Below are 57,671 nucleotides of genomic sequence, written 5' to 3' on the forward strand. Positions count from 1 at the left end.
ATCACTTCGAGTGAGTAAGATCCCTCAGAGACGATGAGGTTGATAGGTCCGAGGTGGAAGCGTGGTGACACGTGGAGCTGACGGATACTAATCGATCGAGGACTTAACTAACACTTTTTGAGTCGTTTGTTTTGCTTATTTAGTTTTCAGGGTATAAATTTTTAAAAAAACCTTGCATTTCTTCTTAGAAATGCATATAATAGTTCTTGTCTTCAATTTTAAATTAATGTCTGGTGATGAGGGCGAAGAGGTCACACCTGTTCCCATACCGAACACAGCAGTTAAGCTCTTCAGCGCCGATGGTAGTTGGGGCATTGCCCCTGCGAGAGTAGGACGTTGCCAGGCATTAATAACATTTTAATACTTTCTCATATCGCGGGGTGGAGCAGTCTGGTAGCTCGTCGGGCTCATAACCCGAAGGTCGTAGGTTCAAATCCTGCCCCCGCAACCAAATTAATTCAATTAACTACGTAGGATAATTTTCTTCGCTAATTGAATATCAGTGGTACTGTAAAGTGCAACCAAAAAACCTTAAAGTGGTCCGGTAGTTCAGTTGGTTAGAATGCCTGCCTGTCACGCAGGAGGTCGCGGGTTCGAGTCCCGTCCGGACCGCCACTTATATTGTAATAATACATATTCGCACATGATTTCAGTTGAAATCATGTGTTTTTGTTTGTTAACAGTTCTATTGATAGTTTCTGATCATGCTTTTTGTTATGATTAATTTATCCATAAAGGAAGTTTGGTGAGATACATGGATGAATTCTCATTTATAAAGTCTATTCAACAAGGTTCATATAGACAACCATCCGTAATTCACGGTATAGGAGATGATGCTGCAGTATTTCGTCTTCATAATCAGGATGTAGTAACCGCAAAGGATATGGTTGTGGAAAATGTTCACTTCGCTCGAAATACGATGGAGCCTTACCATATTGGATATAAGGCACTTGCCGCAAATTTAAGTGATATTGCAGCCATGGGGGCAAAGCCAGCGTATTATCTTGTAGCTATTTCAATTCCAAACAACTGGTCAATGGAAGAAATAAAGATGATATATATCGGGATGAATGATCTTGCCCAGCAGTATCACGTGGATCTAATTGGTGGGGATACTGTTTCTGGTACAGAGCTTGTCATCTCTATTACGGTTATTGGTTTTGTAGGTAAAGATAAGGTTCGACTTAGAAGTCATGCAAAAGAAGATGATATCGTATTTGTAACGGAAACGCTTGGAGATTCACAAGCTGGTTTTTATATATTGAATCATAGTGGAAAGTATATAGAAGAAGATTATTTTATTAGAAGACACCAACTCCCTTCCCCAAGAGTAGAATTTTCGTTAGCTTTACATCCTATCGTTAGGTTATGTTTAAATGATATTAGTGATGGGATTGGTAGTGAAGCGAATGAAATTGCAGAAGCATCTCAGGTTTCTATACTCATTGAAGAGGAGCGTCTACCTGTACATCATAACCTGAAGCAGTTTGAGGATTCACTACAATACAAATGGAAGCTATTTGGTGGAGAAGACTATGAGCTAATCGGTACGGTTTCTAAAAAGGATTGGGACCAAGTACAAGCTATAGCCGAGCAGTTACATATTCGCGTAACAAAAATCGGATTGGTTACCTCCAAAAGCGCAACAGCTGAGGTGTATTTAAAATCAAAAAATGGTAGAATAGAACGATTAGATAAAAAGGGGTATAACCACTTAAGTAGGTGAAACTATGCGTAAGTATGATATGAAAACAAGCACAGCAGAAGAAACAATTAAAATTGCTGTAAGACTTGCCAGTTTATTAGAGGCTGGAGATGTAATTACATTAGAAGGTGATCTTGGGGCAGGTAAAACGACGTTTACAAAAGGAATTGCAGCTGGGTTAGGAATAAAAAGAACCTTAAGTAGTCCTACCTTCACGATAATAAAAGAATACGAAGGTAGATTACCTCTTTATCATATGGATGTCTATCGTTTGGAGAATTCTGATGAGGATATCGGTTTTGATGAATATTTTCATGGTAATGGTATAGCTGTAGTGGAATGGGCTCAATTTATTGAAGAATTTCTACCTCCAATCCGCTTGAATATCACAATTAAGTATGTTGATGAGCATTCTCGAGTTATAGAATTTAAGCCACTTGGAGAGCGTTTTGAACATATAGTTAAAACGATTGTCTTCGGTTGATTTGTTGAAGGTGAAAAAGGAGTTAGCGTAAATGCATATACTAGCTATTGATACTTCCAATGAAGTAATGGGAGTAGCGATATTGAAAGAGAATGAAGTAATAGGAGAGATTGTAACGAATATTGCTAAAAACCATTCTGTAAGGCTGATGCCCGCAATAGAGTTTTTAATGAAAGAAGTCAATTTGATACCAGAACAGCTGGATAAAATAGTCGTAGCTAAAGGGCCAGGCTCATACACAGGTGTTCGTATAGGTTTAACCACTGCGAAAACCCTTGCATGGTCTTTAAATATACCAATAGTAGGAGTTTCAAGCTTAGAGGGGCTTGCCTATCAAGGAAGATTTTCAGAAGCCCTTATTTGTCCATTTTTTGATGCTAGAAGAGGTCTAGTATATACGGGCTTATATGAGTTTATAGAAGGTCAGCCTAAGCTTGTAGAAAATGAACAAAACATACTATTTTCTGATTGGTTAGACAAACTATCGGAACTAAATCGAGATGTACTCTTTTTAAGTCCTGATATGGAGAAGCATTCTACAATGATAGAGGAGAAATTGGGAGAAAAGGCAATTATCCCAGAAAAGACTTTTCATATTCCAAAGCCCTCTCATTTAGGAATGGCTGCTGGCTATCATAAACCTGACTTAACCCATGATCTTATTCCTAATTATTTACGATTAGCTGAAGCAGAATCGAAATGGTTGAATGAACAAAGGGATACGAATAATGGCTGAGTTAACAATTAGGAAAATGGAGCTAGCAGATATAAGTCAAGTAGTGTCTGTGGAGATAGCATCGTTTTCTTCCCCATGGCATGCGGAAATTTTTAATCAAGAACTAACGGAAAATCAACATGCCCACTATTTTATTCTCGAGATTAATAAAAAGATTATTGGTTATGTTGGCATGTGGGTTGTTCTGGATGATGCGCAAATAACTAATATTGCGATACTACCAGGTTATCGTGGAAATAAACTGGGAGAAAAACTTTTTCGTTTTGCGCTTCAGCAAGCAGTTAAAATGGGAGTAAGTCGTCTATCTTTAGAGGTTAGGACTTCAAATATTGTTGCACAAAAAATGTATCGGAAGTTCGGGCTTGTGCCCGGAGGGATTCGGAAAAATTATTATACGGATAATAATGAAGATGCAGTGGTGATGTGGGTGAATATAGAATGATAAAGGATACATATATACTTGGAATTGAAACTAGCTGTGATGAAACAGCAGTTGCAATTGTAAAAAACGGTAAAGAAATTACTTCGAATGTGGTGGCTTCCCAAATTGAAAGCCATAAACGATTTGGAGGCGTTGTTCCTGAGATAGCATCAAGACATCATGTTGAACAAATTACACTGGTACTAGAAGAAGCCTTTCAAGAAGCTGGTTTGGAATGGGATGATATTGATGCGATAGCAGTAACTGAAGGCCCTGGATTAGTTGGTGCACTCTTAATAGGTGTCAATGCAGCAAAAGCATTAGCATTTGCTAAAAATAAACCACTTGTTGGTGTGCATCATATTGCTGGACATATTTATGCCAATCGCTTGGAGGAAGAATTTCACTTCCCTCTCTTAGCCTTGATTGTTTCTGGTGGTCACACAGAATTAGTTCTGATGAAGGAGCATGGTAGCTATGAAGTAATTGGTGAGACAAGAGATGATGCTGCAGGTGAAGCATATGATAAAGTAGCTCGAATGCTTCAATTACCTTATCCTGGTGGGCCACAAATAGATCGCTTGGCTGCAGAAGGTAAACTATCAATCGACTTTCCAAGAGCATGGTTAGAAGAAGATAGTTTTGATTTTAGTTTCAGTGGGTTAAAGTCAGCAGTTATTAACAAAATCCACAATGCTAAACAAAAAGGAGAGACCTTGAAGCCCGAAGATGTTGCAGCAAGCTTTCAGGCTAGTGTCATTGATGTATTAGTGACGAAAACAGTGAAGGCAGCATTACAATATAATGTGAAGCAGGTTATTGTAGCAGGCGGTGTTGCTGCAAATAAAGGGTTGCGAGCAGAACTTGAAGCTAAGTTTGCAAATATGAATACGCCACTATTGATTCCGCCATTAAATTTATGTACAGATAATGCAGCCATGATTGCTGCAGCTGGCACAATAGCTTTTGAAAAAGGCATAAGATCTGGATTAGATTTAAATGCTAATCCATCTTTATTGCTAAAATGAAATATCCACAGCCTTGTGGATATTTTTTTGTGATTAAAGGTACTAAGCCATTTGACTTGTTGACAAAAATGGTGGATAACTAGCTAGTATCTTGTGGATAATGTGAATAAGTATGTTGATAATTAGTATTTATAGCATTTATTAGTGACTATGGTTGTGGATATCTAAAAATCCCCTCACAGTTTAGATGCTGTGAGGGGATTCCTATTATGAATCTTGTAGTGAAGTCCATTCTTCCATTAATTTTTCGACTTCTTGTTTTATGTCATTAACCTTTTGGGTATATTCCAATGCCTTTTCATGGTCTTCATAGACTTCTGGCTTAGTCATGTCTTCTTCTAGTACCATCAATTCTTCTTCGAGTTCTTCAATGGTTTCTTCTAGTTTAGCAATTTGGCGTTCTCGTTTACGCTGCTCACTCTGTAGTTTCTTTTCCTCTTTGAAGCTTAATTTCTTTTCACTAATGCTAGTGGTTTGTGCCTGCTCTTGCAACCGCTCAAGCTCTGCTTCCTCTTGCTTTTTATCCAAATAGTAATCATAATCACCGAGATAAATAGTTGTGCCACCTTGTTGCATTTCGACAACCTTATCGGCTATTTTATTGATAAAATAACGGTCATGTGAGACGAAAATAATTGTTCCAGGAAAATCAATAAGTGCTGCTTCCAATACCTCTTTACTGTCAATATCTAAATGGTTAGTAGGTTCGTCTAATATGAGTAAATTTGCTTTTTGCATTCGGAGCTTAGCAAGTGCTAAACGAGCCTTTTCACCACCACTTAGCGATTGAACAGATTTTAGAACGTCATCACCTGTGAACAGGAAATTGCCCAGTATTGTTCGAATATCCTTTTCATTAACAGAAGGATACTCATCCCAAAGCTCGTTTAACACGGTTTTATTAGAGCTAAGATTCGCTTGTTCTTGATCATAATAACCTATTTGTACATTGGTACCTAATTGAATATTCCCTTCTGTTGGATGGAGCGAGCCAAGTATATTCTTTAATAAGGTTGTTTTTCCAACACCATTCGGACCGACTAATGCAATGCTCTCACCACGAGTTACGTGAAGAGATAGATTCCTAAACAAAGGCTTTTCATCATCAGCATAGCCGAAAGAGAGGTCATGAATTTTTAATACATCATTACCACTCCGCTTGGAAGTTTCAAAAGTAATTGATGCAGATGATTCATCTCCAAGTGGTCTATCCACTCGGTCCATTTTTTCTAGTTGCTTACGCCTACTTTGAGCGCGTTTTGTTGTGGAGGCACGAACGATGTTCCGCTGAATGAAGTCCTCTAATTTCTTTATTTCTGTTTGTTGTTTCTCAAACTCTTTCATTTCTTGTTCGAAATTTAACGCTTTTTGTTGAAGGAACTCACTATAGGTTCCATGATATTTCTTTGTCCGATGACGGGATATTTCATAGACGATTGTAACCGTCTTATCTAAGAAATAACGGTCATGGGAAACAATAACGACAGCACCAGGATAGTTTGTTAAATATTTCTCAAGCCATGATAGAGTCTCGATATCTAAGTGGTTTGTAGGCTCATCTAGAATTAGTAAATCTGGCTTTTTTAGAAGAAGCTTTCCGAGTGCCAAACGCGTTTTTTGACCACCACTTAATTCATTAATAGGAGTTTGGTCATCGAAATCTAGAAAGCTTAGTCCTGCCAATACAGCCTTGATGTCAGATTCATAGCTGTAGCCGCCATTTGTCTCAAATTCTTGTTGTAAGCGATCATATTCCTCTAAAAGCTTGGGTGATGCTTGATTTGCCATTTGTTCTTCTAGTGTTCGAAGCTTTTTCTCTTGTTCGAGTAATTCCTGGAAGACATCTAACATCTCATTCCAAATAGTCTTCGTAGAATCTAACCCTGTATGCTGCGATAAATAGCCTATTGTAAGATCCTTTGGCTTGATTACTTCCCCTGTGTCATAAGACATTTCTTCCGCCATGATTTTAAGGAGCGTAGACTTACCAGCTCCATTACGACCAACAATTGCAATTCTATCTTTATCTTTAATTTCAAGTTTTATATTTGCTAATATTTCTTCAGCACCAAATGACTTTGAAATATCATTTAATTGCATAATAATCATAATAGTCACCTCTAGTAGTATCAGTTTATCGTATAAGGAAGGTTTCAAGCAATACAATTATCAATTTGTGAAAATAATCACGACTTCTTGTGAAAAATCTGATAAAATAGATAGGAGAGAATTAGTAGCATAAGTTATGAAAGATAGTTTGCAAGCGTTTTAATATGTGCATCTAACTAAATCGTTTTTGAATTGGCAAGGAGGAAAACAGCTTGGAACAGAACAAAATACCGCAGGCTACAGCAAAGCGACTTCCATTATATTATCGCTTCTTAAATAATTTGCAGATTCAGGGGAAAACCCGGGTATCCTCTAAGGAATTAAGTGATGCGGTAAAAGTGGATTCCGCAACAATTAGAAGAGATTTCTCCTATTTTGGTGCTTTAGGGAAGAAAGGTTATGGCTATAATGTTGAATATTTATTAGGATTCTTCCGAAAGACACTTGACCAGGACGAGATCACAGATGTTGCATTAATTGGTGTTGGTAATCTTGGTACTGCATTTTTAAATTATAATTTTATGAAGAATAATAATACGAAAATCATGCTTGCTTTTGATGCGGATCCGAATAAAGTTGGAACAGAGATTGGTGGTGTTCCGATTTATCATATTGATGAATTAGAAGACAAGCTGGATGGCATAAAAGTTGCAATTTTAACGATTCCGGCTCTGGAAGCAGATCGTGTAACGGATCGATTAGTATCCAAAGGGATTAAGGGTATTCTTAATTTCACACCAGCTCGAATTACCGTGCCAGATGATGTTCGTGTCCATCATATTGATCTTGCAGTGGAATTACAGGCTTTGGCTTATTTTCTAAAGCATTATCCATTAGAAATAAATGAACCAACAAGTGAACAATAATAGTTGAATAAATAGAACTTTTTTCCTAGATAGTGTATTTACTAGTTGTAATGCACTATCTTTTTTAATTTCCTCATAGTACTTTTGCCTTTTTACGGAAAGGGATAGTTTAGCTAAGATGTAATAGTATTGTAAAAATGTAGTAATTTTATGTAGGAGGATATTATGGGAGTAAAAAAATATTTTGGATTTGTGCTTTTATTATTGTTAAGTATCGTAATGGTTGCATGTTCAGATGATGCTGCAAAAGAAAAAGATACAGATAAGCAAGAGGAAAAAAGCGAAGAAACAAGTAAAGAGTCAGAAGAATCTGGTGTGCCAGAGGATGAGGAACTATTTGCAGTGCTTGAACTAAATATGCAAACATTAATTGATAAAGATGTTGATAAGCATATGGAGACCATTCATAGTGAATCACCATTGTATGACTCAACAAAACAGACTGCCGAAATGGTATTTCAATATGATATTGAGGCTGAACTTTCTGATTTAGTTGTTGAAGAAAAATCAGAAACAGAAGCTAAAGTTAGATTCACACAAACTGCAATTGGTTCAGATGGTTTTACGAGTAACCGAATTTCAGGTGTACATACACTGAAGCCGGATAACGGAGTTTGGAAAATATTTGGTTCTGAGGTAGAAGAAACCGTATTTTTAGATGAAAATGGTGAGCCTCTTGATAATGCAGTTTTTGCACAAATACAAGGGGATTATGCGGCAAATATTAAAGAGCTTGTGTTACCGTTTGAGGATAAAGAGGTTCAGCTATACAACTATCAAGAGGACGTTGACTATGCTGTAGCCGAAGTAATGATGGCGCATGACCAATATAGCCAGGTATTAGTTACGATTGAATACAATAAGGGTGCCAGCTCCCTTGTAGATCCCGAAACATGGGTAGGGAATATGGAGACTGGTATTTCAGAAAATGTAACGGGTAAATTGGAATTTAATGTACTGGGAGTAACAGATACAGATGCGATGTATGAATTGTCCTTAACAGAAGATGAATCATTGGATGATCAAGCAGAGGTTACTCGTGGATTCTTTAAGGGTGATGACTTAATTATTGTAAGCTATACCGTTATGGGTGAAGCTACAATAGATGAAGCGGTAAAAGCTGAATGGATTGAAGAATTGAAGACAATCCAATAACGAACGAATATCCAAGAAGAGTAGCGTTGATGCTGCTCTTCTTTTTGTATATAGGATTAAAATGTTCCGCTTGTATCAAGTACTATTCTCTTTCCTATACTAGAATAAGTACAAACTTGAGGGAGCTTTTTTATTTACAAATACGTGCTAATTTATTATAGTTAGTTAGTAATACTAACTAGTTAGGAGGGTTATATGAATCTTTTTTCTACCATCTATCGTTTTAATAAGCGCTATGTTTTAAGGCTTCAAGAAATTTGTTCGGCTAATGGCATTACAGCAGTACAATGGCTGGTTTTACACCATATAGCTGAAAATGATGGTTGTACGAGTATGGATATTGTAAAAGAATGGTCAGTCGAAAAACCAACCGTATCTACCTTAGTGCATAAATTACGTGAACAAGGTCTTATACACTTCAAAAACGGGGAAGATAAGAGGCAAAAATATTTATCCTTAACATATGAAGGACAAGCACTTTGTGAAACGGTAACTGAAAAAGTGATGCACCTCCAATCATTCGTAACAGAGCCATTATCAGAGGAAGTGGTTCAGGAGTATACAGCAAAGATTAACACATTGGAGGAGAGATTGAAGGAGTATGAACGATAGTATATGGACAAAGAACTTTATTGTCATATCGTTAATTAATTTTTTATCCATTTTAATGTTTTATTTATTGATTGTCACCATCGCTAGTTATGCGATTGAAACATATCACGTTTCAACTAGTATTGCCGGTTTAGTATCAAGTATATATGTTATTGGAGCCTTAATTGGCCGATTACTAACAGGTAGGTTGATTGGTAAGGTTGGATCTACTAAGATACTATCCATTGGTGTTCTATTATTTTTCATGAGTGCATGCTTGTATTTTATAGAAATAAATGTTGGATTTTTATTATTTAACCGATTGATACAAGGTATATTTGTAGGAATTATTGGGACAGCAGCGGGGACAATTGTTGCTTATATTCTTCCGGCTTCACGAAAAGGTGAAGGAATTGGATATTTTAGTTTAAGTGTCATTTTGGCAACTGCAATTGGTCCTTTCATTGGTATATTCTTAATGAAATTTGAAAATGGAAATGATTATATTTTTGGTCTTAATATTGGACTATCACTTCTGATGATTATAGCACTAGCATTTATCCGACTAGATGGGGAAACGTTAAGCTCCAATCAGCAAGAATCAACAGAAGAATCTTTTCTAGCGAAATTCATGGAGCCAAAATCAATTCCTATATCTTTCATCGCATTATTAATGGGTTTTGCTTATTCAGGAGTTATGTCTTTTTTATCTTTCTTTGCAGAAGAAATCAATTTAGTAGATGCTGCAAGCTTATTTTTTATTGTTTATGCCGTTGCGACCATCTTCACTCGTCCTTTCGGTGGGAGATTAATGGATCGGAAGGGACCAAATATCATTGTATATCCTTGCCTGGTCATTTTTGCAATCGGCATGTATTTATTTAGTCAGGCGAATAGTAGTTTCATTTTATTGTTATCAGCTGCATTAATTGGACTTGGCTTTGGAAATATTAACTCGATTGCACAGACTATTGCTGTAAAAGTTACCGAGCCACATCGATTTGGATTTGCAACATCCACTTATTTTATTTTTTATGATACTGGCCTTGGGTTTGGTCCATATTTATTAGGATTAATTATTCCTTTTGTAGGATATCGAACAATATTTTTGTGGATGGTGCCAATAATAGTAATAAGCATTCCACTCTATCTTGTCTTACATGGTCGAAAAGCGAAGTTATATATATAAGGAGGAAATAAAATGAACTATAAAACTATTACCATTGCTGGAAGCGGCGTATTAGGAAGTCAGATTGCTTTCCAAACAGCGTTTAAAGGCTTTAATGTTGTTATCTATGATATTAATGATGAGGCAATTGAAAAAGCAAAAGAGCGAATTGCGAACTTAGAAGCAACATATACTGATTACTTTAAGGATGAACAAGAAGCGGTAAAAACTGCCCAATCCCGCATTGAGTATGCAACAGATTTAGCCGAAGCAGTGAAGAATGCTGATCTTGTGATTGAAGCAATTCCGGAACTAAAAGAAATTAAAGAGAAATTCTATACAGAGCTTGGAAAGGTTGCACCTGCACACACAATCTTTGCAACAAACTCCTCCACTTTACTGCCAAGTCAATTTGCAGAGTTTACTGGTCGCCCTGAGAAGTTTTTGGCATTGCATTTTGCAAACCGTATTTGGATGAACAATACTGGGGAAGTAATGGAGCACCCTGGAACAAATCAGGAAGTTGTACAGGATGTATTAAAATTTGCTCAAGCAATTGGCATGGTACCAATTCATGTTAAGAAAGAACAGCCTGGCTATATTTTAAATAGTTTACTCGTTCCACTTCTTGATGCCGCTCAGCATTTATGGGGTACAGGTGTTGCAGACCCGTATGCTATTGACAAAACATGGATGATTGCAACCGGAGCACCAATGGGACCATTTGGCATAATCGATGTTGTTGGATTACAAACCGTATACAATATAGTAAGTACGAAGGCGCAAAACCATCCGAATCCTGAACAAAATGAATTTAAACAAATTGCGGACTTAGTAAAAAATGAGTTTATTGATAAAGGAAAAATGGGGATTCAATCTGGTGAGGGCTTTTATAAGTATCCAAATCCGGCATATAATGAAAAAGAATTCTTACAACCATAAGATAAATACGTCAAGAGCCTTTCTATTTCACGATAGAAAGGCTCTTATTTCTTACAACCAGTTACTTTTGTGGATTTTGTTACTTCTTTTTCATCTTTTTAATCTTATTATGTAACCGTAAGTATCGTATTCCAGCACCAAAGTCTAAAGTAGCAATACATGCTAACAATATCGTAATAAAATTCCAAATGGATTCATCTACACTTTGAATGGCTGCGTATATAAACAGTACCCCCATAGCAAAATAGATAAGAGCCATGGTCCTTGCGGTAATTCTCATAACATATTAACCTCCGATTAGGATCATTTGAACTTGATCCAGTTGCTGTTTCATTCGTTCGATATCTTCTGGTGTTAGGGAATATTGTAGGATAACGGAAATCGAATTTAACGTCATGTGCACAATAATCGGTACTAAAATCCGTTTTGTTTTGACGTATACAAACGCAAAAACAAATCCCATTGATGCATATATTAATAGATGCTCTGGTTCACCGTGGATAATTCCAAAGATAAACGCGGACAGTAAAGCAGCTAGAAAGAAGTTCATTCGTTTATATAATGTACCAAATATAATCTTGCGAAAAATCAATTCTTCTAGAATTGGTGCAATAATGGCAGGAATAATTGCAAAGATTGGAATGGTCCGGGTAATATTCATAATCATCTCGGTATTCTCTGAGCCTATCTCAATTCCAAGTAATTGCGATTCGATTAGGCCGGCAATTCCTTGCGCGAAATAGGCCATAAATACGCCTAATATCGACCACAAGATGATCCCCTCAGTAGTTGAATGGCTTCTGGCTTGCCCCATTTTCAAGTCAGGTCTCATTAGTAGTAACACGACAATTAATCCGACGGTAAAACTAAAGATGGTGTAATAGATGGATGCTTCTGCTTTATAATTAGGGAAGACCTGAAATAGTATTGGTAAAAATATTGCTCCAGAAAGTTGCATGATAACGTAGGTCAAGATAACCCACCAATAGCGTTTAGGCAATGAAAACAGCTCCTTAAAGTCTACATAAGTTGGTATTATACATAACAACAAGATGTAAAACGATTCTTGTGTATTTTATCATATTCAAGTCGTACATTATAATAGAATCATCTTGGACAAGAAAAAAATAAAAAAATCCTAATCACGATACTTGCAAAATAAACCAAAATTAATTATTATATTAATTGGTATTAGCACTCAACTTAATCGAGTGCTAACAAACATAAAACTATTAAAAGGAATTAAGGAGGTTGTCTACATGATTAAACCACTAGGAGATCGTGTTGTAATCGAGCTTGTTGAGCAAGAAGAGAAAACTGCAAGCGGTATCGTGCTTCCAGACTCTGCAAAGGAAAAGCCACAAGAAGGGCGTGTTGTTGCAGTAGGTGCTGGCCGCGTAACAGACAGCGGAGAAAAAGTTGCGCTTGAAGTTTCTGAAGGCGATCGTATCATTTTCTCAAAATTTGCTGGAACTGAAGTAAAATACGATGGAACAGAATACTTAATTCTACGCGAAAGCGACATTTTAGCTGTAGTTGAGTAATTAATTTTGAATAAGATGTTAACACATAAATTACGGATTAATCAATTTTAAGGAGGGCATTTCAAATGGCTAAAGAAATTAAATTTAGTGAAGACGCACGCAGCGCAATGCTTCGTGGGGTAGATACATTAGCAAATGCTGTAAAAGTAACATTAGGACCTAAAGGTCGTAACGTTGTATTAGATAAAAAATTCGGTTCACCACTAATTACAAATGATGGTGTAACAATCGCAAAAGAAATTGAATTAGAAGATGCTTTCGAAAACATGGGTGCACAGCTTGTATCGGAAGTAGCATCGAAAACAAATGATGTTGCTGGGGACGGTACAACAACTGCAACAGTACTTGCACAAGCAATGATTCGCGAAGGCTTGAAAAACGTTACTTCTGGAGCAAATCCAGTAGGTATCCGTCGCGGAATTGAAAAAGCTGTAGCAACTGCAGTAACAGAATTACAAGCCATTTCTAAACCAGTTGAAAGTAAAGATTCAATCGCACAAGTTGCTGCTATTTCAGCTGCAGACGAAGAAGTAGGTAAGCTAATTGCTGAAGCAATGGAACGCGTAGGTAATGACGGTGTTATTACAATTGAAGAATCAAAAGGCTTCTCTACTGAGCTTGAAGTTGTAGAAGGTATGCAATTCGACCGTGGATATGCTTCTCCATATATGGTTACTGACCAAGATAAAATGGAAGCAGTTCTTGAAAATCCATATATCTTAATTACGGATAAGAAAATCAGCAATATTCAAGAGGTACTACCAGTTCTTGAGCAAGTGGTACAACAAGGTAAGCCACTATTATTAATTGCTGAAGATGTAGAAGGCGAAGCACTTGCTACATTGGTAGTTAACAAACTTCGCGGTACATTCAATGCAGTAGCTGTTAAAGCTCCTGGATTTGGTGACCGTCGTAAAGCAATGCTAGAAGATATCGCTATCCTAACTGGTGGGGAAGTAATTACAGAAGATCTAGGATTAGATCTGAAGAGTGCTTCTATTGAACAATTAGGTCGCGCTTCTAAAGTTGTGGTAACTAAAGAAAACACAACAATCGTTGAAGGATCTGGAAATCCAGAAGCAATCTCTTCTCGTGTTGCACAAATCCGTGCTCAAGCAGAAGAATCTACTTCTGAATTCGATAAAGAAAAATTACAAGAGCGTCTTGCTAAATTAGCTGGCGGTGTAGCAGTAGTAAAAGTTGGTGCTGCAACTGAAACAGAATTAAAAGAACGCAAACTACGTATTGAAGATGCATTAAACTCAACTCGTGCAGCAGTTGAAGAAGGTATCGTTGCAGGTGGTGGTACTGCACTAGTGAACGTATACAATAAAGTAGCTGAATTATCTCTAGAAGGAGACGAAGCAACAGGTGCTAGCATCGTTCTTCGTGCACTAGAAGAGCCAGTACGTCAAATCGCACACAATGCTGGTCTTGAAGGATCTGTTATTGTAGAGCGTCTAAAAGGCGAAGCAGTAGGCGTTGGATTCAACGCAGCAACTGGTGACTGGGTAAACATGGTTGAGTCTGGAATCGTTGACCCGACTAAAGTAACTCGTTCTGCACTACAAAACGCAGCAAGTGTCGCGGCTATGTTCCTAACTACTGAAGCAGTAGTTGCTGACATTCCTGAAGAGAATGCTGGCGGCGGAATGCCTGACATGGGTGGCATGGGCGGAATGGGCGGCATGATGTAATCTGCCCTATGAAACCTTGATATATAAGGGTTTTTATGCAAGATGAGAGTGAATGGCTAACATTTGGCTAACATTTTGTACATTATTGTAGGCTTCTCATAAGTTGACCAAACTTTTGAGAAGCCTCTTTTTTTAATTCCTTTGTGACATGCAGATAGATATTTCTAGTGGTTCGATCTTCCGTATGTCCTAGCCTGTCCATTATTTCTTCTAATCCGACTTTAGCTTCCGCAAGTAGTGAAGTGTGTGTATGTCTCAATGAGTGAGGCGTTAGTTCTTGATTTAATTTAGCTATTTTTAGTAATCGTTTCATTCTGTTTTCAACTGTTTTAATTAGTATAGGATATCCAGGATACTTGCATGAATTTGCAAAAATGAAATCCTTATTATAGTAAGTGTTTCCGATTCTTCTCTTTACTTTTTCTTGGGTCTCTTTATGTCTTTTTAACGCTTCAATCACGATATCGTCAATGACAATTCTTCTTACCGATCCTTTTGTTTTGGGTGGAACTAACTGGTACTTAACCGTATTATTAGTAGGGTTATAGTATGTTTTTATAATTCTTACGGTGTTCTCTGGAAAATCGATGTCGTTCCATTTAAGTGATACGAGTTCACCTACTCGCATCCCTGTATAGGAAAGAATCAAAAAAACTAAATAGTCCATGTCAAGCCCCTTAAAGGCAGCAGTTTCCAAGAATAATGCTAGTTCATTCTTCTCTAAATACCTTGGAACTTCAGCCTTTTCTAGTTCCTCAATCGCTTTCTTCTCTTTTTTTATCACGGCAAATTCTGTCGGATCTTTTATAACAATTTCCATCTCGACAGCTTTTCTAAATATCATTCTACCTGTTCGGTGAATCCCATCTAAGGTGTTATTAGCATATTTTTCTTTTAGATCATTAAGAGTGTCTTGATATTTTTTTAACGTAATATCCGTTAGTTTTAGATATGCAAAATAAGGCATTAATTTATCTATTTCATGGTTTCTTACTCGAACAGTACCCGGTTTGACATCACGACTATGACTGTAGATTTTAAGCCATTCCAATGCAAAATCCTTAAATAAAGTACTTTTTTCCTCCATGTATGTTCCTTCATTCAATTCATATAGTAATTCGTTTGCTACCCTTTCTGCTTCTTCCCTTGTTTTAAATCCACTTCTTTGTTTTTGTCTTCTTTTCCCTGTTTTTGATAAGTACCTTTTACCCCTCAATAACTAGAGAAAAAGTTTTCATTCTATTTAAGAATTTGGGGTATAACAATTATATTTCTAATATATTGACAAACATTTGTACAATTTATAATGAACTTCCACAGGGTGGCGTGTGTTCACCTTATATCTCAAATCTTGTTTGTTATAAGTTAGATAGAAGGTTAATAGGACTATGTGCAAAAAGAGATATCAATTATACTAGATTTGCTGACGATTTAACGTTTTCTTCTGATAATAAAGACGTTCTAAAGAAAGTGAAGAATGTAATAATAGATATACTTTATAATGAAGGTTTTGAGATAAATAGAAAGAAAACACGATTTTTATCCCCTATATCTTATAAAAAAATAACAGGATTAACTATTAATCATAAAAATAATAAAAACAAAAATAGATTAACAGTTAATAAATTGTATAAAAAGAAAGTAAGAGCCATGATACATAAAGCTATTTTCACTGGTGATTACAGTGAAAAAAATGTAATATTAGGATATATATCCTATATAAACTCAATAGAATCGGATTTTAGAAGTAAAATAATCCGTTATGTGCATAAGTTAATTAAGAATTATAAACATTTAGTAGATGCTTATAATAACAATAAGATTTTTCAAGAACTTAATAATGTTGAATATAAGAGTTTTGAAGAAGTCTTTTATGAACAGTTCGATTATAAGAACTATAGCGGTTTATTACTTCAAGGATTTACCAAAGAGAAAATAAAGGAATATGAGTATATTAATGCTTATTACAAGGAAAGAATATCTAAGAAAATATAATATTCTTGATCAAGAATTGGAAAGAGAACTTGCTAGGTTCTTTCCAGAAACAGCTAGCACAGAAGAAGATGTTGATAATTGAAACTAGAAAAATATATAAACTACAATAAACCCGTTCCGGTTAACTGGAACGGGTTTATCGGTTTAAATGTTGTTGGGATTATTAACCAAATAATCTATTAGGAACTTTTAAAATGAAATTAATCTCAATAAAAAGATTATGGAATTAGGCATTAATTATGAACGTATCCGCTTTTTTCCATACAATACTAAATTATAATTCCTTGGGTGGATATCTAAAGTTTAGAAGAGGACAAAAAGTTGAAATATTTGAGAGCTTTAGTACATATACAAACAAATAAGTGGTACTAATTATTACTTATTTATTTATTTATTTATTTATATCCTTATTTCCTTTTCTGTTACATTTATCTTAGAACAAGGAACTCCAGTCATCTTCACATTTTCATCTAACTTAACCATTATTAACTCTATTAAAGTATAGCATTAATGGGCGCCACGCGTGTTTACCTTTTCTCTTAGCTCTTCTCCCCCTACCGAAGGTTGTTTTGTTTCAGTTTTAGGTTGTTCAGATACCTCTTGCTTTGGTTCCTCTTTTGGTTTTGAAGGCTCTGGTTTAGGTTCTTCCTTAGGCTCTTCTTCACGTTCAGGCTCCGGTTCAGGTTTAGGTTCTACCTTAACAATATAAACCGTTAAGATAGATTGTCCATAAGGATGTTTAGGAGTACCCATAGTAAATTGTTGTCCGTTTTGAGTAACCGAACCAACGATTGTGAATGAGTTATCTTCAGCTAAATAGTAACCTTCAACCCTACCAGCACATGGTCCATCAGCTTGTGCTTTATTGTTCCAATTGTGAATATCAGACTGAAATAGTCATAGTACATTGTCCTGGTTGTAATTCCTCTGCACCAATCCAAGTCGGCATTGCTAAAACCGCTAATAAAACAACTACCATTGTCAATAATACTTTTTTCATTATAAATTCCCCCTCAATAGTGTGTAATCTCTCTATAACAGTTTTCCGAGCAAATAAAAAAGCACCCTATGGAATTAGATAAATACACATTATTATATTAAGTAGTTAGTGATAATGGGATTTTATTATATTATTGTTTGTGCAACTCTAATAAAGATTTGAAGTAAGCAGCAATTGACCTATTGTGTCTGATGTTCATTATTTGAAAACCTATCAAAGCGAAAAAACTTATCATTACTAGTAAATTTATAGCATTAGGACTAACGTAGTCTTTGATTGGTTCAAGTATTTCTTCAGTTAATCCTGATAAACCCGCCAAAATTGCCAATAAAAAGGTAACAACCACCGGAGTAACTTTTAAAATATCAAATGATTCTTCAATTTTAATCATTCTTGAAATACCATGATAAAGAATTTCTTTATCTAGTTCCTTAATATTACGAATATTATTAGAAAATGCTTGGATGTCATTCTCTTTATGAAATTTTTGTGAGATATATCCTATTAATTCTTTATCTGAACTTTGGATAATAGTTTTTGTTAATTCGTTTAATTCCATTTATTCACCCCAATATATAAAAATAAAAAACTCATTCAGTGAAAAAAAGTAAAAAGCACATTAAGTTATTTCTCCAGGACTGAATTAGACTATAGAATTGAGAAGCAAGATTTCCCAAAATTGTGAAGTTCGCTATAGACTAGGTTATGTAGATTACTTTAAGGAAGCTAAACTAATAAGCTACATTAAATAGTGAAAGTATAAATAATTAAAATTTCAGAGGTTACTATTTATTATATTTATAGTTTATTAGATTTTAAAGCCATATGGTAAAATTCTAAATAATCAATTTGTTATAATTACGAAGGTAGGGGGCTAAGTTTCTCAAGTTCTTTCTTTAACCCTCCCCATTAATAATTTCTTCATGTTCAAAGAGCGACAATAGTTCATTTTTCTTTTCGCATAACTCTCTAATTTCCGCATTATTATCTCTTCTACACTATCACGATACTCCTTATGGGAAATAACTTCATCGGCTAGTAGTGTGCACTAAAACAGGCAGTAAAGAAATCGCTCCCAAAATTGATAGCGCAACAACTAAAGAAACCTCAACTGATGAAATTATTGTTTTATCCATTTATCTCCTATTCTTGGAGGAAGTCAAACTACTCCACCACCTCAGATATTACCATATTTTGTTATAATAGATTGAAGAGTACCTTACTGTAGAGGATATATATATTAAATCTAAGATATTACTATATATAAAATACATAATGAGTCAAACATAAAATAAAGGGGGAATAAAAATGGATCTATTAAAATATAAAAGAGAAATAAATCTAATGAAAAAGCAAAACATGACAGAATATGATATGTATTCTGTTATTGCTTCTTTGATAAGGGAAGGAAATAATGTTGAATCACTATCATTAAGAGATGTTAATAGAAGAAGAAAAAGTGGAAAAGGGCAAGTATTCTATGGATTATCTGGAATTCCAGATTTAGTGATTCTTGATTCGGAGTTTGATAATAGTGATAATGAAAAGATGAAAATCGATAATATCGATAAAATCTATGGCTGTATTGAAATAAAGGGAGTGGACGCTGCTTTATTTTCTGTGAAAGAAATAATAGACAATATCAAAAAAAATATAAAGCTTGGGAGCGATGAAGGACAAATATTAGGAGAGGTACTGTGGTACAGAAAAGTACTTTATACAAATGGACTAACATGGATGTACTATGAGTGTGAATCTGATGAAGATTATGGCGATTTTATAAAGAAACTTGTAGAAACTCGTATAGAAAATGAAAAAGTTTATAAAATCCAAAATAATATAGACCCAAAGAAGAGTGTTACTTTAAAGGATTTTGATTGGTATAATGAAATAGACTTTAACAAAATAAAAATTAATGAAGAAAAGCTAATAAATATAGAGGACATTAAAGAGGACAACTGGAAGGAGTTTTTAGATAATTTACATAATATTAAGTGGAACTAATGATAAGTTATGAAGTTATTTGTTAATAGGGCAAGTACAAATGATGATTTAAACTTAATTAAAAAACCCGCACTAAGCTATATTACGGAGAACAGTATCAATGCTTATAAGATAACATGATCTATTTTAGGTAAACACTGCTACAACATTTGTCTGCGATCACTAATCAAGCCACGTAGTGTGGAAACAATCCATTGAATAAATTGTAAAAGATTAGTAAGGACTAATGTTTTTAAATAAATAATCAAATAATAATAGTCTATTAAAAAGGCATTGTTTTTTTCACTAATGCCTTATTTTTGTCTCTTAAATCACCACGGTGAACCCTTGTACAAATAGATAGTAACCCCATACAAGTTTTTGAAATATGAAAATCAATAAATTAAATTAGATTTTAAAAACAAGCTTAAAACAGGTTTTATTCAATATGATTTCTATTTTTCTGTTATCCCACTAGATGTGTTAGGGTTTAATTGGTATTGTAGCTATAGTGAACGGTCGTTAGTTAAAAATATAAAAATAATTGTATAGGGGGGTATCGACATTGGCTGCATTAATTAACCTTCTTGAAGAACAGGATGTTTCATTTACATTGAAATATTATGGATTAAAAGATATTGCAACGGGGTGGGACGTTTCAGCAATATTGGATAATAAAGAAATGATTAAGACCTACTTTTTAACCAAGAATTTGGAAGAAGTTAATAATATAGATGATTTTATAGATTACTTAACGATTATCAAGATTATTACAATGAGAGAAGTGATTCCATTTATAAAATCAAAAGAAAAACAGCAACATTTTAAGGAATTAACAAATTTGCTAGATGTCTCAAAGGACAAAATAAATAATGGTCATATAATTCAATTAATAAATAATTATCATCCACAATTATTTGAAGAAAAATATAGGAACTATGGTTTAATAGATATTATAATGGAATATTTACTTAAGTTTCAAAATGGAATTAAGGAAAATGTATTCTGTTATATTATTGAAGAATTTAGCTTTTTAGTAATCGATAATTACGAAAATATTCAGTCTAAAATAGAGTCCAGCACAAATTTATTTAAAGCGTTTTTTTCTACTGAAACAATAGAAAAGATATTTTATATCAGGTTCGATAAATATCTTGATATATTAGCATCAACCTATAACAGAACTAATGGTGAACAGAAAGTTTATCTTGAAAAATTAGTTGATAAAATAGTTGCAGATATTGAAGATACAATAACGGAAATAAATAAAGACAATATTTTGCAGTACGAATCAAATATTAGATTTATGCATTCTTTCTTACAGTTAATTAATCACGTAAAATCAAATGTGTTTTTAGAGTATGAAAAACTAACTTCAGAATTGCTAGATAAGCATATATTAAAGTATGGTCAAAGTCGCTCATATGAAATTCCAACAAATCTTATTATTGAAATGTTAAATAAAGAACCCAATGAATTTGCAAAACTATTAAAGCTAACTCACTTTCTAAATCATAAAACCGGTAAAATAGAATGTAGATTAAATTTTCCTCAAGAAGGGAAACAAGGGCTATTAGACATAGTATCATCAAATGTTAATTCTGATGAGTATTTTACTCGTTCACACCAAAGAAAACTTGAAATACAAACTATCGTAGGTTCTACTACTTTATTTTCTATTTTGCATAATGAAGAACTTTTTCACGATAGCTGTGCTTGGTATGTCGAATATCTATCATACATTTGTAAGAAATTGGAATATAAGAAAACTGATTTGCTAGATGATTTGTTTCTACTCATTCAAATGATAGATAATTTATTAGAAGCAGAAAATAAAGAGGACGAAAAGCTAATGCAGTCCCTATGTTATGGAGCGTGTATGTTTGTTTGTGCATTTTCTGAAAAATTACTGAGGGAGTCCTATTTTGAACTGATGAAAAACGAAGAATATATCCCAAAAGGTAAATTAACACTGGGATCGCTATTATCAGATAATAATAGCAAGTTTATTGAAATATTTGGCGAAAATCAGATCAAACATCTACTTTACTATTTTGGCACATATGGAGAAGCGAGAATTGGATTTAATTATAGAAATAAAATTGCTCATTGGTCAAATCTTTCATCTGGTGAATTAAGCATCACTCTTTTCACGAAATTACTCTACATTTTTACAAACATAGTTAATTCATTAGTTGCGTATTTTGTTAACCAAGATGATGAGGTTGAGGAAGAAGTCAGTGATCGATATATCGATAGTGAAAATGATGAAAATAGCCGCTAGTGAAGTTAAAGGACATTACAGCAAAAAAATAATATTCAGGTAAGGAACTACCTTCTGAATTAGTTTTCGATATTAATCTTAATAAAGAGTTATATTTTGAATAAGGGGGAAATATTGTGAGTACTGGTGATATTAGCCTAATTGGTGGGTTGGTTTTGTCTGGATTAGCTATTATGTTTAATGTAATAATGAACTATTTTAATAAAAGGTATGAACTTAAAAAGGAAATAACCTTAAAGGTAATGGAGCTTTCATATCAAGAATATGAAAATAGAACTGAAAAAGCGATTCAGGAAGCTACAAAGGAAAGAAGAATGGCTGCATTATATCCATATGATTACTATCTAATTCACTTTGCAAGATTATCTAGATTAATACATAAAAAGAAACTCACGGAAAAGGAAATAAAAGAAGTGGTCCAATCACAAAATATGTTTATAAGAGTATATAAAAAAGAAATAGAAGAAAGCGAGAATTATTGAAAAGTATTCAATCGACATGTGTTAATAGAAAGTATAATTAAACCTCCTAATAAACCAATTAGACTTTTGCTGAAATGTTATCGTTAAGGAGTTTTTATATATGAAATTTATTATATCTGATAGCCAGGGAAAAGAAATGCATAAAGTGGATGTTAATAATTCATCTATTCTTTACCTTGATACAAAACATATTAACATGGAAGCTGGGGGATATCTGTTGCGTTCTCAAAAAAACCAGTGGAATCCTATTGCTGTCTCCTTTGAAAGATAAGTGAATATCATATTTAAAACAACTAAGAAGGCTAAAGAGTTTGCTAAATGGATAGTAGACCTTAATGAACAGTCAAATGATAGTTATACTAGAATGCTGGATTAGATAATTAGTTAACAAAAAGACAAAACAAAATAATTTGTTTGAAAATTAAATGACATTTTATTAGGTAAACACTACTACATCATTTTATCTGCGATTACCACTCTAGCCATGTAGAGTGCGTAGCAAAGATTGTAAAAGACCAGTTCACGAACTTCATTTCAAAAAGCATAAATAATTTTTTTATAAGAAAACATTGCAAAAGAAATACTGAATAATTTTAAAAAATTCTTATCGTCTTTTAGGTGTCAAATAAATAAAATGCTAACATTTTGCTAACGCAATCCAATGAAAAGGGGTGTAAACCAGTTATAGATGTTACAGACAAAAATTAGCAAAGCCTTAATATACCGAAATCTTAGCACACTATGTTAAAGATGTTTCACACTCTCACCTTATGGACGGCATGATGTAAGGCTTTTGAGCCAAACATCTGAGAAATAGTTAAAGCTATTTTTCACCCTTTCTGAGAACCAGTCATGTAAATGATTTTTTTCTAATGAATAGACTACTTCCATAAAAACAGGGAGGTATTTTTTTTGTCTGTTGTTCTAAATAATAATGAAATTATTAGCGAAATTTCCTTTCCACTCCACACACACCGGTTTCTGGAAGATTAAGTTTTACTTTTTTGGCCTCTTCCCAATCCCCTGTTAGTGCGGCAACAACACTTCTAACCTGCTCATATCCTGTTGTCATAAGAAAAGTCGGAGCACGTCCATAGCTCTTTGATCCGACAATATAAAAATTTTGCTCCGGTTGGCGCAATTCCTTTTCACCATGTGCTCGAACTGTTCCACAGCTGTGGACATTTGGATCAATCAATTCTGCTAATGCTGGTACACTTTCCAAACGATAGTCTGACTCATACTGAAGCTCTTTTATAAAAGAAAAGTTAGGTCTTGCTCCTGTGTTTACTATTATTTCATCAATCCCGTTAAGCGTTGCTAACTTACGATTTATCATCCCTTTAAGCTGAAGTTTTTCATCTGCCATTTCTATAGTATGAATTCGAAATTGTGGTTGAACTTGAACACGACCTGTCTCAACTAACTTGCTAACACTATACCCCATCTCTCCTCGCGCTGGTAATTCATCATTAATTCCCCCTCCGTAGACAGCAGAAACTTTTTGCCTTCTTAAAACCCAAACAATTTTGGTAGTTGGTTTTAGTTGCTTTAATTTTTCTAGTTCCAGAATCGAGTTTAGTGCTGAATGACCACTACCAATTACAGCTACAGTTTTACCTGCATACCTTTCTTTGTCACGGTTCATGGTTTCAGGTATTCCATATAATATTCTAGTACTATAGGCACTTTCTCCGAGTGCTTTGTTTCCACTAGAACCTGCTGGATTTGGGGATCCCCAAGTACCAGTTGCATCAATAACTGCTGATGCATACATGGTTTTCATTTCATTATTCTGTTCATATACTACTTCAAAAGGAAATGTTTCTCTACCATTCGTCTTCATCTTATCGATTCCAAACCGCTGAATACTCCTTACATGACAGTTTGTTTGGAGGTATGACTTAAGCTGAGGTACTTCAGCAAGTGGTAATAAATAACGCTTGACTAACTCCAATCCTGTCGGTAACTCTTCTTTAGGTGGTGCTATCCATCCATTTGCTTTTAATAACTCCTCTGCTATTTTATCTATATTAAATTCCCATGGGGAAAACATACGTACGTGCTGCCATTCTAATAAAGAATTACCAACTGATTGTCCTTTTTCCAATAGAACAAAGTTTTTATTTCGTTTAGATAAATGTGCTGCTGCCGACATGCCAACTGGCCCCCCACCAATAATAGCTACAGGTAACTGATTAACCATCCTATTTCCTCCTTTTTTATGAAAGTTATTCAGTTTTAAAGACGTGATTTCCATGTGATGGACGCAAAATAGTACCATGAAAGGAAATATAGTATGTCACTGTTAAGAATCTAAATTATGGAATATTATAGTTTTAATGGATACCCTTAGTACGAATCGGAAGGTCGATTTAGCTTCTTGCGTCTTTTACATATAACTAACGTCTTATATTAAAATGAGACATAAATGGAGGTAAAAAAACATGGACATGGATCTCATTTGGATTGAATTTCATGACCCTTTAAAACGATTTGTATTGAAACGAGTTTCTGATCAATATATTGCTGAAGACATCGTACAGGATGTATTTATTAAGATTTCTAAATCAATTCATACATTAAAAGACGAAGAAAAAATTAGTAGTTGGATATACAATATTACCCGGAATACTATTATTGATTATTATCGTAAGAAAAAACATACGGAAGAATTACCTTATGATTTAGTTGCTGAAAGCGAAGAAGACGATACATTAACAAAAGAGCTTTCAAGATGTATTGGTTCTTTTATCAATGAATTGCCCGAAAAATATAAAGAAGCAATTGAACTATCAGAAATAAACGGCATGTCTCAAATAGAATTAAGTAATTATTTAGGGATTTCTTTCTCTGGAGCAAAATCACGGGTGCAACGAGGTCGTCAAAAACTAAAAGAATTACTAGTAGCTTGTTGTCATATTGAAGCAGATCGATATGGAAATATTATCGATTATTTTCAAGTGAAGACTGACGATAGAAGTAACTGTCAAAACAGTTCCTGCAATTTGTGAAATACTTTAATGAAAAGTGATGTAGTTGACTATAAAAGTGCAGAATTTGAACTAGCTAAATCACTGAATCTATAAGTATTCGATAGTCTTCTAAACAGACACAATCTTGTTTGTGTGATTTTGGTCTTTATTACCAAACAAGATTAAGGGAGGAACTTTAAATTTCTTGGAAATCAGTACAAATATAAAGTGGGTATCTACTTGTTAAGTAGATACCCTCATTCACGGTCTTTAGCAACACGAGACCGTTGGCTTATTTTTATTACTATTCGTAGAGTTACAACCACATCCTTCTTCTCCTGCTGCTTTCGCATTTGCATCAGTCACACAGCAAGCATCTATATCTTGTGGAGCAGGACCACCGCAGCAACCCTCTTCATGAACTAGCTTTACTCCGATTTCTTTATTCATATATACAATCCCTCCTAATATTTTTCTTACACTATTTAAGACGTATGATGTCCTTGAAGGACGCAAATTAAAGTGCTATTCCGTATAGGAAATTACATATTAATTTAAAATTTAGAAAGATATCAATTCTATTGTAGGCACATTTATTTAAGCATATTTCGCAGAACAGCTAGGGTCGTTTTCTAAAATGGAGACATATGTATTTACGCCTCTTTAATCATATTGGTCGTTACAAAGTGGGAGCTATTTTCTGTGAAAAGTAAAAGGAAATAAATAGCCATTGTACAGAATTGTTTCGGTAGAAAGGAACATTAATCGTAAAATTAAAATAATTATTGACAGCATCTAAAAAGTAGCTTAAAGTGATAATGAAAATCATTATCAATTGGTTGCAAACAGATAAAAGCAATTGATAAACAAATACATTTCAGATGGGTAGGGTTACATATGAAACAAAAGAAATCATTTCTACTTATGTTAACGCTTGCGCTTATTGTTACTTTCGCGTTAGTAGGTTGTTCTAGCAAGTCATCAACAGATGAGAAAGAAGGAAGCGAGTCAGCAACTTCAACTGACTCCGAAAATGAATCAGAAGCTAGTTCACAATATCCGATTACAATCACACATGCTCTAGGTGAGGCAGTTATCGAAAGTAAGCCAGAACGTATTGTCACGATTCAATGGGCAAACCATGATATTGCTTTAGCATTAGGGATAGTGCCTGTAGGTTTCTCGGCTGCGAACTTCGGTGTTCAAGATGATAGTGGTTTACTGCCATGGACAAAAGAAAAATTAGATGAGCTTGGAGAAACGAACCCTAATGTTTTTCAAGATACAGATGGGCTAGATTTTGAAGCGATTTCAGATGCGAATCCAGATGTAATTCTTGCAGCGTATTCTGGTATTACAGCAGAAGATTATGAAACATTAACCCAAATTGCGCCTGTTGTTGCCTATCCAACTGCACCATGGGCAACTACTTGGCGTGAGCAAGTTGAACTTAATGCAACAGGTATGGGTATGAAGGAAGAGGGCGAGCAATTAATTAAGGATACAGAGAGCTTAATTGCTGAAAAATTAAGTGCTTACCCACAAATTGAAGGTAAAAAAGTAGTGTGGGTTAACTTCTCAGCGGATGATTTATCGCAATTACACATCTATACGCCAATTGATTCACGTGTGGCGTTTTTAGAGGAGTTAGGTATGACGTATCCAGATAGTGTAAAGGAGCTTATTACAGATCCAGAGAGCTACTCTTTAACATTAAGTGCTGAAAATGTAGAAGCACTATTTGATGCAGATTTAATAGTTGGTTATGGAAATGATGAGCTTTATGAAACGATTAAAGCAGATCCACTTCTAGGAAAAATTCCAGCAGTTGAAAGAGGTTCTGTGGCGTTTATTACAAGTGATACACCATTAGTAGCAGCGGGAACTCCAAATCCACTATCGATTGCCTATACAATTGATGAATACTTGGAGTTAATCGGTGGAGCAATTGATAAAATTGAACAGTAATTCCTCCGATTCGGATAAAAGGAAACTTGATTTACATGTACCGAAGCATTTTTCACTGATTCTGGTGATGGGATTTATATTATTAATCATTACCATTGTAGCTTCTCTTGTATTAGGAGCTAGGGTAGTCAGTTTCCAGGAGCTTAAAGATGGATTATTTTTTCAAAATCAAGATTCCTATGGTGCCATCGTCGTGCAAAAACGAATCTCGCGTACGGTTTTTAGTTTAGTCTGTGGGGTAGCATTAGCAATTGCAGGTGTATTAATGCAGACGGTGACTCGTAATCCTCTAGCTGACCCGAGTATATTAGGTGTCAATACTGGAGCAGCATTGTTTGTCGTATGTGGTATTGCATTTTTTAATATTACAACTGCCAGTCAGTATATTTGGTTAGCATTAATTGGAGCTGCCGTTACTGCAGTTTTCGTTTTTGGGATAGGTTCAATGGGGCGTGGTGGCGCCACGCCAATTAAATTAGTCTTAGCTGGAGCTGCAACTAGTGCAGCTCTTTCTTCACTTGTAACTGCAATTATGATTCCAAGTACATATGCAATGGATCAATTTAGATTTTGGCAAGTAGGAAGTGTCGGCGCAGGGTCGTGGGATTCGATTACGATTTTCATTCCGTTTTTATTAATTGGATTGCTAATTGCTTTTGTATCAGCACCAGCACTAAATGCGTTAGCATTAGGTGATGATACAGCAACTGGTCTTGGTGTGAGGCCGGGTATGCTCCGATTATTTGCGATTTGCGCTGGCGTTATATTATGTGGTGTAACAACTGCGTTAGCGGGCCCTATTGGTTTTATTGGCCTTTTGGCAACACATGCGATGCGTATAATTATTGGACCAGACCTACGTTTTCTAATTCCAATGTCTGCATTAGCGGGAGCGATTATTTTAACATTTTCTGATGTAGTTGGCAGATTGATTGGAAGTCCTGGAGAGCTTGAAGTCGGTATTATTACTGCATTTATCGGTGCACCAATCCTCATCTTACTAGCTAAGAAATCGAAGGTGAGGTCATTATGAAGAATCAATCTGGTGAAGTGAATAATCTTATCAAAGGTATTCGTCAACGAAGGAGGCGATGGATTTTTGTCACCTCTTTCTTAATCATACTAGCACTTGTACTTTGTTGTGCGATGCTTTTACTAGGAAATACGATTTATCCAATGAACGTTGTCATTCGTACATTGTTGGGAGAAGAAATACCAGGAGCAGATTTCGCAATCAATACGATTCGACTTCCTCGAATGATAACAGGACTGTTTGCAGGGTTTGCTTTTGGGGTAGCTGGTTATATTTTTCAAACGATGTTGCGTAATCCATTAGCCAATCCGAATATTTTAGGGATTACATCTGGCTCTAGTGTAGCTGCTGTATTTTGTATTACCGTTCTCCATACTAGTAATACAGTTGTTTCGATTGCGGCAGTCATTGGAGGATTAATTACGGTTATGGTTATGTATCTTTTATCTCGTAGTCGAACATTTTCCATTGGTCGGTTAATTATTATCGGGATCGGTATGCAGGCGATGTTTGATGCGGTAATTTCTTATTTGATTATGAAAAGTAGCCAACAGGATATTGCAGGAGCTCTAAGATGGTTAAGTGGCAGTTTAAATGGCTCGCAAATGAGTGAGGTATACCCATTAGTAATGATTGTAGTCGTCTTCTTGCCAATCATGCTCATTCTAGGTAAACAGTTAAGCATGCTAGAATTAGGTGAACAAATGGCTACGTCACTGGGGGTAGCTACCGATAAATTACGGATTACGTTAATCGTAAGCTCCGTATTGATGATTGCAATTGCTACAGCAACAACAGGACCGATTGCGTTTGTAGCATTCTTAGCGGGCCCCATTGCGAATCGACTAGTTGGTGTTAGTGCGTCAAATGTTCTCCCAGCAGGTTTAGTCGGTGCTAATCTTGTATTATTTGCAGACTTAATAGGACAGTTTGCATTCGAATATAGATTCCCAGTAGGTGTTATCACAGGATTACTCGGAGCACCGTATTTAATCTATTTATTAATTCGAATGAACCGAAAAGGAGAATTGTAATGAGCAATACACATGATTTTCGAGTGAATCAGCTTGTGGCAGGCTATGATAATAAAACCATTATACATGGAATGGATCTTGAAATTCCCAAGAATAAAATTAGTGTCATTATCGGTGCAAATGGTTGTGGAAAATCAACTCTATTAAAAACGATGGCCAAGCTTATCAAGCCAACAGCAGGGGATGTTACACTGAATGGGAAAGCAGTTAACAAATACCCTCCGAAGCAATTAGCACGTATTTTAGGGCTACTTCCACAATCTCCTGTAGTTCCTGATGGGATTACTGTAGCAGATTTGGTTGGTAGAGGCAGGTTTCCACATCAATCTTTATTTGGTGGTTGGTCTAAAAAAGATTATGAAGCGGTGGAAGAGGCAATGGAATTTATGAATATAACAGAGTTTGCCAATCATGACATCGATGAGCTTTCAGGTGGGCAAAGACAACGTGTGTGGATTGCCATGGCACTCGCACAACAGACAGATATTCTCTTTCTAGATGAGCCAACTACTTTTTTAGATATCACCTATCAGGTAGAAATATTAGACCTACTAACCAATCTAAACCGTGAGTACGGTACAACAATTGTCATGGTTTTGCATGACATTAACTTATCAGCGCGCTATGCCGACCATATCTTTGCTGTAAAAGATGGAAAGCTAATCGCAGAAGGTGAGCCTACTGAAGTCCTCACTAGCGAGGTTGTTAAAATGGTTTTTGATTTGAATTGTGTGGTCATTCCAGACCCCATTTCAGGAACGCCTTTAATTATTCCAAAAGGGCGGTATCATGTGAACGAGTGAGATAATTTGTTATTGGGATGTCTTTGTCGTGACTTGTAAACATCTAATTTAGTAAGCGCTCCTCAATCCCTATTTGTAATGGGGCATCCATTGATAGCTGTTTCATATTTCGTTTCCATTTACTATTTTAATAGTTAAATTAGCGTTTATGCAGAGCATTCTTGATAGAATGCTCTTTAATTTTTTGTCTTCTAATTTACAAACGAACCGACCTTTACAGGAGGCCAAAAATCCACGGATAACTTTCAAGTTGTTCTTTTCTTAGAAGAGTGATACTTAAATGAGTCTATTTTTTCTATTTACTTTCATAACAAACCATTTATTAAAACTGGGTATTAGGTCTAATGACTGGTTAGTTAAATATATCTATTTACCTATTATTTCGTATTCATAGGTAGTAATTCCTAGAAGTATGTTATATAATGTAAAATTGTTGGCTACATAATTTTAAAGCAATAAAAAATACTGGATAAACGCAACATGAAAGGAGAACAGGTATGGCAATAGTTGTAGATAAAAGAAAGTACAAGATGGCGATTGATGAAACAAATCGTGAAGTTCGTGTACAAGTACATGGATTAATTAAAGAGAATGATGCTGCAGAATATATGCAGGACTTAGAGGAGACCATTAACAAGGTTACTAGAAATTCGTATACATTAGTTGTCGATGCGACACATCAAACGACTACACCTTCTAAAGTAGTACCGCAATTAGACCAAGCATTACAATATTATATGATGTTAGGTTTTAAGGATTTGATTCTTGTTAAGCCTTCATCCAAAATCTCGCAGGTTCAAATTCGTAACTCATTAGAACGAATTAATTTTACAGGGAAGTATCTTGATCATTATTAATCATGTTAGGAGAGTAATAGATGACAATTTCAACTAGACTTTATACATATGATGTAGTGTCTGTAGAACAAACTGATTTAATAGCGAAAGCAGCTCAATGTCTGACAAAATCTTTTGTCGGAGTAGATATTGCTGGAAAATGGGTACAAGAGCCAATGGTAGGGCATTTGGATATCCGTGAAGAAGATTTTTATTTGTTTGTAAAAGAATATATAGAATCGACAGTTGATCAAGGTTATTGTATGGTAGCTCAAGATCATAATCATGAGGTTGTAGGTGTTCTTGCTGGGGATACAAATGTACCGGAGATTATAGGTGAAGATGTGTTCCAAGGCTCTTTTGTGGATATGAATGTTATTTTACATGTTCTAGAGGATGTAGATAAGCGTTTCATGGAAGCTTACCAAGAGAAAAATGGTAAAGAACTAACAGATGGCAAGTTGTTGCATTTGTTTATGATTGGTGTAACTGCCAAAGAAAATCGTCATGAGGTTATCGAACAGTTAGGGAAAGGCTTGATTGAAAAAGCAATCGCTGAAGGAGTAGAAGCGGTTTATGCCGAAGCTACAAACAACAAGTCACTTCGAGTATTAGAGAAGTACCATGGTTTGAAAAAGTATAAGGATAGTGAAGGGCATGATATTATGCATGCTTATAAAGAGAATACTAGATTAAATGAAATCTCTGAAACAATAGCCGATGGAACGTATATTGTTTTGAGAGAGTTAAACCAATAAAGCTTGAAAAAATTCATCATTTAGAGGATAGGTGAAAAACAACATGGATGCTGTATTAATAGGAGCAGTAATTATTTTTGCATTAACAACAGTTTACTTTGCCTTAAGATACTTTAAACTGAAAAAGAAAACTCATCTACATAATAGAGAAAATGGACTTCAGGAAGCGAACATTTCATTCAATGAATCGATTGAAAAAATAAAAGCTTTATCGACCACTATTCGCCAAAAAGGAGCGCACATAGTGGAAACTGGTGAAATGGCTTCTGAAAAAGGCGATATTGTAAGAGCGGCAATCGATGAGGTTGGCAGAGGTCTATCAAAACAGAATCAGGCTACCGAAGAAAGCTCCACTGCCCTTCAGGAAATGACCGCAGCTATCGTTGATTTAGCGGATCGTTCCAATCAAATTTCGGATCAGTCCCAATCAACTTTAGAGTTAACCAAACAAGGTAATGAAGCAGTCCAAATTTCTATTAAAAAGATGGACCACTTCAACCACATCATGACCGAATCTAATAGTTCCATTAAAAGTCTAGGAGAGAAATCTAAGGAAATTGGAACTATTGTTAAAGTGATTACAGGAATTTCAGAGCAAATCAACTTGCTTGCTTTAAACGCAGCAATTGAGGCAGCTCGCGCTGGTGAGCACGGTAAGGGATTTGCCGTTGTAGCTGATGAAGTAAGGAAGTTAGCAGAGCAAGCTAAAGATTCCGCAGATGAAGTTGCCAGCATAGTAAATGGAACTCAAACAGAAACTGACAATGTTGTGAAGACGATGGAGCAAGGTACCGAAGAGTTTAAAGACACGAATCAGGCGATAACAGAGGTTGGAGAAAAGTTTGAACGAATTCTAGCTTCTATTAAAACAATTGCTGAAAATAATAACGATTCCAGTGCAACGACGGAAGAATTATCATCTAGCTCTCAGCAAATTATGTCTACCTTTGAGCAAATCACCACAATTTCTCAGGAGTCTGTCGAGATGTTTGACGAATTAATGGAGATTAGTGATGATCAGTTGAACATGATGGAGGAATTAGTACAAGAAGCAAAGTCCTTACGTGAAATCAAAGAAGACATTGATTTACTCAAAAGAAATTCTGAGCAAGCAAATGTAGAAGCAGTTCATGCAAGCTAAGGCTACTTAAAAGAAGCCCCCATGTATTTCAAGTACATGGGGGCTTTCATCATGTGGATTATTTACTTCGCTTCATCTCTACGGTTTTTTGCATATTCAGCGGTTGCTGTATAGAGCACATCTGTTGATGAATTAAGTGCTGTTTCACAAGAGTCTTGTAAAACACCGATAATAAACCCTACCGCAACAACCTGCATTGCAATGTCATTCGATATGCCAAATAAGCTACAAGCGAGTGGAATGAGTAAAAGGGACCCACCTGCAACACCGGAAGCCCCTGCCGCAGATACAGCAGACAGAACAATTAATAAAACCGCCGTGATCATGTCTACTTCAATGTTTAGTGTATGGACAGCTGCAAGCGTTAAGACCGAAATGGTTACAGCTGCACCAGCCATGTTAATTGTTGCACCTAGTGGGATAGATACTGAATACGTATTTTTATCCAAATCTAGTTTTTTACATAATTCCATATTAACTGGAATGTTAGCTGCGGAACTTCGAGTGAAAAATGCTGTAATACCACTTTCCTTTAAGCATGTGAGGACAAGTGGATAAGGATTTTGCCGTATGCTTAGGAAAACTACTATCGGATTGACAATTAGTGCCACGAAAATCATAGATCCTAGTAGAACTAAAAGGAGCTTTCCATAATCTAGCAAGGCAGAAAGCCCATTTGTTGCAATCGCATTGAAGACAAGCCCCATGATTCCTAGTGGAGCCAAATTAATCACCCATTTTACAATAGTAGATATAGCATTTGAGAAGCTCTCTAGCATATTCTTAGTAGATTCTGATGCACCTTTTAACGCAATACCAAAGAGTACAGCCCAAACTAATATACCAATATAGTTTGCGTTAATTAATGCATTTATCGGATTGTCAACGATGTTAAATAGTACTGTTTCCAAAACTTCTAGAATACCACTTGGTGGAGTTAGATTGTCGGCACCAGTAGTTAGAGATAAATTAACTGGAAAAAGAAAGCTTGCAATAACGCCAGTTAACCCAGCTAGAAATGTACCAACCGCATATAAGGCAATGACAGATTTCATATTTGTTTTATGACCTTGTTTGTGCTTAGAAATTGCATGCATGACAAGGAATAATACTAATATTGGTGCAGCAGCCTTTAAAGCACCTACGAATAATTCACCAAAAATACTGATCCAGCTTACCGCATTAGGAATTGTTAATGCAAAAATAGTACCTATCATAATACCAATAAGAATTCGTTTTACTAGACTAACATGACTCCACTTGTTTAATAAGTTTTTCATCTATTTTCCTCCTCAGTATGATGTCATTATTTTTGTACCAGTTTAGATGTTTCGCTTTTTGTGTCTAAACTTAGCTTTTCTGGTGCAAACTTCAGCCTTTTCCACCCAAACTTTAGCTTACTCAGATCAAACATCAGATTTTCCAGCCCAAACTTTAGCCTTTTCGCCTCACCGAACATAAAAATGGCAACAAAAAAACACACGCATCCCTTATAAAGGGACGAGTATGTTACCCGTGGTTCCACCCAAATTCCCATAAGTAAATGACTTATGGCTCAAGTGCTTTAACGCAGCATAACGGTATTGGATACTATATTTCCCCAATACAGCTCAAAGGTGGTAAATTATTTTCCTTCGTTTAGGAAGTTTTCAGCTAGCCTTCCCTCTCTGTCAAACTGTAAAAATAATTCATGGCCTTTTCATCGCTTTTTCGCAATATTTATTAGATTCATTCTCAGGGTGAAAATAAAAAAACACACGCATCCCTGGTAAAGGGACGAGTATGTTACCCGTGGTTCCACCCAAATTCCCATAAGTAAATGACTTATGGCTTAAACGCTTTAACGCAGCATAACGGCATTGGATACTTATTTCCCCAATACAGCTTAAAGGTGGTAAGTTACTTTCCAACGTTAGGAAGGTTTCAGCTAATCCTTCCCTCTCTGCAAACTGTAAAAATAACTCGTGTCCTTTTCTTTGCTTTTATTAATTTAAATTATTAATTAATTTGTGATTTATCATATATCATCCACTCGTATATTTCAATACTTTTTTTGAATAAGTTTTTTCATCTGCTTTGGAGGGTTAAGTAAAGGAAAACTACTTCCATTTGCTTGGAAGTAGTCATCTATGATAGCTATTCAAATAAAATGATCAAACCTTTGCATCAAGGTCATTATAGAGCTGAAAAGTATTTTTGCCATTAAGTTTCGCTTGGTACATGGCAGAATCGGCCTTCTTTAGTAGAGACCTTAAATCATTGCCTTCTTGTGGAAAAGGCACAATACCAATACTAGCAGATACATGAATCTGGTAATCAAAATTACTCCAATCTGCTAACCTATCTGTTAGCTTTCTAGCTGTTTCAGCAGTTGAATGAGAGTCGGTTTGATTTGGCAATACAATGACAAATTCATCTCCACCAAATCGAATAGCTATGTCAGCATGATCAATCGTTTGACGAATACGGTTACCAACTTCAATTAAGACTAGATCGCCTACATCATGACCGTATTTATCATTTACTTGCTTAAACCCATCTAGGTCAAGAAGTAAAATAGATCCTTGGTTACTCATATAATCAAAATGATTAAATAAATAGTTCCGATTTAATAGCCCGGTAAGTGTGTCCAATGTCATTTGCTTCTCTAATTCAATAACATATGAGAAAAGATTTGAAAATTTAACTAGTATATCAATATCCTTTTCCGTATAATGAGCAGTTTTCGAGTCCACTGCACATAGTGTTCCATACATTTCACCATTATTATAGAAAATGGGGACGCCAATATAAGAATGAATATTCAAATCCCTTGTTACGTTTAAATTACTTGTAAAAGCGTGGTTAAAGGAATCATTAATAATCATTGGTTCACGATTTCCGAAGTATATTTGCTGACAATAAGACTCTTTCAAATCAAATGTTGATTTTTCTGGAAGGTTAATTCCAGTATTATTATCTAGCGTTTCCATAACAGTGAAGGTATCCGCTTGGATTTTCCCGACAAATAACAGCTTTCCTTCTATTACGGTATTGACTAGCTCAAGTAAATCTTTGGTAGTTTTATATCCCATTTAAATCCCTCTTATTACATCAAGTTGTGAAATAATCTTTTACTCTATGTTGTTATTACGCCATATATTAAGAAAAATATCAACAATTTGAGGGTCGAATTGGGTATCTTTTTTATTTTTAATTTCATTTAGTATGTATTCCGTATCAAGCGGATCCCGGTAAATACGTTTAGAGGACATTGCATCAAAGCTATCGGCTACTGCTACAATTCTAGCTAGTAATGGTATTTCATCACCGCTTAGTCCTTCTGGGTATCCTGTGCCATCATATCGTTCGTGATGGTATAAAACAATATCTAAGACACCATTATAGCGATAATTCATGACATGCTTTATCATGTTATATCCAATAGTAGGATGAGTCTTAACAATGTTAAACTCTTCCTTACTTAATTTACTAGGTTTATTCAAAATTCTTTCAGGTATACCGATTTTACCAATATCATGTAATAAAGCTCCGATGCGAATTGATTTGCAAGCATCTTCGGATAACTTCATCCTTTCTGCAATCATGACCGAATATTTTGCGACGTTTTCTGAATGATTCCGTGTATATGGATCCCTAGAATCTAAAGCATTAGAAAGTGCTATTGTTAATTCTAAATTATCCTCAATAACACGTTGCATATTCTTCATTAACCCTAAAGAAATAAACATGATCAACAGATAGGTAAATAAGTATGTTAGGAATGTCCAGAGGGTTTTCGTTTCTTCAGCTATTAGAAAAAATCTAAAAGCAACTACTATAGTTGTCATGAGGAATAATATCCAACTATGCCTCTCATAGAAACCAATACCCAAAAATATGGTACAAAAAATATATAAAATATAAAAATTACTTTCATTATGGAAAACAATACCGTTTAACGTAATCGTTATTAAAAATAATATATAAAAGCTGTATCGAAAAAATCTTGGGTTATTTATTAACTTTATAAATGCTTGTAACATAATACCTCCGGAATATTGATTTGACGTAAGTATTGTATTCGGTTTATGGAGGGGAAAAAACTAACTATATCCATTTGATTCAATTAGTTTTTGCATGATAGTATTTTTAATTCTTATTGAACGGTTAATTGAGATATTAAATTTATATTAGAAACAACAATATGGGAGTGTTATAATAATGGAAGTTTTTACATAACGAATGCAAATGTTAACGAATACCATCTATGAGTACGTTAACAATAAATTTTTTACAGTTGAATAGAAAATATTAGGGTTTAAATTAATGAAGACTTGTAGTAAAATTGTACTGGTAGTTAGAGTGGGTTAGTATTACATATAGTTCTAAATGCCTATCTAATTGTTATTGCAAGGAAAAAAAATAGTTAACATTTTTTAATCATTCCTTTGATAATAGCAAACCTATTGAAAAATGGGGACGCAAAGCCACGGGCCTAATGGAAATGTTTCGATGGTCGCCGGGTTGCCAAAAAGGTTGGAGATAATACTTAACGAAGTGATCAATAGCTTCTTATGTCCACCAGCAGTTGAGGTGGGCTTTTTTGTTTTAAATTGTCTCGCTTTTGAAGGAATAATAAAAAAGGAAAGGAATTACGATGTCACAACAAGAGCAGTGGAAATCAAAATTAGGATTTATTTTAGCGGCTGCAGGTTCAGCAATTGGGTTAGGAGCTATTTGGAAATTTCCTTATGTTGCCGGAACGGGTGGTGGAGGAGCCTTCTTTCTATTATTCTTAGTATTTACATTTGTACTAGGAATGCCACTCCTACTAGGTGAATTTATTATTGGGAGAAGGGGCCAAAGCGATCCGGTTAATACATATCGCAAGCTTACAGATAATCCAAAATGGAGTTTAATAGGAAAATTAGGTGTCTTTACATGCTTTATGCTGTTGTCCTTCTACAGTGTCGTAGGTGGATGGATTATTTTATATATCTTAAAAATCTTTACGGGAGCATTTAATGGGCTAACGCAGGATCAATATGGAGCCTTATTTGGTGAAATTATTGCGAATCCTCTAACGACGTTAACAGCGCAACTTGTCTTTTTATTCATTACCATTCTTGTCGTTGCCAAAGGAGTTCAGAAGGGAATTGAGGTAGCGAGTAAGGTAATGATGCCTGCATTACTAATTCTATTTATCGGGTTGGTAATCCGTTCTTTAAGCCTGGAAGGCGCAATGGATGGAGTTGAGTTTTTATTAGTCCCTGACTTTTCTAAGTTAACCTCAGAGAGTATCTTATTTGCACTAGGGCAATCATTCTTTACATTATCTTTAGGGGTTTCGGTTATGGTTACGTATGCTTCTTATTTACCGAAGAAACAAAATTTACCACAATCTGCGATTTCCATTATTGCATTAAACATCGTAATTGCATTATTAGCTGGATTAGCAATATTCCCAGGTGTTTTCTCATTCGATCTCGAACCGAATGCTGGACCGGTATTAATCTTCTCTGTATTGCCGGCCGTATTTAATCAGATGCCGTTTGGCATGTATTTCTTTTTAGCATTTTTAATCTTATTCTTATTTGCTGCGTTAACTTCAGCATTCTCGATGGTAGAGATAATTGTCGCAGCAGTTACAAAAAACAAACAAGAAAAGCGTAAGAAAACAACGTGGATAGTTGGAATTTTAATCTTTGTCGTTGGAATTCCATCATGTTTATCCTATGGGGTTTTAGCGGATGTGAAGCTGTTTGATAAAACATTCTTTGACCTTGTAGATTTTGCAGTAAGTAATGTTCTCATGCCATTAGGTGCTTTATTAATCGCTATTTTTGTCTCGCGAAAGGTATCAAAGGATGTGCTATATGAAGAGTTAAGGCAAGGATCACGTATTAGCCAGTCCTTCTTTTCGATATGGTATTTTCTCTTAAAATATGTAACACCAATTGCAATTATTGTTGTGTTTTTAGATGTTCTAGGACTATTTAAATGGATTGGAAAATTATTTAGTTAAGCTTATATAGTGAAGCATGGAGGTTAAAGAAATGACAACGATGAAGGATATTCAACAATTGTTTCCAAGCGTAGATGGTAATGCGCTACAAAGAGAGGAATTAGTCTCCTATATCAATACTATTCTTTCAAAAGTAGATGAGTTAAAGGATCCATCTAAATTGACATTGGGTGAGATGCCAGATTATACAGAGGATTTCTATAATCGTATTATTAAGCAAGCACAGATCCCGCAAAATGGATTATCGATGGAAAAAACGGTAGAAAAGCTATTGGATTTGGTAAAAGGGCATCGTTATGTCAATCAAAATTATGTCGCAAATGCTGCTCCACTTCCAAATATCGCTAGTATTATTGGTAATTTAGTAATGGTGTTAGTAAATGGGAATAACCTATGGGATGTTGAAGGTCCAGCGGCTGCTACAGCAGAGATTGAAATTACGAGTATGCTTTCTAAGATAATCGGCTATGATTCAAGCATTAGTACAGGCTATACCACATGGGGAGGACAGGGAGCAGTATTTAATTCCTTACGTCTTGCAATTGCTCGCCATGCACCAGAGTCTAACAAGACTGGTGTTCCTAAGAATCTTTATTGTTTCTGTTCAGAGTTATCACACTATAGTCTTTACAAGTCGGTGGAAGCTACAGGAATTGGAATTGATAATATGATTCGAGTAGGCATCAATGATGATCACTCGATGAATTTAGATGATTTAAAAGAAAAAATGGAGGACGTTATAGCAAGTGGTGGTGTTCCGCTTTATGTTCTAGCAACAATGGGTACAACAGATACCTTTGGCATCGATGATTTAGCTGGAATAAAGAGAATTACGGAAGTGTTAGAGCAAAAACATCAGTTAGATCCGATTTATATTCATGCAGACTCTGCAATGGGAGGCATGTATACCTTCTTTAATGATTATGATTTTACAGAGAATCCATTAAAGCTGGAAGAACAGGTTTGTACTGTTTTACAAGACTATCAGGAGAAGTTTCAATCTATTAATCTAGCTGACAGTATGGTGTTTGATTTTCATAAACTTGGACAAACACCGTACATTACAAGTTTATTTTTAATTAAGGATAAAGAGTATTTAAGGTATGTGGATTTAGATGCGTCTGAGACTCCTTATGTTGGAAATCGTGGCTATGGTTCTTATCATACAAGCTATACGCTAGAATGCTCACGAATGGGAAGTGCGATGGCGATATATGCATCATTACTGGCATTTGGTATGGAAGGGTATCAAGAGCTACTAGCAAACTATATTCGCGTTAACATTGCTTTTAGAGAAAAATTACAGAAACAAATTCCAAATGTTTCCGTGACAAATGAGATTTCTCCAATTACGACTTTCCGTTTCTATCCAGAAGCTTCTAAATGGAATGAAGAATTGCGAGAATCGGTTTCACTTGAAGAAGTAGTTGAAATTAACCAATTTAATGATGAATTTGCTGAAATAATTGGAGTGGAGCGAGATACGATTTTCTTTGGAAATACAAAGAAGCAACGCTTGTTAAAAACTGCTAATTCAAGTCAGCGAATTCCAATATATGCACATAAATTCTTCACAATTTCTCCTTATTCAACCATAGAGGAAGTTGACCGTTATGTTGGATTTTTAAAGCAACATATGGATCTTTTTATGAAGACTTATGAGCAGACATTCGTTTAATCGGAAGAATTTTAACGAGATTACACGCATAACTAGTGATTAATGAAGAATCTAAAAAAGCCTGTTACTTACTCTATATAGGATAAGTAACAGGTTTTTTACATATTATTTCTTAACTCGCTTCTTTCCACATCCACACCCGCCAGGTTGTCTCTTTGCTACAACTTTTTTTGTGTTGGCGTTTGGTTTTACTAGTCGCCTAGGATTCAATAGTATCACTCCTTTAATCAACAATTGAGCAAGTCATGTTTCACAGCTTATCTTATAAGTTAATCACGTCAATCCCGTTAGGAAACTGGTGTTGCCAAAATAGACCTTTAATATCGAGGAGCATGCCCGTATTTTTTCTAAAGAGCTTTATGAAATCTTCTTCCTTCATCTCTCGGAATTCTTGGTGTGAAACAGCAAGAATTACCACATCTAATTCTGATAGCTGTTCCCAATTAACGATATTGAATCCATAATCAGCAAAATCCTTTTGATTGATACAGGGGTCATAGCAATAAACATCTAACCCATAATCTACTAAATTCTGTACAATTTCAATTGCTTTTGAATTACGTACATCGGCTACATTTTCTTTGAAAGTAAGCCCTAATATACCGATTTTCATCTGGTCGATATTGTCATTTTGTTTATGAAGGTAATCTAGTACAATATCGGAAATAACAGTGGGCATCCTATCATTGATATTTCGTGCTGCTGAAATAAATTCTGGTACATAGCCCTCTTCTTTGGATTTATAAATAAAATAATAAGGATCAACGCCAATACAATGACCACCAACTAAACCAGGACTAAAGGGGAGGAAGTTCCACTTTGTTCTAGCTGCGTCGAGCACTTCGTAGGTACTGATTCCCATTTGTTGAAATATCAAAGCTAATTCATTCATATAAGCAATATTAATATCACGTTGCGTATTTTCTACTATTTTTGCAGCTTCAGCCACTTTAATTGATGTAGCCTTATACACATTGGCATCGATTACACTTTGATAGAGCTGATGAACTTTTTCTAGTATCGCTTCGTCCTGAGCAGCTACGATCTTCTCAATTGAAGTGAAAGTGTTTGTTTTATCACCGGGATTGATTCTTTCAGGGGAATAACCAACAAAAAATTCCTTTCCGTTTAGGAATCCTGAGGATTCTTCAAGAACTGGAATACATACTTCCTCTGTTGCTCCTGGATAGACGGTAGATTCATAGATGATAATGGTTCCCTTCTGCATATTCTTCCCAATTATAGTAGAAGCACTAGTAAGAAAAGATAGGTCCGGCTCCTTCAGAGAATTTAATGGGGTTGGAACTGTTACGATTATAATATGACACGCATTTAGCCTTTGTTCTTCAGTGGTGAATTCTATAGAAGAATTTGCTAATGATTGGCTAGTAACCTCTTTTGTTTCATCAACATACTGCTGTAGGGATTGTATCCGATTTGCATTTATATCAAATCCGATAACCTGATATTTCTTTGAAAATCCTAGTGCAACTGGTAATCCAACATACCCCAAACCAACTACCCCAATAACGAAAGAGCGCTCGTTAAATAGGTTATTTGTTACACCGGGCATTTTTGCTAGTTTTGGTTTCATGACAACTATCCTCTCTAATGATTAAGAGCTATTATTTTATATGAAATGCTTTCATAGACTGTTCCAAGCTATCCGTAAAAAAGGCAGTATCATTAGGGTGAAAGTTGATTTCTGCTATTCATGCCTTAGTGCCGTTACTCTAGTATCTTTGTGAAAATACATATATAAAGATATGACGCTAGTTAGAAGGAGTGAAAAAATGATTCCATTGATTGACCTAAAAAAACAATATGAGTCTATTCAAAATGAAATCGTTCAGGCAACATTAGAAGTATTGCAGAGTGGTCAGTATATTCTAGGACAGAACGTAAAGGAATTGGAGAGTCAAATTGCGGAACGCTTAGGTGTTAAGCATGCAATCGCTGTTGCGAATGGTACGGATGCTTTAGTACTCACTTTGGATGCGTATGGCATCGGTAGAGGTGATGAAGTCATCACAACACCTTTTACTTTTTTTGCGACAGCTGAGGCTATTACGCGAGTAGGAGCAACACCCGTATTTGTAGATATCGATTCAGAAACCTTCCAACTTGATGCCAGTAAAATTACAGAGAAGATTTCTTCCCGAACGAAAGCAATTTTACCGGTTCATTTATTTGGACAGTCCGCTAACATGGACGAAATCCTTACGATTGGTAAGAAGCATCATTTATTGATTATTGAGGATGCCTGTCAAGCCTTTGGTGCTACGTACAAGGGGAAAAGAGTGGGAAGTATAGGTGATGCTGCTTGCTTCTCTTTTTTTCCAACTAAAAACCTAGGAACAATTGGCGACGGGGGGATGATCACAACATCTGATGATAAGTTAGCGGATTCGCTTCGAAAGCTACGCGTTCACGGAAGTAGCGAAAAGTACTATCATCATGCGATAGGCTATAATAGTAGATTGGATGAATTACATGCTGCCATTCTACTAATCTGCCTGGAAGAAATCGATAAATGGAATACGAAAAGACACGAAGTTGCACAACGTTATCTGACTGAATTAAAAAGCATTAATCATATCATTCAGCTTCCGGTACTATTACCTGATCGTTCTCATGTATTTCACTTATTCTGTATTCAATCATCAAAAAGGCAGGAAATAATATCCTCGCTTCATGAAGCCTCTATTCAAACAGGAATATATTATCCGCAGTGCTTACACCTTCAAAAAGTATATGAAAACTTGGGGTATGCCTATGGGGATTTTCCAATTGCTGAAACGGTTTCAAATCGATTATTTGCTATCCCACTACATCCATTCTTACCAAAAGAAGATCAAGATGTCGTAATTTCAACATTAAAAAAAGTGTGTGAGAATCTATGAAGCACACAATCGGATTAATTGGATGTGGTCATATTGCAAAAAAACATCTGAAAACCATTAGTCAATTAGATGAGGTTGAACTACGAGCAGTTAGTGATATAGACTCCGGAAAGATGAATGAAGCGATGGAAGAATATGAAAAGCTAACGAGAGAGAAAGCGGTTATTAGATTATACAACAATTACTATGATTTATTGCGTGACAATGAAATCGAAATAGTCGTTATTGCAACCATTTCCAGTCTACATGCTGAAATGGCAATTCAGGCATTACTACATGACAAACATGTCATGATAGAAAAACCACTCGCCCTTTCACTTTCTGATGCATATCAAATTCTAGAAGTAGCAGAAGCTAAAGGAAAGCGAATATTAGTCTGTCATCAGCTACGCTATCGACCAGTTATGCAAAAACTAAAAGCACTTTTAGAGGAAGGTGCTCTTGGAAAACTCCACTTCGGAGTGGCTACCATGCGGATTCATCGCCCGAAGCATTATTACACTGGGTCCTCGTGGAAAGGAACCTGGGAAAGCGATGGCGGAATGTTGTTAAATCAAGGAATTCATCTAATTGATCTATTGATTTGGTTTATGGGAGATGTTGAATCAGTATATGGTAATATTGCCAATACGTTAGAGGTAAAAGATACGGAGGATATTGCAGCTGGATTACTCACATTCCAAAATAAAGCAAAAGGTGTAATCGAAGCAAATAGTATAACGCAACCAAATAATTTAGGGTATTATTTATCAATCTTTGGTGAAGAGGGAACTATTTCACTTGGTGGTCCTTCTTTTAATCGATTTGAACGATGTTATTTTCCTAACACCATTAACACGAAAGAACTTACACCACTATTAGAAGATTATAACGAACATGTTTATATGTACGAGAACTTTATTCGAGCTCTCCATGATAAGGCCGAACACCTCATTATGGGGGAAGAAGCAGCAATTCTTTCCCTGATGACCATATTTGGAATGTATAAATCTTCACTTTTAAAGAAGGAATTAACGCTTCCTTTGACGGACTTTTCTACACATGAAATGATTCGAAAAGGAGGGATGTAATGATTCACGAAACGGCTTCACTTGGAAGAAAGATAGAGCTTGGAGCATATGTTGTTATAGAGGAAGATGTCATTATTGGTGATAACGTCACAATTGGCAACCATGTCATTATTAAAGCCGGCACAAGAATTGGAAATAATGTTTTAATTGGCGACTTATCTATTCTCGGGAAAACGCCTTCTGCTAATCAAAGCATGTCGAGGAAACCGGAGCATGCTATCCAGCCATTAGTTATTAAGGATGATGTCAAAATTGGAAGTAACACGGTTCTTTATAAAGGTAGTTCCATAAACAATGGTGTATTTATTGGTGATTTAGCTAGTATTAGAGAAAAGGTCCGTATTGGGGACCGGAGCATAATTGGCAGAAATGCAATGGTCGAAATGAATACGAGGATTGGAAAGCAGGTTACGATTCAAACTGGATCGTATATAACTGGAGACATGATTATTGAAGACAATGTCTTTATTGGTCCATGCTGTTCAACCTCAAATGATAAGTACATGGGAGCAGGTAACTACAAACACCGTGGCCCGACTATTCAGCAAGGTGCCAAACTCGGTAATAATGCAACCCTTCTTCCGGGGATTATTATTGGAAAAAATGCGGTTGTTGGTGCGGGCTCGGTGGTCACAAAAGATGTAGCCGATAATCAAGTGGTTGTAGGAAATCCCGCAAGAGAGTTAAATAAATAAACTTGACCCGTTCTGATTTTAGGCAGAACGGGATTTTTTTATGTATGTAGGTATTCGGGTGCGGTGATAGGTAGAGAGAGAAGGTAATTTTGTATGGAAAAGCTAAAGATTATACTAGAAAAGCTAAAGATAGAACTAAAAAGGATAAAAATGTATTGAAAAAAACTAATGTTTGCACTAGAAAAGCTAAAGTTTAATCTGAAAATGATAGTCAAGTTATAAAACGATTATTAGTAGGGGATATTACAATGCAGTTTCTTGTAAATTTTATTAATTGAGAATCTGCTTCAAAAGTGGTTTTATAAGCAATCATAGTTAAATACACTAGATTAATAGATTTACTGAAAATTCAAGTTTGAATAAACTTATACTCCTTAGACCCTTGCTGCATGTAAGATAGCACATTTCATTCCTGTAAGGGTTAGCTGCCTGAACAAGCATTTTAATCTTACATACTATAATTTTGAGTTTCAATACTAGAAGAATCTAGTGGAGAAACAAATAAAAATGTAAAGGAGGATACATTTTGAGCATAAACAATTTAATAGTAAATGGTAGCTTTGAGACCGGAGACTTCACAGGTTGGCAAGTAGTCAATGCAACTATTACGAATCAATATTCCCATTCAGGGACTTATTCAGCTCGACTTGCCAATAGCTCTGTTAATGCTTCCCTAACTCAAACGGTCCCCGCTGAGCCCGGAGAGGGATATGAATTATTAGTATCTCTTGCTAAGAGTAATCTGCAGGAAAGTCCAATCATTATCCTTCAAGTTCTATTCTTAGATGCCATGAATAATGTATTGGCTGTGGGATTAGAAACCGAAATTGAATTTGGTATTATCCCTTATGTAGTAAATGATACCTGGTTAGAAGTTTACCAAACTACTGAGGTTGCTCCTGCTGGTACGACTCAAGCAAGAGTTGTTATTAGCAAACCAGTTAGTGCCTTAAATGCACCATTTGTATATGTAGATGATGTTGCGTTGCTCGAAGCGGAAGGAACTGGAGAAGAAGGTCCAACTGGCCCACCAGGTCCAACGGGAGCGCCAGGCCCAACCGGAGCGCCAGGTCCAACAGGAGCGCCAGGCCCAACAGGAGCGCCAGGCCCAACCGGAGCGCCAGGCCCAACCGGAGCGCCAGGCCCAACCGGAGCGCCAGGTCCAACGGGAGCGCCAGGCCCAACCGGAGCGCCAGGTCCAACAGGAGCGCCAGGCCCAACCGGAGCACCAGGCCCAACCGGAGCACCAGGCCCAACAGGAGCGCCAGGCCCAACCGGAGCACCAGGTCCAACGGGAGCGCCAGGTCCAACAGGAGCGCCAGGCCCAACCGGAGCACCAGGCCCAACCGGAGCGCCAGGCCCAACCGGAGCGCCAGGTCCAACCGGAGCGCCAGGCCCAACGGGAGCACCAGGCCCAACGGGAGCGCCAGGTCCAACCGGAGCGCCAGGTCCAACAGGAGCACCAGGCCCAACCGGAGCGCCAGGCCCAACCGGAGCGCCAGGCCCAACCGGAGCGCCAGGTCCAACAGGAGCACCAGGCCCAACGGGAGCGCCAGGTCCAACCGGAGCGCCAGGTCCAACGGGAGCACCAGGCCCAACGGGAGCGCCAGGTCCAACGGGAGCGCCAGGCCCAACGGGAGCGCCAGGCCCAACCGGAGCGCCAGGCCCAACCGGAGCGCCAGGCCCAACGGGAGCACCAGGCCCAACGGGAGCGCCAGGTCCAACGGGAGCGCCAGGTCCAACAGGAGCACCAGGCCCAACGGGAGCACCAGGCCCAACGGGAGCCCCAGGTCCAACCGGATCGCCAGGCCCAACGGGAGCCCCAGGTCCAACGGGAGCGCCAGGTCCAACGGGTGATTCGGTAACGGAAACCTCTGCCTTTGCTGCGAATACGACTGGCCCTGTAATTGCTGTTGTGGCGGGAGGAACATCCATACCATTACCTGACGAACAGTCCTTGGATGGTATTACAGCGGATGGTACAGATTCTGAATTTACTGTTCCTGTGGATGGTCGATATTTTATCTCCTATAGCATTAATTTAACAGCAGGAGTAGCAGTTGGCTCAAGGCTAATAATAAATGGTACACCAAATACAGCATCTGTAATTAATCCAATTCTTGCGCTATCGAACTTAAGTGGAGAAGTAATCGTTCCGCTTGCTGCTGGTAGTACAGTCTCTCTAGAACTATTTGGATTAGCAGGCGCAGTTACTCTGCAAACAGGTGCAGGTGCTACCCTAAGTATTATTAGAATTGATGACGATTTAGTTTAATAATTGACCTAAGCGTGAAAGGCGCTTAGGTCTTTTAATTCCTAAAATCCCACTATTATAAGCAAATACCTTTTTCCACCAATTGTAGGTCTCAGGTACAAACGAGTTTCATTTCAAGTAATACATTATATTACGAATAAGAACCCTTAACTAGCATATGAGAGGAGCACCATAATGGTATCAATAAGCTTATGTATGATTGTGAAGAATGAAGAAGAAGTACTTGCCAGATGTCTTGATACGGTGAAAGGTATTGTTGATGAAATCAATATAGTCGATACTGGATCATCGGATACCACAGTAGAAATCGCGAAGAAATATACAGACAGAGTATTTTACTTTGAATGGATAGATGATTTTGCGGCAGCAAGAAATGAGTCTTTTAAATATGCGACAAAGGACTATATATTATATTTAGATGCAGATGATGTTCTACTTGATGAGGACCAGGAGAAGTTAAGGAAACTAAAGGAGACATTGGATCCGACTGTTGATTCTGTTTCCATGTATTATAATGCTGGTATAGATGAATATGGCAATGTTACTTTACAATACCGGCGTAATAGACTTGTAAAAAGAAGTAGAAATTTCAAGTGGAAAGGCGATTGTCATCAGTATCTCGAGGTATATGGAAAAATTATTAACTCTGATGTTGCTGTAACGCATAAGAAAACAAGTCATTCTGTAGGAAGAAATCTATCCATCTATCAGAAAAAATTAGAAAGAGGAGATGTATTTACTCCTAGGGATTATTTTTATTATGGAAATGAACTTCGTGAAAACGGTCATTATCATGAAGCAATAGATAGCTATGAAAAGAATATACAGATGAAAGAGGGATGGGTTGAGGACAAGGTATATGCTTGTATAAATAAAGCAGATTGTTATAGGCACATCGATGAGGTGGAAAAGGAAGTGTCTTCCTTATTTGAGTCTTTCCAGTATTCCAAAACCCCACGTCCGGAGACTTGTAGTCGAATCGGATTCTACTTTCAACGTAAACGTGATTTTCATTCTGCAATCTTTTGGTATAAGCTGGCAACAGAACTAGACAGTGATTTTAATAAGTGGAGCTTTACGTATCCTGCCTATTCAACTTGGTACCCACATCTTCAACTTTGTGTTTGCTACTACAATCTTCAAGATTTCGATAAATCCTATTATCACAATGAAAAGGCAAGAGCATATCGCCCAGATGATGAAAAAATTCTATTTAATAAAGAACTTTTAGAGTCCAAAGTTGGAAAACATCTACTGGAAGCTGTGGAGAATTAAATGAATCATTAGAGCTGCCTATTTCATTTTTGGGATAGGTAGCTTTTTATATCTTAAAAATCTGTATAATTGTTTAAAGGCTTAGAATTATAGATTCCTTATTATATGTAAACAAAAAAAGTGCGCTATAGGCTCTTTGAATAAGAGACTATAACGCATATTACCGGGTTCATCTATTCGCCGTTGTCATCATCCATATTGCCTGGGAAGACAGCTGGACATTGCGGAGGAATAGAAGGTGTTGGACATTGTTCTACTAAGATGTCACGTGGCTGACAGAAGTCTGCAACTAATTCAAGTGTTACATCGGCAACCGACTGAACACTTTGGCAAACATTCAAGAATAAATCGACACTTTCAAGTGCGCCAGCAACACAGTTTACGCTAACATTACAATCTACATCAGATACTCGAACAATAAGTCTTGTTCCTTCAGGTGCGCATAGATAAACAGATTCTGGAATTTCGACTACGATTTCATCTGAAGTGATTACAAATGGAGTAGTAGCGTTAAACCCACTAAATTCAATAACGACATTCAGTGTTTTAATAAAGGATACGCGTTGCAACGTAACTAATGCCCCATTAACAACAAATTGTCGATCTTCTCTTTCTCCTACTTCTGTAACTGGAATTTCAGCGTTTGGTGGAAGTGGATTTCCTGTGGTAGGGTCTACTAAATAACATCTAGCTGTTAAGCCGCTTATAGTTGGTCCGCATGGGTCAAAAGGTAGTGTACCTATTGCTGCTGGAAGAATTGTTTGATTTAAATCTTCTTGCAGAATAACCCAATCGTAAACCTTTTCTGCATTCATGCAAAGAAGCTCTTGGGCTCCTTGTAATGGTTGTTCCTGCATATTTTCTCTCCCTTTCATGAAATATTTATCAGTAACAAATTATGTGTTATAACTGCCTTTTGCACTGTACAAAAGTCTATTTTCTAGTATTTACATCCAAAAATGTGCATCTATCTAAATGACGTATAAAAATAGGCAAAATAGACTGTAAAATTGTCACATTGAATCACACGAGGTCATAAAATATCCTAAATTAGTGCGTTATGAGGTGGAGATAATGCCGAAAAATTATGGCAGGGAGGATGTTGAAACATTACTCGTACAATTAAAAAAATATAGAAGAATAATACGAAGCTATCAAGAAAATGATATCAGCCTAGATTATTATCGTCTTAAATCTGAGTTTAAGGAAATAAAGACAAATTTAGCAGAAACAAAAAAAGAACTAATGGAAGCAGAAGAAAAGCAAAAAGACTGCCTATTTGATAACCAAAAATTAATAGAAGAGCGGAATTTATTAAAGGAAGAAATTTCGAAGCTAGAAAAAAAGATTCATTTAAATGAACAGGAAAAATTGGAGCATCAAGAAGAGCAGAAAGAAGCTTCCTTTTCTGATGATGAACAGTTTAATGAATTGGTTGAATTAGTTCGTCAAATTCATACTAATCAACAAATTAGTGGGGAATTAGGAGTAGAGAGTACACCTTTAGATCGTATAGGTGAAGAACAGTATAAGTATCTTCAAAAGTGTAAAGAAATTGCTAGAGAATTAGTTCAATCGCTTCATGTAATAGAAAACAAGCTTTTATCGAATCCGAATAGAGAGGAGATTATGGAAAATATGGTATCTGATAAAGAGAATGATGAGAATCAAATTGAAAGTGATTCTGCCGAACAAAAAGAAGATTCCTCTGTTAAACAAAAGGAAACGAAACATAAGGAAGAATATGTAAAAGGTGCGGAGCCATCTCATAATGTCGAACAGGAGTCTTTAACCTATAACAATAAGGACAAAGAAATACATTCGAAGGACCGAGTGGAGGATCACCAAGTAAATTCAACTTTAACAAATCTTCAAAGTCAAATCACCGAAATTAAAAATATGCTACAGGAAAAAAATCAAAAAGATAGTTCGCCCCCAAAAAAGCGGGATCCTTATAACTTTTTGCAACAAGCAGCAACACAAGTACCACAGAAAAGCCCTGAGAAAATAACTGGAAAAGGGTTCACTTTTAGAGATTTGCAGGATGCTAAGAACGTCTCACAGGTTATTGGTAATAAACCTAAAAACAGCCTAAACCACATTAATCCAATGGCATTCTCGAAGCAAGGTAAGAAGCCTGTTTATGTACGGTCTAAAGGAGAGAGCAACATTGTAAAAGGACATATTTCTGAGAATAAAACGAATAAAATAACAGTAAAAGAAGAAGAACCACATAGTGCAAAACAGATCCTTTCAGAAAATACTTCAATGGAACCTGTTACCAAGGAAAATAATGTTGTGCAACAAGATATCTCTGATAAGGTACAGCAAAATGAAGAACCAAAGATACCACAACAAAACACTTCGGAAAAAGAAATAAGTGAGACTGTTATCGCTTTACAACAAAAGTCCTCTGAAAATGAGGTACAGTCAACTGAAGAACCTGTTACTAATGAAAACCTGGCAGAAGATGAGAAAATGGAAAAAAAGTCGAAACTAAAAAAGTTTTGGGAAAAGCTAACAAAACTATAAATAGTTCATGAACAGGAGCTATTCTAAGGTGAATAGCTCCAACTGATTAAAGTAGCGGTGAAGTTTATCCTATTGTTTTAGGGAACGAGTAATCTCTTCAAATTGCTTACGATTCCATTCAATTGCTTGATCTAATTCATGATGAAGGACATCTAGATTAGGCTCGCTATTCTTGGAATACACGGGCGTTTCTGCTTTTGCTCGATAATCAACGAGCATTTTAAGGATGATTTCATCAACATGTTCGATGTTAACAGAATCAGACTCAATTTGTTGTAATTCCTTATGAAGAAAATTTTGAAGAAGTACCCATAACTGTTCATTATTAACCAAAACGCTCACATCCTTCTAACCATTTGTGCTTACATTAATTGTATTTAACGCAGCAATTCCCTCTTTTTCAAAGGCGGTATATGCATATCCCTGAACGGAGCATGTATAAAAGCCTTTGTTTTTCCATTTAATCTGAAAATCTGAAAATGAAATCGTTTCTTGAGGTAGTAATTGTTTCTGATTAGAAAGCTGAAACCAGTGCTCATGTTCATTATCTTCATCCTGATTATGGAATTGTTCCCAGGCACTTGTTGATGTTGTCTTATCCTTCTTCCCTTTATTGGTCTGATATTTACCGGTAAATTTGTAATCGTCGGTTGCGTCAATTTTAATACATAGATATAAATCCTCAATTGGCTCTTCAGTAAGATTTTTAATTTGAAAGTCTCCCCAAATAATATTCTCTTCTCGTTCATCGTTCGTTGTACTAAGGGAATAAGTAAAATATCCAAGTATGGAAGGGATATTCAATTTTCTATTCTGGTTTTTTAGTAATTCTTTAATCTCATCTACATAGGCTTTCGTCTGGTTATTCAACAGCAAAATTTTTTCCTGTATAGCTTGATATTGATGCATTCAGGTTCACCTCCAATGCATGAAAGTAACTTTTCTATATTTATGCAGAAATCAAGGGATTTATTAAAATATATGGCAATTTATCTATACGCTAAGAACCAGAAAAGCATATATAACTATAAGCCTTGATAGGGAGAGTAAGCATATGAAGCAGCAGGAGAACAGTATTCAAATACCAGAGCATATCTGGATAAAAATAATAGAGCAATGTAAACAGGCGCTCCCGTTTGAAGCATGTGGTTTTCTTAGTGGGAGTGAGGACGGGAAAATTACATCTTATTGGAAGCTAATAAACGAAGCTACCTCTCACAATCAGTTTTTAGTTAGTCAAAGGAATGTAGGAGAAACACTAAAAAAAATAGAAGCTAAAGAAGAAGAGGTTAGGGTGCTTTATCACTCGCATCCAACTGCACCCCCGACTCCGTCTAAGCAGGATATACAATATCATCCGGACGAGGAAGTTATGATGTTAATTATTTCGTTTTGGAATGGAGGATTGTATTATCAATGCTATCGAATTATGAAGGATAACTATGTCGCAGTTCCCATCATAATTAGTTGAAGAATTTGGAAAGATGATAAAGTAGTCTCTATCCAAATTGAAAAGCCTTTCGTAGAAAGGCTTTTCATCATTGTATTCCGAAACTATTCATCCCCAGGATTTGAATCATCTAAGGAAGCGGTCGCACCTGATTCGTCATTTACTTTTTCAAAGCCTTTATCAAGTTGCCCAGCATTCTCAATGTCCCCAGACATCTTATAGCCGGCAATTTCACCATTACTGGTTGTTCCATAAAGCCCTGCTCCACCAAGCTCTACTTTTATCTTGTCGGGAGTGTTATCTTTGTTTTTATGCATTACACACACCTCCTGTTAGTATTCTAGCCTGAGTATAGGTAAATATGCAGGGGAAATATTGCGCTCAAATTTCCTCAACAAAAAAGACGCTCTACTGAAAGTAACCAATAAAACAGGTTATTTCCATTAAAGCGTCTTTATGTCTATCGTAATACTATCTTCGATTACTCTTCGGATCAAATGCATCGCGTAATCCATCACCAATAAAATTAATTGCCAATACAGTAAGAAGAATACCTAATCCTGGTGGAATCCAAGCCTCAGGATGGTCTCTTAGGATCCGGATGTTTTGAGCTTCAGATATCATATTTCCCCAGGTTGGAGTTGGCTGAGGAATACCCATTCCAATAAAGCTTAATCCAGACTCAACAATAATCATGGTTGCCATCATTAGCGTGGCATTTACAATAATCGGCCCGATGGCATTGGGTATAAAATGCTTAAAGATAACCCGGAAATCACTAGCACCAATTGCTTTTGCTCCCAGTACAAATTCTTGCTCCCGCAAGGATAGAAATGTACCTCTAACAATCCTGGTTAAGGTTGGCCAAGTGGTCAGGGCAATAACCGTTACAAATAGCGTTATCGTTACCGATTCCAATAATGCGATAATGGTTAAGGCTAATACGATAAAAGGGATGGCAAGCACGAGGTCAGCTAGTCGCATAATCATACTATCGATTTTTCCGCCATAGTAGCCTGCGATTGCTCCAGTAATAACCCCAATGACAAGCGTAAATAACATCGCACTAAACCCAACAATCAAGGAAATTCTAGCACCATATAATAATCGAGCGAAATTATCGCGACCCGATCCATCTGTTCCAAGAATATGCTCCTCTGTTGGGGGCTTTTCAATCTTTAGAAGGTCCCCGTAGGTTGGGTCTTGGCTTGTTATAAATGGTGCAAAGATAGCGGATAGTGTAATGATAAGTAGAACAACAATTCCGGCAATCGCTAATTTGTTTTTGAGAAAACGTCTTAAGGATAGCTGAAACGGACTTTGATACTTTTTCTTTTTTGGGTTAGATTGCATTTAGATTCACCTCAATCATAGCGTATCCTCGGGTCTACAATACTGTAGAATATATCAGCAAGTAGATTTCCGATTAAGATGGTAATCCCTAACAATAGGGTAATAGCCATGATAACCGGATAATCCCGATTCGTTATCGAATTGATAAACAATGTTCCTAGCCCTGGATAGCTAAAAACCTGTTCTGTGATAATTGCCCCACTTAATAAGGCACCAAATTCAAAGCCCATCAAGGTAATGATTGGAATGATGGCATTCCGTAATGTGTGCTTGTACAAGACATTCCGCTCAGACATCCCTTTTGCTTTAGCAGTTCGGATATAGTCACTTCCAAGTACATCTAGTACTTCCGATCGCATATAACGCATATAGGAGGCAGTACCTGCAAGCCCTAATGTTATACCCGGTAAAACCATATGATGAATACGATCAAAAAACTCTTTTATCCCGGTAACTTCAGTACCTGTTATGGTTCCTTGAGATGGAAACCAACCAAGCTTAATGGCGAAAAAATAGATCGCAATTAATCCGAAGAAGAAGTTCGGAACCGCTAGACCAAAAAAGCCAAAGGTTGTCGCACTGTAATCTAAGAGAGAATAAGGATTCCTTGCTGAATAAATTCCTATTGGAATTGCCACAATGAGTGTGATAGAAAGTGCAAATAATCCTAGATACAGTGTATTGGGAAGTCTTTCAACTATTAAGCTGGCAACTGACCGCCCTTTATAATACATGGATTCGCCAAAGTCACCTTGTGCAATTCTTTTTGCCCAGTTCATGTATTGTATTGGTAATGGATCATTTAATCCGAGCGCTTCTCGTTGCTGCTCAAAGACTTCTGGATCAATATCTGGGTCTAATATTCTTCCGGTGAATGGATCACCAGGAGCAGATTTGGCTAGCCCGAATACAATCATAGACAGTAAAAGTAACATGGGTATAAAAATTAATATTCTTCTAATAATATATTTGTACAAATAAACCCCCCCTATGAAGGAGGAGAGTATGCAGCTTCGCATACTCTCTTACTGTTTTTATTCTGTATCTCATGCGTCAAAACGCTTGCTCCTAACAATGAATACCAAATAACAATTATTCTGCATCCGTAACCCACCATAAATGCGGGTTGTTATACATGGTGAATGGTAGCGGTTCTACACCTTCAAGTCTGTCATTATAGGCCCAAAGGCTGTTTTGCGCATAAAGGATTAAGGCTGGTAAATCTTCAGAGAACAATTTCTGCCAGTCTTTATACACTTCTTTACGGTAATCTTGCTCAAATGCTTCAGGTGCTTGTAGTGCTTGCTGCATTAACTCATCAGATTGTGGGTTATTCCAGCGAGAAAAGTTGTAGGCTGCTTTCGTTCCCCAAAGTCCAGTTGGATCTGGATCCGCACTACCTAAGCTCCATCCTAATAAATAGAGGTCCCAATCACTATTATCATTTGTTAAATCCTCTACATAAGCAGACATTTCCTTCGGTTGACGTAGATTTACATTAATGCCTACTTCCTCTAACATTTGTTCAATAAGTGGTGCTGATTTTTCACGTAATTCGTTTCCTGTTGGGTAATCCATGTTTATGACCCACTCATTGCCTTCTGGATCTTCACGAAACCCGTCATCATTGGTATCGACATAGCCTAACTCATCTAGAATAGAACCTGCCATATCTGGATCATAGCCATAGTTCATTGTTTCGCTTTCATCATAAGCCCAGAACTGCTTGGCAATTGGAGAGTTTAAGATTGCGCCACGTCCATATAGCAATCCTTCAATTAATCCCTCGCGATTTATCGCATAGGCAATTGCTTGACGAATCTTAGGGTCAGCAATTTTTTCATTTGGTACCCAGTTCTCTGGGTTTAATGCACCACTTTCAACATCTTCTGCTGTACGGTGGTTTTGCTTGAATCCAAGAATTTGATAGCCGAAGTCAGGCTGTTCAATGATTTCGATATTACCTAATGCCTGCACCGTTTCATAATCTGCTGGTGGAATGCCATTAGGATCTGCTATGAAGTCAACTTCACCAGACTCTAATAAACCAGTCATGACTGATTGTGCAACAACACGCCATACAATCTTCTCTAAATATGGTGTGCCTTGCCAGTAGCCATCATGACGTTCCAGAACATACTGCTCACGTTCAACCATTTCTGTGAATTTAAATGGTCCTGTACCAATCACTTTTCCAGGGTCACGAGATTCTGATGCCTCAGGCATTTCAGCAACTGGAATAGCACTAAAGACATGCTCAGGTATAATGGTAAAGCTAGCATAGTAAAGCGGATTAATATTAGGTTCAGCGAATTTAAAGGTGACAGTATAGTCATCAACAGCAACAACGCCTTGGAATTCATCTGTTTCACCGTTAACATATTCCTCATATCCTAGTAAAGGCTCTACATAGGCAGTACGAATACCACCTGCAGCGACATAATCAGGATCGGCAATTGATTTGTAAGTAAACACCACATCATCGGCGGTAAATTCCTCGCCATCATGCCATGTCACGCCTTCTTCTAGGTAAAGTGTTAGTTCTGTTTGATCGTCATTTGTTTCCCATTCTTTTGCTAAGCCGGGTATAAATTCAAGGCTTTCATTTTGGCTAACAAGACTTTCATGTGTAAAGGATAAGATGTTTGCCTCATAGGCTTCCTCATAAAAAATCGGGTTAAACATTCCAGCAGGCGCTGAGTACATGGCTCCGGTTAAGGTACCACCAGATTTAGGCTCCATTTCTTTCTCTTCTTCGCCCTCTGTACCTCCACCTTCGTTCTCTTCTTGTTTATTTGGATCATCCTGTGTTTCCTCTGGATCATCACCACAGGCTACTAGGACAATTCCAAGCATTAACAGAAGCGCAATTAACAAGAAACTAATTTTGCTTTTAAACAATTTATTTCCCCCTTTTTGTTAACAAAATTGAGCTGCAGGCTTAACGTTAATTAAAGCATTCACCTCCTAACAAAGCTTAAGTATATAAGTGACAAGCAACATAATGCTCATCGCCTTCAGCCTTTAATTCTGGTCGCTCAATAGCACAGCGTTCATGCGCTTTTGGACATCTTGTACGGAAAGGGCAGCCAGAAGGTGGGTTTACCGGGCTGGGTAAGTCACCAGTAATGCGAATTCTTTCTCTTTCTTGATTCGATCCATCCATATCAATTACTGGTATAGATGCAAGTAGTCCCTGTGTATAAGGATGCAAGGCATTATTATAAAGCTCATCCTTTGATGCGATTTCTACAATTCGTCCAAGGTACATCACGGCAATTCGATCACTAATATGCTTTACCACACTTAAATCATGAGCAATAAACAGATAGGTTAAGGATAGATCGTCTTGAAGATCCTTCATTAAATTTAATACTTGAGCTTGAATAGAGACATCCAAAGCCGAAACAGGTTCATCACAAATCACTAGCTTTGGGTTAATAATTAATGCTCGTGCAATACTAATTCGTTGGCGTTGACCCCCTGAGAATTCATGTGGATATTTAAGTCGATCCTCCGCCCGTAAGCCAACTTTTTCCATGATTTCAACTGCTTTCTCTTTACGTTCAGCCTTTGATAGGGATGTCTGCACGAGTAATGGTTCCTCAATTAATTCGGCTACACTCATTTTCGAGTTGAGTGAGCCAAACGGGTCCTGAAACACCATTTGCATATCACGTCTGTATGGCCTTACT

General features: G+C 36.4%; 54 protein-coding genes, 2 tRNA genes, 2 rRNA genes, 1 pseudogene, 1 riboswitch and 2 other annotated features (1 of these 62 running past the window's edge). Of the genes and pseudogenes, 38 read left to right on the plus strand and 21 right to left on the minus strand.

What is annotated here, in order from left to right; translation table 11 throughout:
• The 9 genes from ABC228_RS12755 to tsaD form a co-directional block, all read left to right on the plus strand.
• A 23S ribosomal RNA gene (locus ABC228_RS12755) occupies window positions 1–111 on the plus strand; the annotation flags it as partial.
• Window positions 112–229: 118 nt separating this feature from the next.
• Window positions 230–345: ribosomal RNA gene (gene rrf, locus ABC228_RS12760) — 5S ribosomal RNA — on the plus strand.
• A 29-nt stretch (window positions 346–374) separates the two neighbouring features.
• A tRNA-Met gene (locus ABC228_RS12765) sits at window positions 375–451 on the plus strand.
• 87 nt (window positions 452–538) lie between these two features.
• Window positions 539–615 (plus strand) — tRNA-Asp (locus ABC228_RS12770).
• A 139-nt stretch (window positions 616–754) separates the two neighbouring features.
• Complete coding sequence (thiL, locus tag ABC228_RS12775) at window positions 755–1,726, plus strand: thiamine-phosphate kinase (protein WP_345825786.1); 972 nt, start codon at window positions 755–757, stop codon at window positions 1,724–1,726.
• 4 nt (window positions 1,727–1,730) lie between these two features.
• Window positions 1,731–2,189 (plus strand): tRNA (adenosine(37)-N6)-threonylcarbamoyltransferase complex ATPase subunit type 1 TsaE, encoded by a 459-nt coding sequence (gene tsaE, locus ABC228_RS12780; RefSeq protein ID WP_345825534.1) that lies wholly within the window; start codon window positions 1,731–1,733, stop codon window positions 2,187–2,189.
• Between the two features lie 31 nt (window positions 2,190–2,220).
• Complete coding sequence (gene tsaB, locus ABC228_RS12785) at window positions 2,221–2,925, plus strand: tRNA (adenosine(37)-N6)-threonylcarbamoyltransferase complex dimerization subunit type 1 TsaB (protein WP_345825535.1); 705 nt, start codon at window positions 2,221–2,223, stop codon at window positions 2,923–2,925.
• Window positions 2,918–3,367, plus strand: coding sequence for a ribosomal protein S18-alanine N-acetyltransferase (gene rimI, locus ABC228_RS12790; protein ID WP_345825536.1), 450 nt, complete (start codon window positions 2,918–2,920; stop codon window positions 3,365–3,367). Before tsaB ends, rimI begins: the two co-directional genes overlap by 8 nt.
• Window positions 3,364–4,374: a tRNA (adenosine(37)-N6)-threonylcarbamoyltransferase complex transferase subunit TsaD gene (tsaD, locus tag ABC228_RS12795; RefSeq protein ID WP_345825537.1), complete on the plus strand. Its 1,011-nt coding sequence runs from the start codon at window positions 3,364–3,366 to the stop codon at window positions 4,372–4,374. Before rimI ends, tsaD begins: the two co-directional genes overlap by 4 nt.
• A 207-nt stretch (window positions 4,375–4,581) precedes the next feature.
• On the opposite strand, the gene ABC228_RS12800 is transcribed toward tsaD, so the two are convergent.
• Window positions 4,582–6,483 (minus strand): ABC-F family ATP-binding cassette domain-containing protein, encoded by a 1,902-nt coding sequence (locus tag ABC228_RS12800; protein WP_345825538.1) that lies wholly within the window; start codon window positions 6,481–6,483, stop codon window positions 4,582–4,584.
• Window positions 6,484–6,695: 212 nt separating this feature from the next.
• Between ABC228_RS12800 and ABC228_RS12805 the strand changes: the two genes are divergently transcribed.
• From ABC228_RS12805 to ABC228_RS12825, 5 genes are all read left to right on the plus strand, one after another.
• Window positions 6,696–7,349, plus strand: a complete 654-nt coding sequence (locus tag ABC228_RS12805) for a redox-sensing transcriptional repressor Rex (RefSeq protein WP_345825539.1) — start codon at window positions 6,696–6,698, stop codon at window positions 7,347–7,349.
• 165 nt (window positions 7,350–7,514) lie between these two features.
• On the plus strand, window positions 7,515–8,504 hold the full coding sequence (locus ABC228_RS12810) for a hypothetical protein (RefSeq protein ID WP_345825540.1): 990 nt from the start codon (window positions 7,515–7,517) through the stop codon (window positions 8,502–8,504).
• 195 nt (window positions 8,505–8,699) lie between these two features.
• On the plus strand, window positions 8,700–9,116 hold the full coding sequence (locus ABC228_RS12815) for a MarR family winged helix-turn-helix transcriptional regulator (RefSeq protein ID WP_345825541.1): 417 nt from the start codon (window positions 8,700–8,702) through the stop codon (window positions 9,114–9,116).
• The gene (locus ABC228_RS12820; RefSeq protein ID WP_345825542.1) at window positions 9,106–10,284 is read left to right on the plus strand and encodes an MFS transporter; all 1,179 of its coding nucleotides are present in this window, start codon (window positions 9,106–9,108) and stop codon (window positions 10,282–10,284) included. The genes ABC228_RS12815 and ABC228_RS12820 overlap by 11 nt, the downstream gene beginning before the upstream one ends.
• Before the next feature lie 12 nt (window positions 10,285–10,296).
• Window positions 10,297–11,205, plus strand: coding sequence for a 3-hydroxyacyl-CoA dehydrogenase (locus tag ABC228_RS12825; protein WP_345825543.1), 909 nt, complete (start codon window positions 10,297–10,299; stop codon window positions 11,203–11,205).
• 79 nt (window positions 11,206–11,284) lie between these two features.
• Here the strand turns inward: ABC228_RS12825 and ABC228_RS12830 are convergent, their stop codons facing one another.
• Window positions 11,285–11,485, minus strand: coding sequence for a YdiK family protein (locus tag ABC228_RS12830; protein ID WP_345825544.1), 201 nt, complete (start codon window positions 11,483–11,485; stop codon window positions 11,285–11,287).
• Window positions 11,486–11,491: 6 nt separating this feature from the next.
• Window positions 11,492–12,205 carry a CPBP family intramembrane glutamic endopeptidase gene (locus tag ABC228_RS12835; protein ID WP_345825545.1) on the minus strand — a complete coding sequence of 238 codons (714 nt, stop codon included), beginning with the start codon at window positions 12,203–12,205 and terminating at the stop codon, window positions 11,492–11,494.
• 259 nt (window positions 12,206–12,464) lie between these two features.
• Here ABC228_RS12835 and groES point away from each other — a divergent pair, with 259 nt between their 5' ends.
• Both groES and groL read left to right on the plus strand, forming a co-directional pair.
• Window positions 12,465–12,749 carry a co-chaperone GroES gene (gene groES, locus ABC228_RS12840; protein ID WP_345825546.1) on the plus strand — a complete coding sequence of 95 codons (285 nt, stop codon included), beginning with the start codon at window positions 12,465–12,467 and terminating at the stop codon, window positions 12,747–12,749.
• 65 nt (window positions 12,750–12,814) lie between these two features.
• Window positions 12,815–14,446: a chaperonin GroEL gene (gene groL / locus ABC228_RS12845; protein WP_345825547.1), complete on the plus strand. Its 1,632-nt coding sequence runs from the start codon at window positions 12,815–12,817 to the stop codon at window positions 14,444–14,446.
• 82 nt (window positions 14,447–14,528) lie between these two features.
• On the opposite strand, the gene ABC228_RS12850 is transcribed toward groL, so the two are convergent.
• Window positions 14,529–15,533: a tyrosine-type recombinase/integrase gene (locus tag ABC228_RS12850; RefSeq protein ID WP_345825787.1), complete on the minus strand. Its 1,005-nt coding sequence runs from the start codon at window positions 15,531–15,533 to the stop codon at window positions 14,529–14,531.
• 15 nt (window positions 15,534–15,548) lie between these two features.
• Window positions 15,549–15,662, minus strand: a pseudogene (locus ABC228_RS12855) (Arm DNA-binding domain-containing protein); the annotation flags it as partial.
• Window positions 15,663–15,697: 35 nt separating this feature from the next.
• Here ABC228_RS12855 and ABC228_RS12860 point away from each other — a divergent pair.
• The gene (locus ABC228_RS12860) at window positions 15,698–16,441 is read left to right on the plus strand and encodes a reverse transcriptase domain-containing protein (RefSeq protein ID WP_486651790.1); all 744 of its coding nucleotides are present in this window, start codon (window positions 15,698–15,700) and stop codon (window positions 16,439–16,441) included.
• Between the two features lie 507 nt (window positions 16,442–16,948).
• Here ABC228_RS12860 and ABC228_RS12865 read toward each other — a convergent pair.
• Entirely contained in the window at window positions 16,949–17,194 is a 246-nt protein-coding gene (locus ABC228_RS12865) for a hypothetical protein (RefSeq protein ID WP_345825549.1), read from the minus strand.
• 377 nt (window positions 17,195–17,571) lie between these two features.
• Window positions 17,572–18,000 carry a hypothetical protein gene (locus ABC228_RS12870; RefSeq protein ID WP_345825550.1) on the minus strand — a complete coding sequence of 143 codons (429 nt, stop codon included), beginning with the start codon at window positions 17,998–18,000 and terminating at the stop codon, window positions 17,572–17,574.
• A gap of 749 nt (window positions 18,001–18,749) precedes the next feature.
• Between ABC228_RS12870 and ABC228_RS12875 the strand changes: the two genes are divergently transcribed.
• From ABC228_RS12875 to ABC228_RS12890, 4 genes are all read left to right on the plus strand, one after another.
• Window positions 18,750–19,445: a hypothetical protein gene (locus ABC228_RS12875; RefSeq protein WP_345825551.1), complete on the plus strand. Its 696-nt coding sequence runs from the start codon at window positions 18,750–18,752 to the stop codon at window positions 19,443–19,445.
• 544 nt (window positions 19,446–19,989) lie between these two features.
• Complete coding sequence (locus tag ABC228_RS12880; protein ID WP_345825552.1) at window positions 19,990–21,708, plus strand: hypothetical protein; 1,719 nt, start codon at window positions 19,990–19,992, stop codon at window positions 21,706–21,708.
• Between the two features lie 116 nt (window positions 21,709–21,824).
• Window positions 21,825–22,190 (plus strand): hypothetical protein, encoded by a 366-nt coding sequence (locus ABC228_RS12885; protein ID WP_345825553.1) that lies wholly within the window; start codon window positions 21,825–21,827, stop codon window positions 22,188–22,190.
• Window positions 22,191–22,290: 100 nt separating this feature from the next.
• Window positions 22,291–22,461, plus strand: coding sequence for a hypothetical protein (locus ABC228_RS12890; protein ID WP_345825554.1), 171 nt, complete (start codon window positions 22,291–22,293; stop codon window positions 22,459–22,461).
• Between the two features lie 672 nt (window positions 22,462–23,133).
• Here the strand turns inward: ABC228_RS12890 and ABC228_RS12895 are convergent.
• Window positions 23,134–24,396, minus strand: a complete 1,263-nt coding sequence (locus tag ABC228_RS12895) for an NAD(P)-binding domain-containing protein (RefSeq protein ID WP_345825555.1) — start codon at window positions 24,394–24,396, stop codon at window positions 23,134–23,136.
• Between the two features lie 241 nt (window positions 24,397–24,637).
• Here ABC228_RS12895 and sigZ point away from each other — a divergent pair, with 241 nt between their 5' ends.
• Window positions 24,638–25,204 carry an RNA polymerase sigma factor SigZ gene (sigZ, locus tag ABC228_RS12900; protein ID WP_345825556.1) on the plus strand — a complete coding sequence of 189 codons (567 nt, stop codon included), beginning with the start codon at window positions 24,638–24,640 and terminating at the stop codon, window positions 25,202–25,204.
• Window positions 25,205–25,435: 231 nt separating this feature from the next.
• On the opposite strand, the gene ABC228_RS12905 is transcribed toward sigZ, so the two are convergent.
• Window positions 25,436–25,615: a hypothetical protein gene (locus ABC228_RS12905; protein ID WP_345825557.1), complete on the minus strand. Its 180-nt coding sequence runs from the start codon at window positions 25,613–25,615 to the stop codon at window positions 25,436–25,438.
• Window positions 25,616–26,062: 447 nt separating this feature from the next.
• Here ABC228_RS12905 and ABC228_RS12910 point away from each other — a divergent pair, with 447 nt between their 5' ends.
• The 7 genes from ABC228_RS12910 to ABC228_RS12940 all read left to right on the plus strand — a co-directional run bounded on the left by ABC228_RS12910 (window position 26,063) and on the right by ABC228_RS12940 (window position 32,738).
• Window positions 26,063–27,133, plus strand: a complete 1,071-nt coding sequence (locus tag ABC228_RS12910) for an iron-siderophore ABC transporter substrate-binding protein (protein ID WP_345825558.1) — start codon at window positions 26,063–26,065, stop codon at window positions 27,131–27,133.
• A 67-nt stretch (window positions 27,134–27,200) separates the two neighbouring features.
• Window positions 27,201–28,166 carry a FecCD family ABC transporter permease gene (locus tag ABC228_RS12915; protein ID WP_427902233.1) on the plus strand — a complete coding sequence of 322 codons (966 nt, stop codon included), beginning with the start codon at window positions 27,201–27,203 and terminating at the stop codon, window positions 28,164–28,166.
• Window positions 28,163–29,200 (plus strand): FecCD family ABC transporter permease, encoded by a 1,038-nt coding sequence (locus tag ABC228_RS12920; RefSeq protein ID WP_345825559.1) that lies wholly within the window; start codon window positions 28,163–28,165, stop codon window positions 29,198–29,200. Before ABC228_RS12915 ends, ABC228_RS12920 begins: the two co-directional genes overlap by 4 nt.
• Window positions 29,200–30,003 (plus strand): ABC transporter ATP-binding protein, encoded by an 804-nt coding sequence (locus tag ABC228_RS12925; RefSeq protein WP_345825560.1) that lies wholly within the window; start codon window positions 29,200–29,202, stop codon window positions 30,001–30,003. Before ABC228_RS12920 ends, ABC228_RS12925 begins: the two co-directional genes overlap by 1 nt.
• A gap of 497 nt (window positions 30,004–30,500) precedes the next feature.
• On the plus strand, window positions 30,501–30,860 hold the full coding sequence (locus ABC228_RS12930; RefSeq protein WP_345825562.1) for a hypothetical protein: 360 nt from the start codon (window positions 30,501–30,503) through the stop codon (window positions 30,858–30,860).
• A gap of 20 nt (window positions 30,861–30,880) precedes the next feature.
• A complete protein-coding gene (locus tag ABC228_RS12935; RefSeq protein ID WP_345825563.1) occupies window positions 30,881–31,597 on the plus strand; it encodes a hypothetical protein in 717 nt (238 codons plus the stop codon).
• A gap of 43 nt (window positions 31,598–31,640) precedes the next feature.
• Window positions 31,641–32,738 (plus strand): methyl-accepting chemotaxis protein, encoded by a 1,098-nt coding sequence (locus ABC228_RS12940; protein WP_345825564.1) that lies wholly within the window; start codon window positions 31,641–31,643, stop codon window positions 32,736–32,738.
• A 62-nt stretch (window positions 32,739–32,800) separates the two neighbouring features.
• On the opposite strand, the gene sstT is transcribed toward ABC228_RS12940, so the two are convergent.
• The 3 genes from sstT to ABC228_RS12955 form a co-directional block, all read right to left on the minus strand.
• On the minus strand, window positions 32,801–34,018 hold the full coding sequence (gene sstT / locus ABC228_RS12945; RefSeq protein ID WP_345825565.1) for a serine/threonine transporter SstT: 1,218 nt from the start codon (window positions 34,016–34,018) through the stop codon (window positions 32,801–32,803).
• 213 nt (window positions 34,019–34,231) lie between these two features.
• Window positions 34,232–34,450 (minus strand) — a binding site (T-box leader).
• 57 nt (window positions 34,451–34,507) lie between these two features.
• Window positions 34,508–34,724, minus strand: a binding site (T-box leader).
• 167 nt (window positions 34,725–34,891) lie between these two features.
• Window positions 34,892–35,812 (minus strand): sensor domain-containing diguanylate cyclase, encoded by a 921-nt coding sequence (locus tag ABC228_RS12950; RefSeq protein ID WP_345825566.1) that lies wholly within the window; start codon window positions 35,810–35,812, stop codon window positions 34,892–34,894.
• 39 nt (window positions 35,813–35,851) lie between these two features.
• A complete protein-coding gene (locus tag ABC228_RS12955) occupies window positions 35,852–36,568 on the minus strand; it encodes an HD-GYP domain-containing protein (protein WP_345825567.1) in 717 nt (238 codons plus the stop codon).
• 598 nt (window positions 36,569–37,166) lie between these two features.
• A riboswitch (cyclic di-GMP riboswitch) is annotated at window positions 37,167–37,252 on the plus strand.
• Between the two features lie 125 nt (window positions 37,253–37,377).
• Here ABC228_RS12955 and ABC228_RS12960 point away from each other — a divergent pair.
• Together ABC228_RS12960 and ABC228_RS12965 are read left to right on the plus strand one after the other, a co-directional pair.
• Window positions 37,378–38,745 carry a sodium-dependent transporter gene (locus ABC228_RS12960; RefSeq protein ID WP_345825568.1) on the plus strand — a complete coding sequence of 456 codons (1,368 nt, stop codon included), beginning with the start codon at window positions 37,378–37,380 and terminating at the stop codon, window positions 38,743–38,745.
• Between the two features lie 40 nt (window positions 38,746–38,785).
• Complete coding sequence (locus tag ABC228_RS12965) at window positions 38,786–40,423, plus strand: pyridoxal phosphate-dependent decarboxylase family protein (protein WP_345825789.1); 1,638 nt, start codon at window positions 38,786–38,788, stop codon at window positions 40,421–40,423.
• A 262-nt stretch (window positions 40,424–40,685) separates the two neighbouring features.
• Here ABC228_RS12965 and ABC228_RS12970 read toward each other — a convergent pair whose 3' ends face one another.
• The gene (locus ABC228_RS12970) at window positions 40,686–42,017 is read right to left on the minus strand and encodes a nucleotide sugar dehydrogenase (RefSeq protein ID WP_345825569.1); all 1,332 of its coding nucleotides are present in this window, start codon (window positions 42,015–42,017) and stop codon (window positions 40,686–40,688) included.
• A 199-nt stretch (window positions 42,018–42,216) separates the two neighbouring features.
• Here ABC228_RS12970 and ABC228_RS12975 point away from each other — a divergent pair, with 199 nt between their 5' ends.
• The 5 genes from ABC228_RS12975 (at window position 42,217) to ABC228_RS12995 (ending at window position 48,641) form a co-directional block, all read left to right on the plus strand.
• Window positions 42,217–43,326, plus strand: coding sequence for a DegT/DnrJ/EryC1/StrS family aminotransferase (locus ABC228_RS12975; RefSeq protein WP_345825570.1), 1,110 nt, complete (start codon window positions 42,217–42,219; stop codon window positions 43,324–43,326).
• Window positions 43,323–44,396, plus strand: a complete 1,074-nt coding sequence (locus tag ABC228_RS12980) for a Gfo/Idh/MocA family protein (RefSeq protein ID WP_345825571.1) — start codon at window positions 43,323–43,325, stop codon at window positions 44,394–44,396. The genes ABC228_RS12975 and ABC228_RS12980 overlap by 4 nt, the downstream gene beginning before the upstream one ends.
• Window positions 44,396–45,091: an N-acetyltransferase gene (locus tag ABC228_RS12985; protein ID WP_345825572.1), complete on the plus strand. Its 696-nt coding sequence runs from the start codon at window positions 44,396–44,398 to the stop codon at window positions 45,089–45,091. Before ABC228_RS12980 ends, ABC228_RS12985 begins: the two co-directional genes overlap by 1 nt.
• 526 nt (window positions 45,092–45,617) lie before the next feature.
• Window positions 45,618–47,366: an NTTRR-F1 domain gene (locus ABC228_RS12990; protein WP_345825573.1), complete on the plus strand. Its 1,749-nt coding sequence runs from the start codon at window positions 45,618–45,620 to the stop codon at window positions 47,364–47,366.
• A 174-nt stretch (window positions 47,367–47,540) separates the two neighbouring features.
• Window positions 47,541–48,641 (plus strand): glycosyltransferase, encoded by a 1,101-nt coding sequence (locus ABC228_RS12995; RefSeq protein ID WP_345825574.1) that lies wholly within the window; start codon window positions 47,541–47,543, stop codon window positions 48,639–48,641.
• Between the two features lie 173 nt (window positions 48,642–48,814).
• Here ABC228_RS12995 and ABC228_RS13000 read toward each other — a convergent pair whose 3' ends face one another.
• Entirely contained in the window at window positions 48,815–49,498 is a 684-nt protein-coding gene (locus ABC228_RS13000) for a BMQ_0737 family morphogenetic spore coat protein (protein WP_345825575.1), read from the minus strand.
• 217 nt (window positions 49,499–49,715) lie between these two features.
• Here ABC228_RS13000 and ABC228_RS13005 point away from each other — a divergent pair, with 217 nt between their 5' ends.
• Window positions 49,716–51,173, plus strand: coding sequence for a hypothetical protein (locus tag ABC228_RS13005; protein WP_345825576.1), 1,458 nt, complete (start codon window positions 49,716–49,718; stop codon window positions 51,171–51,173).
• 69 nt (window positions 51,174–51,242) lie between these two features.
• On the opposite strand, the gene ABC228_RS13010 is transcribed toward ABC228_RS13005, so the two are convergent.
• Together ABC228_RS13010 and ABC228_RS13015 are read right to left on the minus strand one after the other, a co-directional pair.
• Window positions 51,243–51,506: a hypothetical protein gene (locus ABC228_RS13010; RefSeq protein WP_345825577.1), complete on the minus strand. Its 264-nt coding sequence runs from the start codon at window positions 51,504–51,506 to the stop codon at window positions 51,243–51,245.
• Between the two features lie 15 nt (window positions 51,507–51,521).
• On the minus strand, window positions 51,522–52,082 hold the full coding sequence (locus tag ABC228_RS13015; protein WP_345825578.1) for a hypothetical protein: 561 nt from the start codon (window positions 52,080–52,082) through the stop codon (window positions 51,522–51,524).
• A gap of 145 nt (window positions 52,083–52,227) precedes the next feature.
• Between ABC228_RS13015 and ABC228_RS13020 the strand changes: the two genes are divergently transcribed.
• Window positions 52,228–52,644: a M67 family metallopeptidase gene (locus ABC228_RS13020; protein WP_345825579.1), complete on the plus strand. Its 417-nt coding sequence runs from the start codon at window positions 52,228–52,230 to the stop codon at window positions 52,642–52,644.
• An 83-nt stretch (window positions 52,645–52,727) separates the two neighbouring features.
• On the opposite strand, the gene ABC228_RS13025 is transcribed toward ABC228_RS13020, so the two are convergent.
• The 5 genes from ABC228_RS13025 to ABC228_RS13045 all read right to left on the minus strand — a co-directional run.
• Window positions 52,728–52,940 (minus strand): hypothetical protein, encoded by a 213-nt coding sequence (locus tag ABC228_RS13025; RefSeq protein ID WP_345825580.1) that lies wholly within the window; start codon window positions 52,938–52,940, stop codon window positions 52,728–52,730.
• A 154-nt stretch (window positions 52,941–53,094) separates the two neighbouring features.
• A complete protein-coding gene (opp4C, locus tag ABC228_RS13030) occupies window positions 53,095–53,976 on the minus strand; it encodes an oligopeptide ABC transporter permease (protein ID WP_345825581.1) in 882 nt (293 codons plus the stop codon).
• A gap of 11 nt (window positions 53,977–53,987) precedes the next feature.
• The gene (locus tag ABC228_RS13035) at window positions 53,988–54,953 is read right to left on the minus strand and encodes an ABC transporter permease (RefSeq protein WP_345825582.1); all 966 of its coding nucleotides are present in this window, start codon (window positions 54,951–54,953) and stop codon (window positions 53,988–53,990) included.
• Window positions 54,954–55,068: 115 nt separating this feature from the next.
• Window positions 55,069–56,877, minus strand: a complete 1,809-nt coding sequence (locus ABC228_RS13040; protein ID WP_427902231.1) for a peptide-binding protein — start codon at window positions 56,875–56,877, stop codon at window positions 55,069–55,071.
• 76 nt (window positions 56,878–56,953) lie between these two features.
• Window positions 56,954–57,671 carry the 3' portion of an ABC transporter ATP-binding protein gene (locus tag ABC228_RS13045; RefSeq protein ID WP_345825583.1) on the minus strand. 290 nt of this gene lie beyond the right edge of the window, so the window shows 718 of its 1,008 coding nt (coding positions 291–1,008); the start codon falls outside the window, past its right edge — the gene reads right to left on this strand; its stop codon occupies window positions 56,954–56,956.

Source organism: Ornithinibacillus xuwenensis (assembly GCF_039614845.1).
Classification (GTDB): domain Bacteria; phylum Bacillota; class Bacilli; order Bacillales; family Amphibacillaceae; genus Ornithinibacillus; species Ornithinibacillus xuwenensis.

Bases quoted from the DNA above. Each gene is read 5' to 3' on its own strand.
- thiL (WP_345825786.1), top strand. From the start codon at position 755: ATGGATGAATTCTCATTTATAAAGTCTATTCAACAAGGTTCATATAGA.
- tsaE (WP_345825534.1), top strand. From the start codon at position 1,731: ATGCGTAAGTATGATATGAAAACAAGCACAGCAGAAGAAACAATTAAA.
- tsaB (WP_345825535.1), top strand. From the start codon at position 2,221: ATGCATATACTAGCTATTGATACTTCCAATGAAGTAATGGGAGTAGCG.
- rimI (WP_345825536.1), top strand. From the start codon at position 2,918: ATGGCTGAGTTAACAATTAGGAAAATGGAGCTAGCAGATATAAGTCAA.
- tsaD (WP_345825537.1), top strand. From the start codon at position 3,364: ATGATAAAGGATACATATATACTTGGAATTGAAACTAGCTGTGATGAA.
- ABC228_RS12800 (WP_345825538.1), bottom strand. From the start codon at position 6,483: ATGATTATTATGCAATTAAATGATATTTCAAAGTCATTTGGTGCTGAA.
- ABC228_RS12810 (WP_345825540.1), top strand. From the start codon at position 7,515: ATGGGAGTAAAAAAATATTTTGGATTTGTGCTTTTATTATTGTTAAGT.
- ABC228_RS12815 (WP_345825541.1), top strand. From the start codon at position 8,700: ATGAATCTTTTTTCTACCATCTATCGTTTTAATAAGCGCTATGTTTTA.
- ABC228_RS12820 (WP_345825542.1), top strand. From the start codon at position 9,106: ATGAACGATAGTATATGGACAAAGAACTTTATTGTCATATCGTTAATT.
- ABC228_RS12825 (WP_345825543.1), top strand. From the start codon at position 10,297: ATGAACTATAAAACTATTACCATTGCTGGAAGCGGCGTATTAGGAAGT.
- ABC228_RS12830 (WP_345825544.1), bottom strand. From the start codon at position 11,485: ATGAGAATTACCGCAAGGACCATGGCTCTTATCTATTTTGCTATGGGG.
- groES (WP_345825546.1), top strand. From the start codon at position 12,465: ATGATTAAACCACTAGGAGATCGTGTTGTAATCGAGCTTGTTGAGCAA.
- groL (WP_345825547.1), top strand. From the start codon at position 12,815: ATGGCTAAAGAAATTAAATTTAGTGAAGACGCACGCAGCGCAATGCTT.
- ABC228_RS12850 (WP_345825787.1), bottom strand. From the start codon at position 15,533: ATGGAGGAAAAAAGTACTTTATTTAAGGATTTTGCATTGGAATGGCTT.
- ABC228_RS12865 (WP_345825549.1), bottom strand. From the start codon at position 17,194: ATGGGTACTCCTAAACATCCTTATGGACAATCTATCTTAACGGTTTAT.
- ABC228_RS12870 (WP_345825550.1), bottom strand. From the start codon at position 18,000: ATGGAATTAAACGAATTAACAAAAACTATTATCCAAAGTTCAGATAAA.
- ABC228_RS12875 (WP_345825551.1), top strand. From the start codon at position 18,750: ATGGATCTATTAAAATATAAAAGAGAAATAAATCTAATGAAAAAGCAA.
- ABC228_RS12890 (WP_345825554.1), top strand. From the start codon at position 22,291: ATGAAATTTATTATATCTGATAGCCAGGGAAAAGAAATGCATAAAGTG.
- ABC228_RS12895 (WP_345825555.1), bottom strand. From the start codon at position 24,396: ATGGTTAATCAGTTACCTGTAGCTATTATTGGTGGGGGGCCAGTTGGC.
- sigZ (WP_345825556.1), top strand. From the start codon at position 24,638: ATGGACATGGATCTCATTTGGATTGAATTTCATGACCCTTTAAAACGA.
- ABC228_RS12905 (WP_345825557.1), bottom strand. From the start codon at position 25,615: ATGAATAAAGAAATCGGAGTAAAGCTAGTTCATGAAGAGGGTTGCTGC.
- ABC228_RS12910 (WP_345825558.1), top strand. From the start codon at position 26,063: ATGAAACAAAAGAAATCATTTCTACTTATGTTAACGCTTGCGCTTATT.
- ABC228_RS12915 (WP_427902233.1), top strand. From the start codon at position 27,201: ATGGGATTTATATTATTAATCATTACCATTGTAGCTTCTCTTGTATTA.
- ABC228_RS12920 (WP_345825559.1), top strand. From the start codon at position 28,163: ATGAAGAATCAATCTGGTGAAGTGAATAATCTTATCAAAGGTATTCGT.
- ABC228_RS12925 (WP_345825560.1), top strand. From the start codon at position 29,200: ATGAGCAATACACATGATTTTCGAGTGAATCAGCTTGTGGCAGGCTAT.
- ABC228_RS12930 (WP_345825562.1), top strand. From the start codon at position 30,501: ATGGCAATAGTTGTAGATAAAAGAAAGTACAAGATGGCGATTGATGAA.
- ABC228_RS12935 (WP_345825563.1), top strand. From the start codon at position 30,881: ATGACAATTTCAACTAGACTTTATACATATGATGTAGTGTCTGTAGAA.
- ABC228_RS12940 (WP_345825564.1), top strand. From the start codon at position 31,641: ATGGATGCTGTATTAATAGGAGCAGTAATTATTTTTGCATTAACAACA.
- sstT (WP_345825565.1), bottom strand. From the start codon at position 34,018: ATGAAAAACTTATTAAACAAGTGGAGTCATGTTAGTCTAGTAAAACGA.
- ABC228_RS12950 (WP_345825566.1), bottom strand. From the start codon at position 35,812: ATGGGATATAAAACTACCAAAGATTTACTTGAGCTAGTCAATACCGTA.
- ABC228_RS12955 (WP_345825567.1), bottom strand. From the start codon at position 36,568: ATGACAACTATAGTAGTTGCTTTTAGATTTTTTCTAATAGCTGAAGAA.
- ABC228_RS12960 (WP_345825568.1), top strand. From the start codon at position 37,378: ATGTCACAACAAGAGCAGTGGAAATCAAAATTAGGATTTATTTTAGCG.
- ABC228_RS12965 (WP_345825789.1), top strand. From the start codon at position 38,786: ATGAAGGATATTCAACAATTGTTTCCAAGCGTAGATGGTAATGCGCTA.
- ABC228_RS12970 (WP_345825569.1), bottom strand. From the start codon at position 42,017: ATGAAACCAAAACTAGCAAAAATGCCCGGTGTAACAAATAACCTATTT.
- ABC228_RS12975 (WP_345825570.1), top strand. From the start codon at position 42,217: ATGATTCCATTGATTGACCTAAAAAAACAATATGAGTCTATTCAAAAT.
- ABC228_RS12980 (WP_345825571.1), top strand. From the start codon at position 43,323: ATGAAGCACACAATCGGATTAATTGGATGTGGTCATATTGCAAAAAAA.
- ABC228_RS12985 (WP_345825572.1), top strand. From the start codon at position 44,396: ATGATTCACGAAACGGCTTCACTTGGAAGAAAGATAGAGCTTGGAGCA.
- ABC228_RS12995 (WP_345825574.1), top strand. From the start codon at position 47,541: ATGGTATCAATAAGCTTATGTATGATTGTGAAGAATGAAGAAGAAGTA.
- ABC228_RS13000 (WP_345825575.1), bottom strand. From the start codon at position 49,498: ATGCAGGAACAACCATTACAAGGAGCCCAAGAGCTTCTTTGCATGAAT.
- ABC228_RS13005 (WP_345825576.1), top strand. From the start codon at position 49,716: ATGCCGAAAAATTATGGCAGGGAGGATGTTGAAACATTACTCGTACAA.
- ABC228_RS13015 (WP_345825578.1), bottom strand. From the start codon at position 52,082: ATGCATCAATATCAAGCTATACAGGAAAAAATTTTGCTGTTGAATAAC.
- ABC228_RS13020 (WP_345825579.1), top strand. From the start codon at position 52,228: ATGAAGCAGCAGGAGAACAGTATTCAAATACCAGAGCATATCTGGATA.
- ABC228_RS13025 (WP_345825580.1), bottom strand. From the start codon at position 52,940: ATGCATAAAAACAAAGATAACACTCCCGACAAGATAAAAGTAGAGCTT.
- opp4C (WP_345825581.1), bottom strand. From the start codon at position 53,976: ATGCAATCTAACCCAAAAAAGAAAAAGTATCAAAGTCCGTTTCAGCTA.